The 57,671-nt window shown below is 73.0% G+C and carries 46 protein-coding genes (2 of these 46 running past the window's edge); 25 read left to right on the forward strand and 21 right to left on the reverse strand.

The features are described from left to right. A protein-coding gene (ctaD, locus tag O7595_RS27065; protein WP_269731210.1) for an aa3-type cytochrome oxidase subunit I crosses the window boundary here: on the reverse strand, window positions 1-134 show its 5' end (the start). 1,591 nt of this gene lie to the left of the window's left edge; the window shows 134 of its 1,725 coding nt (coding positions 1-134); the start codon lies at window positions 132-134; the stop codon falls past the left edge of the window. Between the two features lie 455 nt (window positions 135-589). On the opposite strand from ctaD, the gene O7595_RS27070 reads away from it, so the two are divergent. Continuing rightward, window positions 590-805 (forward strand): I78 family peptidase inhibitor, encoded by a 216-nt coding sequence (locus tag O7595_RS27070; protein ID WP_269731211.1) that lies wholly within the window; start codon window positions 590-592, stop codon window positions 803-805. 133 nt (window positions 806-938) lie between these two features. Here the strand turns inward: O7595_RS27070 and O7595_RS27075 are convergent, their stop codons facing one another. Then, a complete protein-coding gene (locus O7595_RS27075) occupies window positions 939-2,018 on the reverse strand; it encodes a phosphatase PAP2 family protein (protein ID WP_269731212.1) in 1,080 nt (359 codons plus the stop codon). 413 nt (window positions 2,019-2,431) lie between these two features. Here O7595_RS27075 and O7595_RS27080 point away from each other — a divergent pair, with 413 nt between their 5' ends. Continuing rightward, entirely contained in the window at window positions 2,432-4,159 is a 1,728-nt protein-coding gene (locus O7595_RS27080; protein WP_269731213.1) for an MFS transporter, read from the forward strand. A gap of 159 nt (window positions 4,160-4,318) precedes the next feature. Further along, window positions 4,319-5,509 (forward strand): acyl-CoA dehydrogenase family protein, encoded by a 1,191-nt coding sequence (locus O7595_RS27085; RefSeq protein WP_269731214.1) that lies wholly within the window; start codon window positions 4,319-4,321, stop codon window positions 5,507-5,509. Window positions 5,510-5,548: 39 nt separating this feature from the next. On the opposite strand, the gene O7595_RS27090 is transcribed toward O7595_RS27085, so the two are convergent. Further along, the gene (locus tag O7595_RS27090) at window positions 5,549-5,983 is read right to left on the reverse strand and encodes a cell division protein SepF (protein WP_138056106.1); all 435 of its coding nucleotides are present in this window, start codon (window positions 5,981-5,983) and stop codon (window positions 5,549-5,551) included. 289 nt (window positions 5,984-6,272) lie between these two features. On the opposite strand from O7595_RS27090, the gene O7595_RS27095 reads away from it, so the two are divergent. The 3 genes from O7595_RS27095 (at window position 6,273) to O7595_RS27105 (ending at window position 10,194) form a co-directional block, all read left to right on the forward strand. Then, entirely contained in the window at window positions 6,273-7,514 is a 1,242-nt protein-coding gene (locus O7595_RS27095) for a DUF5685 family protein (protein ID WP_269731215.1), read from the forward strand. Between the two features lie 844 nt (window positions 7,515-8,358). Continuing rightward, entirely contained in the window at window positions 8,359-9,264 is a 906-nt protein-coding gene (locus tag O7595_RS27100; protein ID WP_269731216.1) for a S1 family peptidase, read from the forward strand. Between the two features lie 447 nt (window positions 9,265-9,711). Next, on the forward strand, window positions 9,712-10,194 hold the full coding sequence (locus O7595_RS27105) for a hypothetical protein (RefSeq protein ID WP_269731217.1): 483 nt from the start codon (window positions 9,712-9,714) through the stop codon (window positions 10,192-10,194). 129 nt (window positions 10,195-10,323) lie between these two features. On the opposite strand, the gene O7595_RS27110 is transcribed toward O7595_RS27105, so the two are convergent. Continuing rightward, window positions 10,324-11,226 (reverse strand): DUF4231 domain-containing protein, encoded by a 903-nt coding sequence (locus O7595_RS27110; RefSeq protein ID WP_269732644.1) that lies wholly within the window; start codon window positions 11,224-11,226, stop codon window positions 10,324-10,326. 267 nt (window positions 11,227-11,493) lie between these two features. Between O7595_RS27110 and fxsA the strand changes: the two genes are divergently transcribed. From fxsA to fxsT, 5 genes are all read left to right on the forward strand, one after another. Continuing rightward, window positions 11,494-11,625, forward strand: coding sequence for an FxSxx-COOH cyclophane-containing RiPP peptide (fxsA, locus tag O7595_RS27115; protein WP_269731218.1), 132 nt, complete (start codon window positions 11,494-11,496; stop codon window positions 11,623-11,625). A 50-nt stretch (window positions 11,626-11,675) separates the two neighbouring features. Continuing rightward, window positions 11,676-13,898, forward strand: coding sequence for a radical SAM/SPASM protein FxsBH, inactivated beta-hydroxylase extension form (gene fxsBH, locus O7595_RS27120; protein ID WP_269731219.1), 2,223 nt, complete (start codon window positions 11,676-11,678; stop codon window positions 13,896-13,898). Then, window positions 13,879-14,655 (forward strand): aminoglycoside N(3)-acetyltransferase, encoded by a 777-nt coding sequence (locus tag O7595_RS27125; protein WP_269731220.1) that lies wholly within the window; start codon window positions 13,879-13,881, stop codon window positions 14,653-14,655. Before fxsBH ends, O7595_RS27125 begins: the two co-directional genes overlap by 20 nt. 80 nt (window positions 14,656-14,735) lie before the next feature. Continuing rightward, window positions 14,736-16,112, forward strand: coding sequence for an FxsC protein (gene fsxC, locus O7595_RS27130; protein WP_269731221.1), 1,377 nt, complete (start codon window positions 14,736-14,738; stop codon window positions 16,110-16,112). Continuing rightward, complete coding sequence (fxsT, locus tag O7595_RS27135) at window positions 16,096-20,028, forward strand: FxSxx-COOH system tetratricopeptide repeat protein (RefSeq protein WP_269731222.1); 3,933 nt, start codon at window positions 16,096-16,098, stop codon at window positions 20,026-20,028. Before fsxC ends, fxsT begins: the two co-directional genes overlap by 17 nt. A gap of 163 nt (window positions 20,029-20,191) precedes the next feature. Here fxsT and O7595_RS27140 read toward each other — a convergent pair whose 3' ends face one another. Next, entirely contained in the window at window positions 20,192-21,079 is an 888-nt protein-coding gene (locus O7595_RS27140) for an alpha/beta fold hydrolase (RefSeq protein ID WP_269731223.1), read from the reverse strand. Between the two features lie 414 nt (window positions 21,080-21,493). Here O7595_RS27140 and O7595_RS27145 point away from each other — a divergent pair, with 414 nt between their 5' ends. Continuing rightward, entirely contained in the window at window positions 21,494-22,579 is a 1,086-nt protein-coding gene (locus O7595_RS27145; protein WP_269731224.1) for a S1 family peptidase, read from the forward strand. 258 nt (window positions 22,580-22,837) lie between these two features. On the opposite strand, the gene O7595_RS27150 is transcribed toward O7595_RS27145, so the two are convergent. Then, window positions 22,838-23,992 carry an AI-2E family transporter gene (locus O7595_RS27150; RefSeq protein ID WP_269731225.1) on the reverse strand — a complete coding sequence of 385 codons (1,155 nt, stop codon included), beginning with the start codon at window positions 23,990-23,992 and terminating at the stop codon, window positions 22,838-22,840. A gap of 509 nt (window positions 23,993-24,501) precedes the next feature. Here O7595_RS27150 and O7595_RS27155 point away from each other — a divergent pair. From O7595_RS27155 to O7595_RS27165, 3 genes are all read left to right on the forward strand, one after another. After that, the gene (locus tag O7595_RS27155) at window positions 24,502-28,134 is read left to right on the forward strand and encodes a DNA polymerase III subunit alpha (RefSeq protein ID WP_443071740.1); all 3,633 of its coding nucleotides are present in this window, start codon (window positions 24,502-24,504) and stop codon (window positions 28,132-28,134) included. A 188-nt stretch (window positions 28,135-28,322) separates the two neighbouring features. Further along, a complete protein-coding gene (locus tag O7595_RS27160) occupies window positions 28,323-29,279 on the forward strand; it encodes a DNA polymerase Y family protein (protein ID WP_269731227.1) in 957 nt (318 codons plus the stop codon). Between the two features lie 207 nt (window positions 29,280-29,486). Continuing rightward, window positions 29,487-30,344, forward strand: a complete 858-nt coding sequence (locus tag O7595_RS27165) for an esterase/lipase family protein (RefSeq protein WP_269731228.1) — start codon at window positions 29,487-29,489, stop codon at window positions 30,342-30,344. Window positions 30,345-30,519: 175 nt separating this feature from the next. Here O7595_RS27165 and O7595_RS27170 read toward each other — a convergent pair whose 3' ends face one another. Beyond that, the gene (locus tag O7595_RS27170; RefSeq protein ID WP_269731229.1) at window positions 30,520-31,530 is read right to left on the reverse strand and encodes a lytic polysaccharide monooxygenase auxiliary activity family 9 protein; all 1,011 of its coding nucleotides are present in this window, start codon (window positions 31,528-31,530) and stop codon (window positions 30,520-30,522) included. Window positions 31,531-32,108: 578 nt separating this feature from the next. Between O7595_RS27170 and O7595_RS27175 the strand changes: the two genes are divergently transcribed. After that, window positions 32,109-32,675, forward strand: coding sequence for a hypothetical protein (locus O7595_RS27175; RefSeq protein WP_269731230.1), 567 nt, complete (start codon window positions 32,109-32,111; stop codon window positions 32,673-32,675). 97 nt (window positions 32,676-32,772) lie between these two features. Here O7595_RS27175 and O7595_RS27180 read toward each other — a convergent pair whose 3' ends face one another. After that, window positions 32,773-33,456, reverse strand: coding sequence for a response regulator (locus O7595_RS27180; RefSeq protein ID WP_269731231.1), 684 nt, complete (start codon window positions 33,454-33,456; stop codon window positions 32,773-32,775). A gap of 480 nt (window positions 33,457-33,936) precedes the next feature. Here O7595_RS27180 and O7595_RS27185 point away from each other — a divergent pair, with 480 nt between their 5' ends. The 4 genes from O7595_RS27185 (at window position 33,937) to O7595_RS27200 (ending at window position 37,886) form a co-directional block, all read left to right on the forward strand. Continuing rightward, complete coding sequence (locus tag O7595_RS27185) at window positions 33,937-34,920, forward strand: Bug family tripartite tricarboxylate transporter substrate binding protein (protein WP_269731232.1); 984 nt, start codon at window positions 33,937-33,939, stop codon at window positions 34,918-34,920. Beyond that, window positions 34,917-35,462, forward strand: coding sequence for a tripartite tricarboxylate transporter TctB family protein (locus tag O7595_RS27190; protein ID WP_269731233.1), 546 nt, complete (start codon window positions 34,917-34,919; stop codon window positions 35,460-35,462). The genes O7595_RS27185 and O7595_RS27190 overlap by 4 nt, the downstream gene beginning before the upstream one ends. Before the next feature lie 3 nt (window positions 35,463-35,465). Next, a complete protein-coding gene (locus O7595_RS27195; RefSeq protein ID WP_269731234.1) occupies window positions 35,466-36,962 on the forward strand; it encodes a tripartite tricarboxylate transporter permease in 1,497 nt (498 codons plus the stop codon). A 189-nt stretch (window positions 36,963-37,151) separates the two neighbouring features. Continuing rightward, a complete protein-coding gene (locus tag O7595_RS27200) occupies window positions 37,152-37,886 on the forward strand; it encodes an NUDIX hydrolase (protein ID WP_269731235.1) in 735 nt (244 codons plus the stop codon). On the opposite strand, the gene O7595_RS27205 is transcribed toward O7595_RS27200, so the two are convergent. After that, window positions 37,867-38,361 carry a DUF402 domain-containing protein gene (locus O7595_RS27205; protein WP_269731236.1) on the reverse strand — a complete coding sequence of 165 codons (495 nt, stop codon included), beginning with the start codon at window positions 38,359-38,361 and terminating at the stop codon, window positions 37,867-37,869. The genes O7595_RS27200 and O7595_RS27205 overlap by 20 nt on opposite strands. Beyond that, window positions 38,342-39,265 (reverse strand): GNAT family N-acetyltransferase, encoded by a 924-nt coding sequence (locus O7595_RS27210; protein WP_269731237.1) that lies wholly within the window; start codon window positions 39,263-39,265, stop codon window positions 38,342-38,344. Before O7595_RS27210 ends, O7595_RS27205 begins: the two co-directional genes overlap by 20 nt. 99 nt (window positions 39,266-39,364) lie before the next feature. Between O7595_RS27210 and O7595_RS27215 the strand changes: the two genes are divergently transcribed. Then, window positions 39,365-39,739, forward strand: coding sequence for a GntR family transcriptional regulator (locus tag O7595_RS27215; protein ID WP_269731238.1), 375 nt, complete (start codon window positions 39,365-39,367; stop codon window positions 39,737-39,739). A 71-nt stretch (window positions 39,740-39,810) separates the two neighbouring features. On the opposite strand, the gene O7595_RS27220 is transcribed toward O7595_RS27215, so the two are convergent. The 4 genes from O7595_RS27220 to O7595_RS27235 all read right to left on the reverse strand — a co-directional run bounded on the left by O7595_RS27220 (window position 39,811) and on the right by O7595_RS27235 (window position 43,686). Then, window positions 39,811-40,905 carry a DUF5925 domain-containing protein gene (locus tag O7595_RS27220; RefSeq protein ID WP_269731239.1) on the reverse strand — a complete coding sequence of 365 codons (1,095 nt, stop codon included), beginning with the start codon at window positions 40,903-40,905 and terminating at the stop codon, window positions 39,811-39,813. 95 nt (window positions 40,906-41,000) lie between these two features. Beyond that, window positions 41,001-41,789 (reverse strand): polysaccharide deacetylase family protein, encoded by a 789-nt coding sequence (locus tag O7595_RS27225; protein WP_269731240.1) that lies wholly within the window; start codon window positions 41,787-41,789, stop codon window positions 41,001-41,003. Continuing rightward, window positions 41,786-42,808, reverse strand: coding sequence for a glycosyltransferase family 2 protein (locus O7595_RS27230; protein WP_269731241.1), 1,023 nt, complete (start codon window positions 42,806-42,808; stop codon window positions 41,786-41,788). Before O7595_RS27230 ends, O7595_RS27225 begins: the two co-directional genes overlap by 4 nt. Beyond that, on the reverse strand, window positions 42,805-43,686 hold the full coding sequence (locus O7595_RS27235) for a glycosyltransferase family 2 protein (protein WP_269731242.1): 882 nt from the start codon (window positions 43,684-43,686) through the stop codon (window positions 42,805-42,807). The genes O7595_RS27230 and O7595_RS27235 overlap by 4 nt, the downstream gene beginning before the upstream one ends. Before the next feature lie 787 nt (window positions 43,687-44,473). Between O7595_RS27235 and O7595_RS27240 the strand changes: the two genes are divergently transcribed. After that, the gene (locus O7595_RS27240; RefSeq protein WP_269731243.1) at window positions 44,474-45,283 is read left to right on the forward strand and encodes an SGNH/GDSL hydrolase family protein; all 810 of its coding nucleotides are present in this window, start codon (window positions 44,474-44,476) and stop codon (window positions 45,281-45,283) included. A 42-nt stretch (window positions 45,284-45,325) separates the two neighbouring features. After that, a complete protein-coding gene (locus O7595_RS27245; protein WP_269731244.1) occupies window positions 45,326-45,460 on the forward strand; it encodes a hypothetical protein in 135 nt (44 codons plus the stop codon). A 446-nt stretch (window positions 45,461-45,906) separates the two neighbouring features. On the opposite strand, the gene O7595_RS27250 is transcribed toward O7595_RS27245, so the two are convergent. The 3 genes from O7595_RS27250 to O7595_RS27260 all read right to left on the reverse strand — a co-directional run bounded on the left by O7595_RS27250 (window position 45,907) and on the right by O7595_RS27260 (window position 51,052). Further along, window positions 45,907-47,580, reverse strand: coding sequence for a hypothetical protein (locus tag O7595_RS27250; RefSeq protein ID WP_269731245.1), 1,674 nt, complete (start codon window positions 47,578-47,580; stop codon window positions 45,907-45,909). A 629-nt stretch (window positions 47,581-48,209) separates the two neighbouring features. Beyond that, complete coding sequence (locus O7595_RS27255; protein WP_269731246.1) at window positions 48,210-49,526, reverse strand: tetratricopeptide repeat protein; 1,317 nt, start codon at window positions 49,524-49,526, stop codon at window positions 48,210-48,212. Then, window positions 49,523-51,052: a DUF4331 domain-containing protein gene (locus tag O7595_RS27260; protein WP_269731247.1), complete on the reverse strand. Its 1,530-nt coding sequence runs from the start codon at window positions 51,050-51,052 to the stop codon at window positions 49,523-49,525. Before O7595_RS27260 ends, O7595_RS27255 begins: the two co-directional genes overlap by 4 nt. Before the next feature lie 281 nt (window positions 51,053-51,333). Here O7595_RS27260 and O7595_RS27265 point away from each other — a divergent pair, with 281 nt between their 5' ends. Beyond that, complete coding sequence (locus O7595_RS27265) at window positions 51,334-51,600, forward strand: hypothetical protein (protein ID WP_269731248.1); 267 nt, start codon at window positions 51,334-51,336, stop codon at window positions 51,598-51,600. 259 nt (window positions 51,601-51,859) lie between these two features. On the opposite strand, the gene O7595_RS27270 is transcribed toward O7595_RS27265, so the two are convergent. From O7595_RS27270 to hmgA, 4 genes are all read right to left on the reverse strand, one after another. Next, a complete protein-coding gene (locus O7595_RS27270) occupies window positions 51,860-53,083 on the reverse strand; it encodes a CaiB/BaiF CoA transferase family protein (RefSeq protein ID WP_269731249.1) in 1,224 nt (407 codons plus the stop codon). A 116-nt stretch (window positions 53,084-53,199) separates the two neighbouring features. Continuing rightward, window positions 53,200-54,399, reverse strand: coding sequence for a type ISP restriction/modification enzyme (locus O7595_RS27275; protein WP_269731250.1), 1,200 nt, complete (start codon window positions 54,397-54,399; stop codon window positions 53,200-53,202). Next, window positions 54,396-55,145 carry a GntR family transcriptional regulator gene (locus O7595_RS27280; protein ID WP_269731251.1) on the reverse strand — a complete coding sequence of 250 codons (750 nt, stop codon included), beginning with the start codon at window positions 55,143-55,145 and terminating at the stop codon, window positions 54,396-54,398. Before O7595_RS27280 ends, O7595_RS27275 begins: the two co-directional genes overlap by 4 nt. Before the next feature lie 24 nt (window positions 55,146-55,169). Continuing rightward, the gene (hmgA, locus tag O7595_RS27285; RefSeq protein ID WP_269731252.1) at window positions 55,170-56,498 is read right to left on the reverse strand and encodes a homogentisate 1,2-dioxygenase; all 1,329 of its coding nucleotides are present in this window, start codon (window positions 56,496-56,498) and stop codon (window positions 55,170-55,172) included. 247 nt (window positions 56,499-56,745) lie between these two features. Between hmgA and O7595_RS27290 the strand changes: the two genes are divergently transcribed. Further along, window positions 56,746-57,671, forward strand: the 5' end (the start) of a protein-coding gene (locus O7595_RS27290; protein ID WP_269731253.1) for a molybdopterin oxidoreductase family protein. 1,315 nt of this gene lie beyond the right edge of the window; only the first 926 of its 2,241 coding nucleotides appear in the window; it begins with the start codon at window positions 56,746-56,748; its stop codon lies off the right edge, out of view.

Consider the following 57,671-nt stretch of genomic DNA (forward strand, 5'->3'; position numbering starts at 1 on the left):
AAGACGAACGACGTGACCAGATAGAGGTGCCCGATCTTCTTGTGGTCGGTGGTCGTCAGCCAGTCCACGACCACCCGGCCCCGCCGGCGCACCGGCGCCGGTGAGGCGGCGGCCTCGGCGGTGTCCGTGCCCATGGGCCGATGCTAGCCACGGGGCTCCGTATGAGCCGGTGGGACACGGAACGGGGCGCGGTGCGATACGCGTACGGGTGAGCGACCGGTTCGTCCGGGGCCGTCACCTATTCGTCCGGAAGCATCACCGGTTCGTCCAGAAGTAGGACGTGCGTAAAACGCGAAGAATTCGTGCCGCGTGGACGGCCGGGGGAAAGTCCGCGACGGACGTAATTCACGGCCCGGGCGGACGGTGGGGCAACGGTTCGGGAATTCCGGGGGAATTCCTGTGCGAACGGATCGAATTAGCCGCACTGATGATCGACACCGGGTCAAACGTATGTCGTGAACCTGTGACAGAAGTGTGACCAGTGGGGTACGTGGGGCGGGAGGTGAGTGCGGCACCGCCCTTCCCTACCGCATTTCGCCGGTCGCCGACAGGCCTTCCGTCACCGTCCACTGCCGCCTACGGTGATTCCATGGCACCGACACCGACCCCCTCAGGACAGCCGGACGACGCCCCGGAGTCCTATGTCGGCCTCGACGCCGACAGTGCGGAGCGGCGCGCCCGCGGCCGCGGCTGGACCACCGTCAGATCGCTTCCGCCCGGCTCCGTCATCACCATGGAGTACCTCGAGGGCCGGCTGAACTTCGAGGTCGACGACGGCACCGTCCGCCGCTGCTGGAAGGGCTGACCACGCGGACCCGGGCGTGCCGCGGGCGGGCTCACGGCAAGAACCCGGACACGGCCCGGCGGACACGGCGAAGGCCCCGACCGAGGTCGGGGCCTTCGCCGTGGGAACTCTCCGCGCACGCCGCCGCAGGCCGTCAGCCGCCCACCGGGCGCGACCGGGGTGGGCGCCGGCTCCCGGCCGGGGCCGTGGTCCAGGGCGTGTGCGGCGGATGCGGCGAGCGCCCCACCGCGTGCGTGCGGGCCTGCCCGTGCCGGGCGGCCGCGGTGACGCCGGAGGTGGCCGGCGCTCCGGTCTGCTGCTTCTGCCCGGCGGCCGGCAGCGCGACGCTGCCGACGGTGCTCCTGGTGCCCGCCGTACGGGCGGCGCTCGTCGCCCCCACCGGGCGGCGCACCGGTTCCCCGCCGTCCTCGGCCGGGATCCGCTGCGGGTACACGGCCGGCCGCGGGCCGCCGGAGGCGACGGGCAGCGACGGCAGCGGCAGCCGACGGGCGCGCAGCCGGTTCCGCAGCGAGAGGATCGCGTCCTCGACGCGTGCGATGAGCGGCTCGCACCACGGCAGGGCGAGCAGGATCAACAGACCGGCGGCCCAGCCCAGCAGCACGTCGCTGAGCCAGTGCGTACCGAGGTAGACGGTCGTCAGCCCGACGCCCAGGGCGACCACGGCGGACAGCGCCGACAGATATCGCCTGGCCCGCGGCGTGGTGGCCAGATAGGCGAGGATTCCCCAGGTCACGACGGCATTGGCGGTGTGGCCCGAAGGAAATATATCGCCGCCGGCGAAGAGTTCGGCGGAGCCGATCTGCGTCGCGTAGTGCGGGCCCAGCCGGCCCAGGCCCAGCTTGACCGCTCCCACCGTCGCGTTCAGCAGCAGCAGCGAGGCCCCCAGCACCAGCAGCGGACGCAGCGTGTGCTGCCGCCATGAGCGCCAGCCGAGCCAGGCGGCGACCATCACGGCCGTCGGTCCGCGCTGGCCGAGCACCACGAAGTAGTCCAGGAACGCGTGCAGTTCGGGCCACTGCTGATACGGCCGGAAGAGCATGACCTTCCAGTCGACGATCACCAGCCAGGACGAGATGAGCACGGCGACGACGATCGCGAGATAGAACGCCGAAGTCCCGCCGAAGAGGGCGAGACGGGTGCGGCTCATCCGCGGGATCTCTATCTTCGGCGGCTCCGGCTCCCGGTCCAGACGGGCAAAGATGTCGGTACGCACCCAATCGACGTTACAGCGAGTGAGTGTCCGACCAGGCCCATCCAGGCTCTTCGTGATGACGATGTGATGTGGACTATGTCTCAGCGGCGCATTGAAAGACGCCGACGGCTAAATCAGGCGGACCGCGATCCCTATTGCACGCACCGGTTCTCCGTAAGTGTGTTTGCAGGCGGCGGTAACACTTCACGGGATTGCCGCGCCGAATTCCGGGACCGTTCGGGGGTGATCGCGCGGCCGCGTCGGCGTGGCGTACGCCACACCCGCCCCGCCGCCCGGGTGAGAGGTGCACCACGCGCCGCCGTCCGGGACTCGCGTACTCTGGCTGATCACTCGCCCGTCGATGCCGGGCCGCCCCCACCGGGCCAAGCCCCCGGCCGGGCCCACCGACGCGAGACCCAGCAGGAGGTACGTAGATGTTCGGGAGGACCACGGCCGGAGCACGCCCGCGTGCCGCCGGCGGCGGTGCCAACCGCTGGGTCGTCCTGCTCGTCCTCTGCGTGAGCCTGCTCCTGGTCGCGCTGGACGCGACCGTGCTGCACGTCGCCGTGCCCGCCGTCACGGAGGACCTCCGCCCGTCCGGGGTCGAACTCCTGTGGATCGTCGACGCCTACCCCCTGGTGTGCGCCTCGCTGCTGATCCTCTTCGGCACCCTCGGCGACCGGGTCGGGCGCCGGCGCGTCCTGCTGCTCGGCTACGCGCTCTTCGGCGTCGCCTCGGCCGTCGCCGCGCTGGCCACCACGCCCGAGGTGCTCATCGGCGCCAGGGCGCTGCTCGGCGTCGGCGGTGCGATGATCATGCCGGCGACGCTCTCCATACTCCGGGCCGTCTTCCCGGACCGGCGCGAGCGCGCCACCGCCATCGGCATCTGGACCGCCGTCGCCGCGGTCGGCGCCGCCACCGGTCCCGTCCTGGGCGGCTTCCTCGTCCAGCACTTCTGGTGGGGCTCGGTCTTCCTGATCAACATCCCGCTGATGCTGCTGATCCTGCCGGTCGGCCGCTGGTTGCTCCCCGAGTCCCGGGGCGACCGCGGGGGTCCGTGGGACGTCCTCGGGGCACTCATGGCCGCCGCCGGAGTGCTCGGCGTCGTCCTCGGCGTGAAGCGGCTCGGCGCCGGCGACGCGCTGCTGGACCTCGGCACGGCCGGCCCGCTGCTCGCCGGGGCCGTGCTCCTCGTCCTCTTCGTCCGCCGCCAGAAGCGCCGCAGGCATCCGCTGATCGACATGCGGATGTTCGCCCGGGCGACCTTCTCCACCTCGGTCGGCTGCATCGTCCTCGCCATGCTGGCGCTCGTCGGCCTGGAGCTGATCGCCGTCCAGTACCTCCAGCTCGTGCTCGGGCTGAGTCCGCTGGAGACCGGTCTGCGCCTGCTGCCGCTCACCTTCGCCGCGATGGCCGCCGGAGCCACCGGTTCCCTCACCCTCCGCCGCCTCGGCCCCCGGCGGATGGTCGGCTGGGGCTTCGTGCTCACGGCCGCCGCCGTGGTGCTGCTGACCCTGATGGGGCAGCACGACCGGCCGCTGCTGCTCACCGCCGGATTCGTCCTCCTCGGCTTCGGGCTGCAGACCACGCTCTTCGGCGCGTACGAGTCGATGCTCAGCGAGGCCCCGCCCGAGCAGGCGGGCGGCGCCGCCGCCATCGGGGAGACCTCCTACCAGCTGGGCGCCGGCATGGGCATCGCGCTGCTCGGCAGTGTCATGAACGCCGCCTACGCCCCCGGGCTCGACGACGCCGCGAGCGCTCCGCCCGCGGCACGCAGCGCCGCCGCACACTCGCTCGGCGAGGCGTACCAGGTGGCCCTCCAGCTGGGCGGCCCCGCCGGGGACGCGCTGCGGACCGCCGCCCGGCACGCCTTCGTCCACGGACTGCACGTCACGCTCTTCGTCAGCGCGGGGCTGCTGCTGCTCGGCGCGCTGGCCGCACTCCGGCTGCCGAAGGTCATGGAGTGCGCCGAGCCCGACGACCTCACGGGCCTCCACGACGGGCGGCGGGCCCCGGACACCCGGTCCGGGCCTCCCGCGCCGGAGCCCGCACTGCCGGGCGCCCCGCTCCGGGACCACCTACGGCCGGAGTCCGCGGTCCCCGCGCGCCGTGCGCCCGCGGAGGCGGGCGGTCCGGCACGCACTGGACGCACGGCACACTGAGCCGTAACGTCAGCGCCGAGCATCGAATACCACTGCTGGCCAGTGCCGTGGCCGGAGAGGTCCACCGGCAGACCTCTCCGGCCACGGCACCGGTTTTCCAGGACACCGGCTGCCGTCCGAGACCCGGACAGCGCCGAGCGAGCCGCCGGAGGCACCCTCATGTCCGCACCCTCGAAGCTGCCCCCCTTCGACCCCGCCGACCCCCTCGGCATCGACGACCTGCTGGAGCCGGAGGACCTCGCTGTCCGCGACACGGTCCGCTCCTGGGCCGCCGGCCGCGTGCTGCCGCACATCGCCCAGTGGTACGAGAGCGGTGAACTCCCCGCCATCCGCGAACTGGCCCGGGAGCTCGGCTCGATCGGCGCGCTCGGGATGTCGCTGACCGGCTACGGCTGCGCCGGCGCCACCTCCGTCCAGTACGGACTCGCCTGCCTGGAGCTGGAGGCCGCCGACTCCGGTATCCGCTCGCTCGTCTCCGTCCAGGGCTCGCTCGCGATGTACGCGATCTGGAAGTACGGCTCCGAGGAGCAGAAGCAGCGGTGGCTGCCGTCCATGGCGGCCGGCGAGACCATCGGCTGCTTCGGGCTCACCGAGCCCGACCACGGCTCCGACCCGGCGGGAATGCGCACCTACGCCAAGCGCGACGGCTCCGACTGGGTGCTCAACGGGCGCAAGATGTGGATCACCAACGGCTCCGTCGCCGGCGTCGCCGTCGTCTGGGCCCGGACCGACGACGGCATCCGGGGCTTCGCCGTCCCCACCGACGCACCGGGCTTCTCGGCCCCCGAGATCCGGCACAAGTGGTCGCTGCGGGCCTCCGTCACCAGCGAACTCGTCCTGGACGAGGTGCGGCTGCCGGAGGACGCCGTCCTCCCGGGCGTGACGGGACTCAAGGGACCGCTCAGCTGCCTGTCGCACGCCCGATACGGCATCGTCTGGGGTGCGATGGGCGCGGCGCGCTCCAGCTTCGAGGCGGCGCTGGACTACGCGAGGACGCGGGAGCAGTTCGGAAAGCCCATCGGGGGCTTCCAGCTCACCCAGGCCAAGCTCGCCGACATGGCGCTCGAACTGCACAAGGGAATCCTGCTCGCCCACCATCTCGGGCGGCGGATGGACGCCGGGACGCTCCGCCCGGAGCAGGTCAGTTTCGGGAAGCTGAACAACGTACGGGAGGCGATCGAGATCTGCCGCACCGCGCGTACGATCCTCGGCGCCAACGGGATCTCGCTCGAGTACCCCGTGATGCGGCACGCCACCAACCTCGAGTCGGTGCTCACCTACGAGGGCACCGTCGAGATGCACCAGCTCGTGCTGGGCAAGGCGCTCACCGGCCTCGACGCGTTCCGGTAGGCCGACCGTCCCGTTGCGGCCGGCCGGCGAGCGCCCCGCTCAGCTCTGGTTGAAGAAGCCGTCGCCCGGGCGGCCCGCGGACTCCCCGCTGACGATCTCCGTGTCGGCGGGGGTCAGCAGGAAGACCCGGGTCGCCACGCGCTCGATGGAGCCGCGCAGTCCGAAGGTCAGCCCGGCCGCGAAGTCCACCACGCGCTTGGCGTCCGAGGGCTCCATGGAGGTCAGGTTGACGATGACGGGAACGCCCTCGCGGAAGTGCTCGCCGATGCCGCGCGCGTCCCGGAAGCTGTCGGGGGAGACGGTGGCGATCCGGCGGCCCTGCTCCTCGGCCGTCTCGGAGGCCACCCGGACGCGGGGGTCGGTCACCCACTGGTCGCCGGCCCCCGTACCCTCGGCGTACTCGTCGTCGTAGTAGCGCTCGTCGTTGTCCTCGACGAGACCGAGCCATGCACTCGCCTTGCGCACCGATCCCATGGACGCCTCCTTTCGACCGCGGTCACTTGTGGTTCCGCATATCCCTATGGTCGTCCATAATGCGGATCGCGCGCCAAGTGGATAGTCGCCGCGCAGGGGATTCGTGACGGTACTGGTGCAGAACATGTGGCGGTTCGTCAAGATTGTTCCAGCGTAGGGGCCCTGAAGGGGCTCATATCGAAGCAAAATATGAATGCCTCGGCAGACGGGTGAGCGTCGGAGCGTCCGGGTGAACGGGCGGGCCGGATACGATGCGGCCGCACACTCGAACGACACCCGGGGGAACGTCGTGTTCGGAATCGTCCGGCCCTGTACCCATCGCCTCACCGACGGGCTCAAGGCGGAGTGGACGGCCCATCTCTGCGGGCTCTGCCTGGCACTTCGCGCGGACCACGGGCAGTTCGCCAGGGTCGTCACGAACTACGACGGGCTCATCGTCTCGGTTCTGACGGAGGCTCAGACCGGACGGACCCCCGCGCATCGGCGCACGGCCGGGCCCTGCCCCCTCCGCGCCATGCGCACCGCGCCCGTCGCCCGGGGCGAGGGCGCCCGGCTGGCCGCCGCCGTCTCGCTCGTCCTCGCCTCGGCCAAGGTCCGCGACCACGTGGCCGACCGGGACGGGGTGCTGGCCCGCAGGCCGGTGGCCGCGGCCGCGCGGCGGATCGCGACGGGCTGGGACCGTGCCGGCGCCCGTGCCGGCGCGGCACTGGGTTTCGACACGGCGGTGCTGGTCGACGCGGTGGACCGGCAGACCGGGATCGAATCGCTGACCGGCCCCGGCACGCCGCTGCTGGTGGTGACCGAGCCCACGGAGACGGCGACCGCGGCCGCCTTCGCGCACACCGCGGTCCTCGCCGGCCGCCCCGGCAATGCCGCGCCGCTCGCCGAGGCCGGCCGGCTCTTCGGACGGCTGGCGCACCTGCTGGACGCCGTGGAGGACCGGGAGGCCGACGCCGCGTCGGGTGCCTGGAACCCGCTCACGGCCACCGGCACGAGCCTCACCGAGGCCCGCCGTCTCGCCGACGACGCCCTCCACGGCATCAGGCTCGCCCTGCGGGACGCGGAGTTCGTCGACGACCGGCTGCTGCACATGCTCCTCGCACACGAACTGCGGAGGTCCGTGGACCGGGCCTTCGGCTCGGCGGCCTGCGTGCACCAGGGACACGGCGGCCGGCCCCCGCAGGGAGGCGGTCCGTACGGCGGCCCCCACGGGGGAGGGGCAGGACCGTACGGACCCGCCGACCCCCATGGAGGCGGCGACCCGTACGGCGGCACTCCCTACGGCGGCGGACCCGGCGGGAACGGGGGCGAGCCGCCCCGGTTCGGCTTCGGCGGCGAGCCCTCGAAGCCCAAGCCGCGCGGCTTCTGGGCGGGCTGTGCGGTCTTCGTCGGCCTGTGCTGCACCTGCCGGCTCTGCTGCGCCGAGCAGTACGAAGGCCCCTGGTCCCGCAAGAAGCGTGAGGGCTGCTGCCGCAAGTGCGACTGCAACTGCGACGGTTGCGACTGCTGCTGTCCCTGTGACGGCTGCTAGGGGTGTTTTGAGAGAAGCGTCGTCCGCCCGCAGGGCGGGTGCCGGGCTGCGGTCGCGTCTCGGCCTCGGCGGACTCCTCGGGCAGGACTGATCGAAGGGCACCGCACCACACCGTGGCCGGAGGAAGCGGCACGAAGGGCGTGGCCCCGTTCCGGTCCCTGCGGACCGCCGGCCCTCACCTGTCACCTTCTGGCTCTGGGACCACACGGAAGGGCGAATTCCGGTCATCCCCCGGGTCAGGTGTGACGACGGTGGGGCCGTGGTACCGAGGCCGCGGCCGAGGGCGGGCTCCTCGTCGACGGGGACCGGTGCCGCCCGGCTCGCCGGGGCCGCCGCCCCGGCGGGGGACCACGGGTTTCGCACGGCGAGCGCCGACTCGCCGTGGGCCGTCCTCGCCGGCCTGACCGGAGGAGGGGGCGATTGCCGTGTCCGCCTTCCGCTGCCGGGACCGCCGGCCCGCTCACCGTCGCGCCGACCGGACGCCACTGTTCCCCACGGCCCTCGCGGCTCGCTCCGCCCACCCCGTCCCGCCCCGGGCGGCGAACTCGCGGACGAACTCCCCCACCACGGAAGGAACCTGAGGTGCCGTCGATCCGTCCGACCCGCGACGGACCTCATGGGCCCCGGAGCCACCACCCCTCCGAGGCCGTCCGGCGTGCCATGGCGCCGCGCGGCCGAAAGGCGCCCTTGCGCGGCAAGTTGGCTCGTCGAATACTCCCGAACAGCGCTTGTCAGGGGCACAACGTGACCGGAATCCGGACACATCCCCACGCCCGCTGACTGCGCCTCACGGACCCGTCAACCCCACAGTCGGGTCCCCGATTCCCCTCGGGAGGAACGAGAAGTGAGGATCAAGCGCACCACCCCCACCCACGGCGTGGCCAGACGTACCCGTCTGCTCGCCGTGACGACCGGTCTCGTCGCCGCCGCCGCACTGGCCGTCCCCACCGCAGGTGCCGTCGAGGCCCCCGTCACCTTCAGCGCGTCCCAGCTCTCCGCCGCGAGCGACGCCGTGCTGACCGCCGATGTGGCAGGTACCGCCTGGCACGTCGACAAGGCGACCAACACCCTGGTCGTGACCGCCGACTCCACCGTCTCCAAGGCCGAGATCGCGCAGATCGAGCGGGCGGCCGGCGCGAACGCCGGTGCTCTCCGTATCGAGCGCACTCCCGGCCGGTTCAGCAAGCTCATCTCGGGCGGCGACGCCGTCTACGCCACCAGCTGGCGCTGCTCGCTGGGCTTCAACGTCCGCAGCAGTTCCGGCACTTCGTACTTCCTGACAGCGGGCCACTGCACCGACGGCGCGGGCACCTGGTACGCGAACTCCGCCCGCACCACCGTACTCGGCCCGACCGCGGGCTCCAGCTTCCCGGGCAACGACTACGGCATCGTGCGCTACAGCAACACCTCCATCGCCAAGCCGGGCACCGTCGGCAGCGTCGACATCACCAGCGCCGCCAACGCGACGGTCGGCATGTCGGTGACCCGCCGCGGCTCCACCACGGGCACCCACAGCGGCACCGTCACCGGCCTCAACGCCACGGTCAACTACGGCGGCGGTGACGTCGTCTACGGCATGATCCGCACGAACGTGTGCGCTGAACCCGGCGACAGCGGCGGCCCGCTGTACTCCGGCAGCCGGGCCATCGGCCTCACCTCCGGCGGCAGCGGCAACTGCTCCAGCGGCGGTACGACCTTCTTCCAGCCGGTCACCGAGGCCCTGAGCGCCTACGGCGTCAGTGTCTACTGAGCCGTCCCGCAAGGACAGGGAACAACAGCGGTCCAGCAAGAGCCCCCACCGTGCACCGGAAGCCGTCGGTTGATTCGGGGGTTCGCCCGACGTCGGCCTTCACGACCCGTTGTGGTCGTGAAGGCCGACGTTGTCGTACGGGGTGGGTGCGGGTGACGACGCGGCCGGGCGGGCCGGGCGAGTCCTCGGCGGAGACGGTGCGTGCGGCAGGGTCGCGTTCCCGAGGAGGAACCCGGCGATCCGGGCCGGGGCGGGTGGGGAGCGTCGTTCCGCGACGAGGGGTTCGCGGATGCCACCTGCACCGGGGCAGGGCCGGCCCACCGCCGGGACCCCGACCGCGAGAAGGTCCGGCCCCGAACCGGCCGACCGCATCCGCGCCACGGCGGGGGCTCGACGTATTGCACACTTTTGAGAGGATGGTCGCGGCCACAATGGATCGGGGGGCGGATGAAGCGCATCGGAGTGACCGGCCACAGAAGCATTCCGCCCGAGGCCATGCCCCATGTGCTGGCCGGGATGAAGGCGGTGCTGTGCGGCGGCCGTGAGGGTGCTCTGCAAGCGCTCTCCAGCCTGGCCGAGGGGGCCGATCAGCTCTTCGCCGACATCGCCCTCGCCTGCGGCGCCGAGCTCACCGTGGTCATCCCGAGCGGGGACTACGAGGACGGCTTCGACGACCCGGGCGCCCTGGCCTGCTACCGGCGGCTCCGGTGCCGGGCCACCCAGGAGGTACGGCTGGCGTTCCCCCACTCCACGGACGAGGCGTACTACGCGGCCGGTGCCTACATCGCCGACAACTGCGACCGGCTCCTCGCCGTCTGGGACGGCCGGCCCGCCCGCGGCCTCGGCGGCACCGGCGACATCGTCCGCTACGCGCGGGAGCGCGGCACACCCGTGACGGTGGTGTGGCGCGACGGGGTCGAGCGGGACTGACACGCGTACGGAGACGGCCGGCCGCCCGGGTCCGGCGCCGGGCATGCGCGTACGGTGAAGGGCGGACGCCCGGGTCCGGCGCCGGGCCGCTCACCGAGCCCGGGGCCTGCCCGGTTCCTGATCTTCATGTCAACTCCGGTGCTGCACCAGCCAGTCGGTGTGCTGGGGCGAGACGATCCGCTCGGTCTCGTACACCGCCGACGGCCACTGCTCCTCCGTCACCGAGGTCTCCATCGCGATGTGGATCGCGGCCAGGTCCTCCTCCACCAGGGAGTGCGCCGCGATCAGCGGCTGGTGCCGCCGGATCTCGCTCCACGCCAGACACGCCGCGGCGGCCGCGGACAGCAGTGGTACCGGCTCGGCCGAGTCCGTGACGGAGAACGTGCGCAGTACCCCGAACAGCAGCGCGAGCGCGGTGAGCAGACCGATCGTCGCCGTCCACAGCGTGGTGGCGCGCCGGGAGATCTCCGCACGCCGGTGGTACCAGTTGCGCTGCTCGATCAGACGGTCCCTCACATACGTCTCCTTGCGTACGCTGAAGCCCTTCTCCCGCAGCAGCCGCATCGGGGTGGTGATCAGCTCGCCGGAGGCCACGCTCCCGCCGTTCTCCCGAGGATCCACCCAGCCGACCTTGCGCAGTTCACGGAGCCCTTCCTCCAGCCGGGTCGTGAACAGCCGGTCCGGATCGGGGGAGTCGGAGTCGAACGGTGCCCCGTGCACCGCGTAGCGCCAGCACATGGACCGGACGAACTCCGCCGCGGAGCGGTTGAGTTGCCAGTGCGACTTCGCCCGGCGGCGTGTCCCGCGGAAGCTGACGACGAGCACCCAGGCGTACGCCGACGCGCTGAGCAGGCCCATGAGCTGGAAGGAGTCGCCCACCCTCCCGCGCCAGGGCAGTGCCGCGAACACCGAGCCCAGGACCAGGAGGAGCAACTGCAGCCGGGTGCCCTTGACCGACTCCCGCTGCCGGTCGACGGCCGTCTCGTCCGCGTGGTGGAACAGTGCCGGCAGATCGGCATTTCGAAAGACCATGCTTTGCAGATGGCCGGGAATACCGGTCATGCGTGCCCCCTCTGCGGATTTTGGCTTCACTCGTTCGATGGAATGGCTTGTTCCGTTCGGAGTGGGGCATACTCGCGCAACGCTTTCGTTTCGGCTCTCCGTGCCGAGTTGCTGCGGGTGGCCATGAGAGTAAAGTCGTGCCGCCGACACTGCAACGGTGCCCGGTGCTCCCCCATTAGCACAACATGACCTAGGACGGCCGCCGTGACCCTCCAGACTTCAGTCACCTTCGCTCCTGTGAAGAAGGATCGGGTGCCCCTCACCGAGATCGACGTACGTGACGCCGAGGCGGCCAGGAAGCTGGGTCGTGTGCGCCCCGCGGGCGCCGACCGTTCCGCACGGATGTCCACGTTCAACTCCGCGCTCTAGTCCGGTTCCAGACCGTCCGTACGGCGGGCGGGCTGCCCTAGACTGGCGGAATGACCGGACCCGTGGTCCCCTTCCGCGAGATCGTATTGAAGGTCCACAGCAGATGTGATCTTGCGTGCGACCACTGCTATATCTACGAACACGCTGATCAGAGCTGGCGCACCCGCCCGAAAGCAATCTCTGACGAGGCGATTTTCTGGACAGCTCTGCGACTGGCCGAGCATGCGAAGAAACATGCCCTGCCCTCCGTGTCAGTGATCCTGCACGGAGGGGAGCCTCTGCTCGCCGGCCCCGCCCGGTTACGCCGGGTCTGTGAGGAACTCACCAAGGCCCTCGACGGTGTCGCCGCCCTCGACCTGCGCATTCACACCAATGGCCTCCAGCTGAGCCCCCGCTATCTCGAACTCTTCGACGAGTTCGGCGTCAAGGTCGGCATCTCCCTCGACGGCGACCAGGCCGCCAACGACCGCCACCGCCGCTTCGCGGACGGGCGGAGCAGTCACCCCCTCGTCCTGAAGGCCGTCCGACTGCTGGGTACGGACCGCTGGCGCCATCTCAACCTCGGCCTCCTGTGCACCGTCGACGTCGCCAACGACCCGGTCGCCGTACTCGACGCGCTGACGGAGCTGGACCCCCCGCGCATCGACTTCCTGCTGCCGCACGCCACCTGGGACGAGCCACCGCCCCGGCCGGACGGCTCCCCGACCGCGTACGCGGACTGGCTCCTCGCCGTCTTCGACCGCTGGGACCGGCAGGGCCGCCGGGTACCGGTGCGGCTCTTCGCCTCGGTCCTCTCCACCCTCTCCGGGGGCCCCGGGCTCACCGAGTCGCTCGGGCTCACCCCCACCGACCTCGTCGTCGTCGAGACCGACGGCGCCCTGGAGCAGGTCGACTCGCTCAAGACCGCCTACGAGGGCGCGGCGGCCACCGGCTTCGACGTCTTCGCCCACACCTTCGACGAGGTCGCCGCCCACCCGGGCGTCCGGGCCCGGCAGCTCGGCCTCGCCGGCGTCGGCCACGCCTGCCGCGCGTGCCCCGTCGTCCGCTCCTGCGGCGGCGGGCTCTACACCCACCGCTACCGCTCCGGCACCGGCTTCGACAACACCTCCGTCTACTGCACGGACCTCGAGGCCCTCGTTCGCGGTATCGAGCAACGCACCGCCGCCCGGTCGGTGTCCGCCGCGGTCACCGACGACGGGGAGCTGCGGACCGAACAGCACGAGCTGACGCGGCTGCTCCTCGCCGACCTGCACAGGGAGCTGGACGGACGCGGTGGTGAGGAGTGGGCCCGCGCCTGGGAACTGGCAGGCGCAGTCGACCGCCATCCCGGCGTGCTCGACCCCGTGCTGACCCACCCGTACACCCGCGGCTGGCTCCTCGGCGCCCTGGACGCGCTGCACGAGGGCGTGCCCGGCGCCGTGCTGCCGCCGGCCGCCAGGCTGGCTTCGTCGGTGGCCGCCGCCGTCGTCCGCGGCGGCCTGGACCTCCCCGTGCCGGTTCCGTACGAGGGCGGGACGCTGCTGCTGCCCACGCTCGGCGAACTCCGCCTCGCCGGGGCACAACCGCGCGGCACGGCGGAGGTGCGGCCCGTCGAGAAGGGCCTGCTCGTACGGACCGGCGGCGGCGAGTGGCACATCCCCCGGCCCGACGAACCGGGCGCCGGCTGGCGGCCCGTCCGCCGCCTCGGCCGCGACGGGGCGCCCGACCTCGCGATCGACGACCTCGACCCGTACCGTGACTGCTTCGACGCCTGCGCGCTGCCCCGGCTCGATCACGGCGAGGCGGCCGAGTGGACGGACCGGCTGGCCCGAGCCTGGGGCCTCCTGCGCACCCGTGCGCCCGAACAGGCCGCGGCCGCCGCCGCGTCGCTCACCACACTGACCCCCGTCGACGGCTCCCTGCCCTCGGCCGGACGGCACGGTCTCGGCGCGCTGGGCGTCCCACTGCGGGCCGGGGCCGGGGAGTTGGCACCCCTGCTGCTGCGCGGCTGGCGTCGGACGCGCCTCCGGGCCCTGCTGGAGGTCACCGACCTCTACGCCGACGACGGCCTGTGGACCCACCCGGCACCGTGGCAGGAGGTGCCGGTCCCGGTGTCCGAACTGCTCGCGGGGGCGTACGAACGGACCGGCCTCCGCGCCTTCGACCCGGACGGCGCGGAGGCCGCCCTGCGGGCGCTTGACACCCTGGGCCGCGCCGCGGAACTCACCGTCGGTGGAAAGCGCCTGCTGGCGCTGCTGTGGGAAGAGGCGGACCGTGACCGGCACAGTCGTTGAGCGCGACGGGCTCGCGCGGCAGCTGGCGGAACTCGGGTTACGGACGGGGGAGACGGTCCTCGTCCACGCGGGGCTCGGCGGCACGGGCATGGACGCTCCGGGACTCCGCGACGCCCTGCTGCGGGCGCTCGGTGCGGAGGGCACGCTCGTGGTCCCCGCCTTCACCGCCGAGAACTCCGACACGTCCACCGCCCATCTGCGGCGCGTGGCCGGGATGACACCCACTCAGGCGGCGGCCTTCCGGGCCACGATGCCCGCCTACGACCCGGCCACCACACCCAGCACCGGGATGGGCCGGTTGGCCGAGTCCGTACGGACCACCCCGGGCGCGGTGCGCAGCGCCCACCCCCAGACGTCGTTCGCCGCCCTCGGCCGCAGGGCCGGAGAGCTCCTCTCCCGGCACCCGCTCACCTGCCACCTCGGCGAGGAGTCCCCGCTCGGGGCGCTCTACCGGGCCGGGGCGCGGGTATTGATGATCAATGTGGGCTTCTCCGTCTGCACCGCCTTTCACCTGGCGGAGTACCGAATCGGAGCGCCGCTGCGCCGGTACGCCTGTGTGGTGCGCGGGGCGCACGGCCCGGAATGGACGGAATACCGGGACGTCGAACTCGACGACAGCGACTTCGACGCCGTCGGAGCCGCCTTCTCCTGGAATCTCGAACAGAAGGGACAACTGGGAGGAACGACCGCAACCTTGTTCTCGATCACCGACGCGGTGGACCATGCAGTGGCGTGGATGTCCGAAAAGCGGTGTTGATTGACCGAACGACCGGGTGATGGAGCAAGGCCTGCTCCGGAATGATTGGTCCGCTCGCACCTCATCACCATGGAGTGCGGGTGTTCATACAGGACGGGGGTCGTGTGCACGCGTCATCGCAGCAGCGAGCGGCGGACCATCGGCCGTACTTCTTCTTGAGCTATGCGCACACACCGAGGTACGGGGCGGGCGGGCCGGACCCCGACATGTGGGTCGAACGTCTCTTCCGGGATCTGTGCGGCCATGTGATGGCCATGACCGATCTTCCCGCCGGGGCACCCGCGGGATTCATGGACCGGGAGATACGCTCCGGCGAGGGGTGGTCCGAGCGGCTCGCCGAAGTCCTCGCCACCTGCCGGGTCTTCGTGCCGCTGTTCTCCCCCCGCTACTTCGCCAGCGAGATGTGCGGCAAGGAGTGGTACGCCTTCGCCCAGCGGGAGATTTACCACCAGGCCAAGAGCAACCGGCTCGCCGAGGCCATCGTGCCCGCGCTGTGGGTGCCGGTGCCGCCCGAGCAACTTCCCGGCCCCGCCGAGCGGTTGCAGTTCAACCACCGAGCCTTCGGCGACCGCTACGTCACCGACGGGCTCTACGGGCTGATCAAACTCCGGATATTCGCCGAGGAGTACGAGCGGGCGGTCTACGAACTCGCCAAACGCATCGTCAGCGTCGCGGACACCACCGCGGTCGGGCCGAGCAGGCCGCTCGACTACCGGCAGGCCCCCAGCGCCTTCGGCACCCCTGACCCGGCCAGGCCGCGCAGCACGGGCCCCCGCCCCATCCAGCTGACCGTGGCCGCCCCGACCCGGCACGACCTGCCCCCGGGACGCGACCCCGAGTACTACGGCGACATGCCGCAGGACTGGAACCCGTACTACCCGGAGGCGCACCGGCCGCTCGCCTATGTCGCCCGCGATCTGGTGCGGACCCTCAACTACCAGGCGACCATCGCCTCGTTCGACCACGACAGCACACCGCTCGACAGCAAGCAGCCCCCGACCAGGCCGGAGCTGCTGATCATCGACCGCTGGGCACTGGAGGACGACGAGAGACGCGAGCGGCTCGCCGCCTTCGACGCCGAGAACCGGCCCTGGGTCAGCGTCGTCGTCCCCTGGAGCCGCGACGACCACCAGAGCCGCGGCGCCGAGGGCGAGCTCAGCGCCAAGCTCGAACAGACCCTGCCGACCAAGCTCAGCCAGGGCCGCGCCGCCTGCCGCGCCGCCGCCCGCGGCGTACCGAGCATGGAGGCCTTCGGCCAGATCCTCCCGCAGGTCGTGGAGGCGGCCGCCCAGCAGTACCTGCGCCACGCCCAGGTCTATCCGCCCGCCGGCGGCAGCCACACCGAACGTCCGAGGCTGCGCGGCCCCATGGCGGCCGAGTACGCCACCACGCACTACATCCCCGACACGCTCGACCACGCGCCGGATGCGGAGGACACGGATGACAGCCAGTCGTGACGGACGCATCGTCACGTTCTACTCGTACAAGGGAGGCACCGGGCGCACGATGGCCATGGCCAACACCGCCTGGATACTCGCCGCCAACGGCAAGCGGGTCCTCGCCGTCGACTGGGACCTGGAAGCCCCCGGCCTGCACCGCTTCTTCCACCCCTTCCTCGACCCGTCCACGCTCGGCGCCACCACCGGTGTCATCGACCTGATCACCGAGTACGCCTGGGCCGCGACGAGCCCCGTGCAGCGTCCCGACGACTGGCACCGGGACTACGCCCGCATCCAGCCGCACGCCGTCTCCCTCACCCCCGAGAACCTCGGCTGGGAGTTCCCCGAGGGCGGCACACTCGACTTCGTCTCCGCGGGCAAGCAGAACCGCGAGTACTCGGCGACCGTCTCCACCTTCGACTGGGACAACTTCTACGACCGGCTGGGCGGCGGGCACTTCTTCGACGCCCTGCGCGACGACATGAAGGCCAACTACGACTACGTCCTCATCGACAGCCGCACCGGTCTCAGCGACATCGCCGACATCTGCACCGTCCACCTCCCGGACGTCCTCGTCGACTGCTTCACCCTCAGCGACCAGTCCATCGACGGCGCCGCCGCCGTCGCCCGCCAGATCGACGAGCGCTACGGCGGCCGCGGCATCCGCGTCCTCCCCGTCCCCATGCGCATCGACGAGGGCGAGAAGGAGAAGGCCGACGCCGGACGGGCCCTCGCCCGGCTGAAGTTCGACCGTTTCCCCACCGGGCTCGCCGGTGACGAACTCACCTCCTATTGGGGCGCGGTGGAGATCCCGTACCGCCCCTACTACGCCTACGAGGAGACCCTCGCCACCTTCGGCGACGAGGCCGGACTCACCAACTCCCTGCTCTCCGCCTTCGAACGGCTCACCGCCGTCGTCACCGAAGGGGAGATCACCACGATGCCCACCGTCGGCGAGGAGACCAGGCTCCGGATCAGGGACGCATTCACCCGACGCCGCCCCGCGCTGCCCGCCGACCTGTTCCTCAGCTACGTCGCAGAGAACCGCATGTGGGCCGACTGGATCGAGTCCGTCCTCACCCGCGCCGGCTTCCGGGTCGTCCCGCGCGACGTCTCCGCGGAACCGCCCGAGGACGGCTCCGCCGTCCTCGCCCCCGAGAACGCCGCCCGCACCGTCGTCCTCCTCTCCAGCGCCTACCTCAAGTCCGCCCGCGCCGTGGAGGTGTGGGAGCGTGCCGCGGCCGAGGACCCGGGCGGCGGCCGCGGCCGCCATCTGCTGCCGCTGCGCGTCGGCGACGTACGCCTCACCACCCCCTACATCGACCGCAACCCCGTCGACCTCTTCCGCCTCGACGAGGTGCACGCCACCAGCGCACTGCTGCGCGCGCTCGACCGGCCGGTCCAGCTCACCGACGGGGTCGCGCCCGGTCCGCGGTTCCCCGGCACCGTCCCCAAGATCTGGAACGCGCCCGCCCGCAACCCCGGCTTCACCGGCCGCTCCGTCGTCCTGGAGCGGATGCGCGACCAGCTAGGCGGCGGCATGGCCGTCGTGCTGCCGCAGCCTCAGACCCTGTACGGCCTCGGCGGTGTCGGCAAGACCCAGGTGGCCCTCGAGTACGTGCACCGCTTCATGGCCGACTACGACCTGGTCTGGTGGATCTCCTCCGAGCAGACCGACGACGTCGTCGCCGGGCTCGCCGAACTCGCCACCCGGCTCGGCGCGCAGGGCGGCGAGGACATGGCCGCCGCCTCCCAGGAGGCGGTCGACCTGCTCCGGCGCGGGGTGCCGACCTCCCGCTGGCTGCTGGTCTTCGACAACGCCGACGACCCGGAGCAGCTGAAGCGGTTCTTCCCCACCGGCGGCCACATCCTCGTCACCTCCCGGAACCAGACCTGGTCCCAGTACGGCGACGCCCTTCCGGTCGACGTCTTCCTGCGCGAGGAGTCCGTCGAGCACCTCCAGCGCCGCGCGCCCGGGCTCACCCCGCAGGACGCCGACCAGGTCGCCGCCGCCGTCGGCGATCTGCCGCTCGCCGTCGAACAGGCCGCGGCCTGGATCGCCGAGACCGCCACACCCGTCGCCGCCTACCTGGAGCAGCTCGCCCGGCAGGCGCCCAGCGTCCTCGCGCTCAACCAGCCCGCCGGCTACCCGGAGCCGGTCGCCGCGACGTGGAACGTCTCCATCGAACGCCTCAAGGAGCGCTCCCCGGCCGCCGTGCGGCTGCTCCAGCTCTGCGCCTTCTTCGCCCCCGAGCCGATCTCCGCGAACCTCCTCTACAGCAAGGAGATGATCGAGGCGCTCAAGCCGTACGACGCCTCCCTCCAGGAGAAGCTCGTACTCGGCCGCGTCATCCGCGAGATCGGCCGGTTCGCCCTCGCCAAGGTCGACCAGGTGTCCAACTCCATCCAGGTGCACCGGCTGGTCCAGGCCGTCATCCGGGCCCAGCTCAGCGACGAGGAGCAGCGGGACGCCCGGCACGCGGTCCACCGCATCCTCGCCGGCGCCCGCCCCGACGACGACGAGCCGATCGACAACCCCGAGACCTGGCCGCGGTTCAACACCATCTGGCCGCACCTCGGCCCCTCCGAGGCCCGCTACTGCAAGGAGCCCGAGACCCGCCGGCTCCTCATCGACCGGGTGCGCTACCTCTGGAAGCGCGGCGACTGGCAGGCCGCCGGAGCCCTCGGTGACGATCTGCGTGAAGCCTGGCGCGAGATGCTGGGCAACGACGACCTGCAGTACCTGTACCTGCGCTTCCACCTCTCCAACATCTTCCGCTCGCAGGGTCGTTACGTGGAGGCCAGGGATCTGGACGAGGTCACCCTGGAGCGCCAGCGCGCCGTGCTCGGTCCGTCCCACCCGCACACGTACATGACCACCAGCGGTCTGGCGATGGACCTCGGCACGCTCGGCCAGTACGGCAAGGCCATGGAACTGGCCACCGAGGCGCACGAGGGGTTCAGCCAGATCTTCCACGAGTCCCACCCGCGGACCCTGGCCGCCGCCAACAACCTGGCGCTGAACCTGCGCATGGTCGGCCAGTACGCACGGGCCCGCGAGATCGACCAGGACGTCTTCGACCGCCGTACCGAGGTGCTCGGCCCCGATCACCCGTACACGCTCTCCTCGGCCACCTCACTCGCCCGCGACCTGCGCGAGGTCGGCCGGTACGAGGACTCCGTCAGCCTGCTCAGCCGCACCTACGAGAGCTACAAGCAGACCCTCGGCCGCGCCTTCCCCGGCACCCTCGCCGCGGGCAAGAGCCTCGCCGTCTCCCTGCGGCGGGCCGGCCGGCTGGAGGACGCCCGCCGGCTGACGACGGCCACCCGCAACCGCTATCGCGCCAAGTACACCTCGGCCAACCCGGACTCGCTCGCCTGTGATCTGAACCTGGCGGCCGACCTCTTCGCGGCCGGGGAGCCGGTCGCGGCGCGGGACCTCGCCCAGGAGGTCGTCGACCAGTACACGAAGGTGCCGGGCGAGAAGCACCCCTACACCCTCGCCGCGATCAACAACCTGGGCATCTACCAGTGGGGCTGCGGCGACCCCGAGACGGCGGAGCAGCTGCTCGTCGCCGCCGTCCGCCGGATGACCGACGTCCTCGGCACTGCGCATCCGCACACGCTGTTCTGCACCGTCAACCTCGCCAACGCGCGTGCCGACCTCGGTGAGTTGGAGTCGGCGCTGGAGACCGAGCGGCGGGCGGTGCCGAAGCTGCGCGAGGTCCTGGGCGCCCACCACCCCGAGGTCCTCGCGGTCTCCTCCAACATCGCCGTCACCCTCGGCGGGCTGGGCCGCAAGGACGAGGCGGCGGCGCTGCGGACGGAGACGGCGGAGGAACTCGCCCGGCTGCTGGGCGAGGAGCACGCGCTGACCCGGATCGCCCGGGACGAGCGCAGGACTCACCGCGACCTGGAGCCACTGGCCGTCTGACCGTGCGGGGGTCCGCCCCTGCGCGGGCCGGCGGGTCCCGCACGGTCAGGACGGCGCCGGCCGCACGGCCGGCTCGCGGCGCCGGGCGGCATCCGCCGTCGGGCCCTTGCGGGACCCGCCGTGCCCGGCCTGGCGCTCCCCGGACCGGAGTGCTCAGGCCCGCTCACTCGCCGGGGACCCCCGGGTGGTCCTCCAGCAGCCAGGTGAGGATCCGGGGGAGTGCGTGCAGCGCGTCGAAGTGGGCGGCCGCCGGTTCCAGTACGGCCGTCACCCCCGGGATGCGCTGCGCCAGCCAGCGGGAGTGGCCGACCGGTGAGAAGACGTCCTTCTCGCCGTGCCACAGGAGCACGGGCGCGGTGATGCCGGCGGGGTCGAAACCCCAGGGGCTGCAGAAGGCAAGGGCGTCGTCGATCCAGCCGTACGCCGAAGTGCGCAGCGCCTCCTGGTAGTTGCGCAGGAGCATCGACCGTACGCCGGCGTCCGCGACGACCATCCGGTCCGAGTCGGTGAGCTCCCTGCGCAGATCGTCGAGGAGTCGGACCGGGTCGCGCCGGATCTCCGCCGAGCGCATGATGAACCGCGCCGTGAGCCCGTCGGGGTCGACGGTGGCCCTCGTGTACTCGAGCACGTTCGACGCGGCCATGCCCTCGAACCAGTCCAGGCCGTCCGCGTCCCGCGGTGCGAGCGTCACCAGCGCGGCGGCCCTGGTGACCCGTTCGGGCAGCAGTGCCGCACAGGCCAGGGCGTGCGGTGCGCCGCCCGAGCGGCCCACCACGGCGAACCGGTCGAGCCCCAGCGCGTCGGCGATCGCCCGTACGTCCTCGACCACGTCCGCCACACTGCGGCCGGCCAGCCGGTCGGAACCGCCGTATCCCGGCCGGTCGTAGGCGATCAGCTGCATTCCGCGCTGGTACAGCACCATGCCGCGCGGCGCCGGTCCGAGACGGCTGCCCGGGGTGCCGTGCAGCAGGAAGACCGGTCTGCCCCGCGGGTCTCCCAGGCGCTCCACCATCAGATGCCGCCCGTCCGACGCGTGCACCCGACGTCGCACCCGTCGCCTCCTTCGTCGTGGGCCTGTTCGGATCAGGACATTGCCGCAGATTCCGTAAGTGCCGTGCACATGTGCCATGTACAGCAATACTGTCCTGGCATTCCCTGCCCCCTTGATGATTACCCGTCGGGGCGAGGCCGGCGTAAGTCGCCAATGAGCCCGTTCGGCGTGGGGATTCGGACAGGACTAGTCCTTACGTGCTGCCCATGGGCCGGTGGCAACGGGTGTTCGCAAACGGAATCGACCTGTATGGACCCGGGGTCGTGAAGAAGCAGAGGGCGCATTGTCGGCGTCGTGTGCGCGTCCTGAAGTCGACCTTGTGTGCTACCGGCGCGTATCGGAATAGTGGGCGCCCGATCCTCCGCGTCCGGGTACCCCACTTGCCCGTTCGCGGCCCCCCACAGGAGGTCCTACGTGAAGCACCGACGCATACCCAAGAGGCGCGCGGCGATGGCAGGTGGAGCCGTCGCCGCCCTCGTGGCGGCCGGCGTCACCTTCCAGACTGCGAACGCCGGCGAGGACGCGCCCGCGGTCACGGTGAAGACGCTCTCGGCCTCGGCGGCCGGAAACCTCGCCTCGACACTCAACAAGAGCCTGGGCGGCGACGCGGCCGGCGCCTACTACGACGCCGAGGCCAAGGCCCTCGTGATGAACGTGGTCGACGAGGCGGCGGCGGCCGCCGTCCGCGAGGCCGGAGGCAAGGCGAGAGTCGTCGAGAACTCGCTGGCCGAGCTGAGGACCGCCCGGCAGACCCTCACTGACCGGGCCACCATCCCGGGCACCTCGTGGGCCACCGACCCGGTGACCAACAAGGTGGTCGTCACGGCCGACCGTACGGTCGAGGGTGCGGACCTGACGAAGCTCCAGGCGGTCGTGAAGGGCCTCGGGGCGAAGGCGGAGCTGAGGAAGACGGCCGGGGAATTCAAGCCCTTCGTCGCCGGCGGCGACGCCATCCACAGCGGCGGCGGCCGCTGTTCGCTCGGGTTCAACGTCGTCAAGGACGGCGCGCCGCACTTCATCACGGCCGGCCACTGCGGTGAGACCGGCAGTGAGTGGTCGGACTCCGCGGGCGGCGCCGCAATCGGCAGCATGGTCGACTCGCAGTTCCCCGAGAACGACTTCGCGCTCGTCAAGTACAGCGGCGACACCGCCCACCCGAGCGAGGTCAACCTCTACGACGGCAGCACGCGGCAGATCACCAAGGCGGGCGACGCGACCGTCGGCATGCAGGTGACCCGCAGCGGCTCGACCACCCAGGTCCACGACGGCGAGGTCACCGGGCTCGACGCCACCGTGAACTACGGCAACGGCCAGATCGTCAACGGCCTCATCCAGACGAACGTCTGTGCCGAGCCCGGCGACAGCGGCGGCTCGCTCTTCGCCGGCGACGCCGCGATCGGTCTGACCTCCGGCGGCAGCGGCGACTGCTCCGCGGGCGGCGAGACGTTCTTCCAGCCGGTCACGGAGGCGCTTCAGGTCCTCGGCGCCGAGATCGGCTGACCCGACCGGTGCGGCGCCACTTGCGGGCGCCGATCGGCTGACCCCGGCGGTCACGGCGCCGCTTGCGGGCGCCGCCCGGCGGAGCACCGACCCGGCGGAGCACCGACCCGGCGGAGCACCGACCCGGCGGAGCGCGTCCGGCAGAGCGGTCCGCGGACGGGCGCCGCCCGGCGGAGCGACCTCCCACGGGGCACCACCGGGCAGGGCGACCTCTGAAGAGCACCGCCTGGCACGGCAGCCCGAGGCCCGGTCCGTCCCTCAGGGACGGGCCGGGCCCCGGCCGCCCCGCGCGCGCAACGCCTGGCGAACCGACCAGACGACCGACACCAGCGGTACGGCGACCACCGCGCCGATCACCCCGGCGGCGATCGCCCCCGCCACGACCGAGAGCGCCACGACGAGCGGATGCAGCCGTACGGCCCAGCTCAGCACGATCGGGTGCAGTACATGCCCCTCGATCTGACCGATGACCACGATCAGTGCCATGACGACCGCGGCGATGACCGGGCCCTTGGACGCCAGTGCCACGACCGCGGCGACGGCGAGCGCGATGGGCGAGCCGATGAGCGGGATGAACGCGGCGAAGAACTCCAGCAGCGCCAGCGGCACGGCGAGCGGTACGCCGAGCGCGTACAGCGCCACGCCGACCAGGACGGCGTTGGTCGCCGCCACCAGGACGATGCCGTGCGTGTAACCGGTGAAGGTGCGCCACCCCGCACGGCCCGCCACCGACACCCGGTCCCGCGCGGAGAGCGGCAGCTGGGAGCAGAACCAGTGCCAGTGCCGGTCGCCGGAGTGCAGGAAGAACACCGCGCAGAACAGCCCGAGCGCCAGTGTCGTCAGCACCTCCACCAGTCGGCCCGCGCCGCTGAGGGCCGTACTGATCACTGTGGACCGATGGCTGGAGAGGAACCGGCCGATCCGTGACTGGAGATCGCTGAGCGCCTCCGGGTTCAGCCGGAACGGCGGCTGCTCCAGCCAGCGCTCGATCCTCTCGATCCCGGTGCCGAACTCGTGCTGCAGCACGGTCCGCTCGCCGGCGACGGTCTCGGCCACCAGGGCCAGCACGCCGAGGACGAGGGCGATGCTGCCGATCAGCGCGATGGTCACGGCGAGGGGTCGCGGCAGCCGGCGGGTCAGCAGATCGACCACCGGCCGGAGCATCGCGGTGCCCACGAGACCGAGGAAGACGGCCACGCCGATCTCGTGGAACCGCCCGAGGACCCAGAAGACGGCGTACACGAGGGTGCCCACCACCAGCAGCCGCCAGGCGTAGGCGGCGCCCGTCCGCAGGACGGGCGCCACCGGCGGCTCGGCCGGGGTGGGCGGGCCGGGCGCCGGGCGGGCGTCACCGCGCGCGCCGCCGCGCGCCGCGCGGATCCGGCGCCGGGGGTGGGCGGATCGTGTGGGCATTGCCCGGACTGGTACCACCGGCGGACGCGGGACCAACGCGCGCGGGCCTTCATTCGCCCGAAGGCCTTCATCCGCCCGAAGGCGCGGCCGCGCGTCGGCCGGGTGGTTCCGCGGAGCGGGCCGTCCGTTGCCGGGGCCGGGTTCGGGAGCCGGACGCTTCGGCCGGCCCGGGTGGCCCGGCACACGGACCTCGGGGCCCGGGGCGCCGGTCCGGCCGCCGGGAGCAGTCGGCGCGGCGGTCGCGGTGCGGCCGGGGGTACCCGGCCGGCCGGAGCGGGGACCGCCCACCGAGCTGTCCGGTAGCCCGGGGCCCGGCCCCGCGGGTGGGGCCGTATCGCCTCCTGGCGGTAGGCGGCGAGCTCGGGGGACAGCGCTTCCGCGTGCATCGGGCGCGGGGGAGCCGTAACGGACACGGTCCCGGACCGCGACCGAGCCCGCCCGCACGACCATCGTACGAATGTTCGAAACTTGGTCTATGGTGGAGATGAGGAGGGGGAGGCGAGAACGGATTGATCCAGGAGGTGCGGGTGCCCGGTTTCACGCATCTGCACACCGCGTCCGGTTTCTCCGTACGGTACGGGGCCTCGCACCCGGAGCGGCTGGCCGAGCGTGCCGCCGAGCGGGGCATGGGCGCACTCGCCCTGACCGACCGCGACACCGTCGCCGGCGCGGTCCGCTTCGCCAAGGCCTGCGCCCGGGCGGGAGTCCGGCCGGTCTTCGGGGCCGAGCTCGCCGTGCGCGAACAGGCCGCAGGTGCCGGGGGGCCGGCCACCCGCGCCGAACGGCGGCGCACCCCGGTCCGGGGCGGCGCCTTCATCGACGAGTCCGCGCCCCGGGTCACCTTCCTCGCCCGTGACGGGGCCGCGGGGTGGGCGGAGCTCTGCCGGCTGATCACCGCGGCCCACATGGCCGACGGCCGCCCGGTCCTCGGCTGGGACACCCTTGCCGGAGCCGGAGCCGGAGCCGGAGCCGGAGCCGGAGCCGGAGCCGGAGCCGGAGCCGGAGCCGGAGCCGACGGGCTCATCGTGCTGCTCGGTCCGGCCTCCGAGGTGGGCAGGGCCCTCGCCGCGGGCCGCCCGGACCTGGCCGCCCGGCTGCTAGCGCCCTGGCGGGAGCGGTACGGCGACGCGCTCCGTCTCGAAGCCGTGCACCACGGGGCCGAGGGCACGGGCCCCGGTTCGCTCCGGCTCGCCGCCCGTACCGCGGGCTTCGCCGCCGAACAGGGCGTACGGGCCGTCCTCAGCAACGCCGTGCGGTACGCCGACCCCGGCCAGGGCCCCGTCGCCGACGTCCTCGACGCGGCTCGCCGGCTCGTCCCCGTCGACCCCGCCCGAGGGCTGGACGGCGGCGAGCGCTGGCTCAAGGGCGCCGACGACATGGCCCGCGCGGCCGAGCGGATCGCCGAGGCGGCCGGATGGCGCCGAGACGCCGCCCACCGGCTGCTCGCCGTCACCGAGGAGACCGCCGCCGAATGCCGCGTCGACCCCGAACGGGATCTGGGGATGGGCTACGCCTACTACCCGGAGCCGCATCTCGTGGGCGCCGCCGGGCGCGGTGCCCAGCGGGTCCTCGCCTCCCGCGCCGCCGCCGGGATGGTGCTGCGCGGCTACGACCGGCTGCCGCCGGCACGGGCCCGTGCGTACTGGGAGCGGATGCACTCCGAGCTGGACGTCATCGCCTTCCACGGCAACGCGACCTACTTCCTGACGGTTGCTCAGGTCATCGACGACGCAAGGGGGATGGGCATCCGGGTCGCGGCCCGCGGCTCCGGTGCCGGATCCCTCGTGAACCATCTCCTCGGCATCGCGCACGCCGACCCGGTCGAGCAGCACCTGCTGATGGAGCGCTTCCTGTCCAAGCGACGGTTCGCGCTGCCCGACATCGACATCGACGTCGAGTCCGCCCGCCGGCTGGAGGTCTACCGCGCGATCCTCGACCGCTTCGGCGGGGAGCGGGTCGCCGCCGTCGCCATGCCCGAGACCTACCGGGTGCGGCACGCGATCCGGGACGTGGGCGCCGCGCTGAGCATGGACCCGGCCGAGATCGACCGGCTGGCCAAGGCGTTCCCGCACATCCGCGCCCGCGACGCCCGCGCGGCCATGGAGGAACTGCCCGAACTGCGCGACGTGGCCCGGCGCAAGGACCGCCACGGCAGGCTCTGGGAACTGGTCGAGCAGTTGGACGCACTGCCGCGCGGTGTCGCCATGCACCCGTGCGGGGTGCTCATCTCCGACTCCTCGCTGCTGCGGCGCACCCCCGTGGTGCCGACCAGCGGCGAGGTTCCCCACGGCTCTTCGGACAAGGGGGGCTCCCCCTTCCCGATGTCGCAGTTCGACAAGGAGGACGTCGAGGATCTCGGGCTGCTCAAACTCGATGTGCTCGGAGTGCGGATGCAGTCCGCGATGGCGCACGCCGTCACCGAGATCGAGCGGACGACGGGCCGGCGGATCGATCTGGACGACGCCGGTCAGGTGCCGCCCGGCGACCCGGAGACGTACCGGCTCATCCGCTCCGCCGAGACGCTGGGCTGCTTCCAGATCGAGTCGCCGGGCCAGCGCGATCTCGTCGGCCGGCTGCAGCCCGAGAGCTTCCACGACCTGGTCGTCGACATCTCGCTGTTCCGGCCGGGGCCGGTCGCGGCGGACATGGTGCGGCCGTTCATCGAGGCGCGGCACGGGCGGGCGCCGGTCCGCTTCCCGCACCCCGATCTGGCCGGGCCGCTGGCGGAGACGTACGGCGTCGTCGTCTTCCACGAGCAGATCATCGAGATGGTGGACATCATGACCGGCTGCGGCCGGGACGAGGCGGACCGGGTGCGGCGCGGGCTCTCCGATCCCGAGTCGCAGGAGCGGATCAGGACGTGGTTCGCCGCGCAGGCGGAGCGGAAGGGGTACACGGCCGAGGTGGTCGCGCGGACCTGGGAGATCGTCGAGGCGTTCGGCTCGTACGGCTTCTGCAAGGCGCACGCCGTCGCCTTCGCCGTGCCGACGTACCAGTCGGCGTGGCTGAAGGCGCATCATCCGGCGGCCTTCTACGCGGGGCTGCTCACGCACGACCCCGGGATGTACCCGAAGCGGCTGCTGCTGGCGGACGCGCGGCGGCGGGGGGTACCGGTGCTTCCGCTCGATGTGAACCGGTCCGCGGTCGCCCATCGCATCGAACTGGTGTCCGATGCGGCGGTCGGGGAGTCCGGGACCTGGGGCCTGCGGCTGGCGTTCTCCGACGTCCACGGCATCGGCGAGGCGGAGGCGGAACGGATCGAGGCCGCCCAGCCGTACTCCTCGCTGCTGGACTTCTGGGAGCGGGCCCGCCCCGGACGACCGGTCGCGGAGCGGCTCGCGCAGGTCGGCGCGCTGGACGAGTTCGGCGCCAACCGGCGCGACCTGCTGCTCCACATCGCCGAACTGCACCGCGCCCAGCGGAGTTCGGTCTCCCGCCGCGGCCACGGCGGGCAGCTCCCGCTCGACGGCGGCCGCAGGACAGCGTCCGTCGGGCTGCCCGACCTCAACGAGGCCGAGCGGCTCAGCGCCGAGCTGGGAGTCCTCGGCATGGACGCGTCCCGCCATCTGATGGCGGACCACCACGTCTTCCTGGACGAACTCGGCGCGATCCCCGCGAAGCGGCTGCGCGAGGCGGAGCACGGCGCGACGGTGCTGGTCGCCGGAGCCAAGGCGGCCACCCAGACGCCCCCGATCCGCTCGGGGCGACGGGTCGTCTTCACGACGCTGGACGACGGTACGGGCCTGGTCGACCTGGCCTTCTTCGACGACAGCCACGAGGCGTGCGCCCACACCGTCTTCCACTCCTGGCTGCTGCTGGTGCGTGGCGTCGTCCAGCGCCGTGGACCGCGCAGCCTCAGTGTGGTCGGCTCCGCGGCCTGGAATCTCGCGGACCTGATCGAACTCCGGCGCGCGGGCGGCCTGGACGCGGTGGCAGAGCGGCTCGCCGCGGTGGGTGCGGGAGGGGTCGGCGTGGACGGCGAAGGGGACGCGGACGGGATCGGCCTTCCGGTCGATGGGGGTCGCCGCATCCGGATGTCCACGGGGTACGAGATGAACGCCTGGGCCGATCTCCTTCCCGCGGGTGAAGGGGCGTCACCCGCACGGAAGTTGTGGCACCAGAGCCCGGGGAGCGCGGGATGACCAACCGGCAGGGGGACGCGCTTCCCCCGCGTGGCGACGCCGCGGCGGACGGGACGGACGCATCCGTGGCCGCACCTGCGACTGCGTCCGCGTCCCTACCTGCGCCTGCGCCTGCGTCCGCGTCCGTGCCTGCGTCCGTGCCGGGCGCACCGGCAGGGGGGCCGGAGGCGCCGCCGACCGTCCTGTACGTGCGTTTCCGCGGCGCCGGCGGAGAGGGGCCGGACGGTGCCGCCTACGCGGGGCTGCTCGGGCTGCTCGGTGCGTTCACCCCGGTGGTGGAGGCGGTCGGTCAGGACGGCGCGCTGGTCGATGTCCGGGGCGCGCTGCGGTACTTCGGCCGGGACGCCGCCGGGCTCGCCGCGGTGATCCGGGTGCGGGCCCTCGCCCTGTACGGCGTCGACTGCGTGATCGGCGCCGGGCCCAACCCGCTGCTCGCCAGGATGGCGGCGCGGGAGGCCGGCCCCGGTACGACCCTGGTCGTGGGTGACGCGGCGGAGTTCCTCGCCGGCCGCCCGGTCGCCGCGCTGCACGGCGTCGGCCCCGCGACGGCACGCACGCTCTGCGGCTACGGGCTCGACACCGTCGACCGGGTCTCCGCCGCCCCTCTCGCCGTGCTCCAGCGGATCCTCGGTGCACGCACGGGGCGAGAGGTGTACGAGAGGGCCCACGGAGTCGACCGGACCCGGGTCGTCCCCAACGCGGCAGCCCGCTCCGTCGCCGCCGAACGCACCTTCCCCCGGGACGAGCTGGACCGCGACCGCCATCGCCGCGCGCTGCTCTCGCTCGCCGGGGAGCTGGGGGCGAGGATGCGAGGGGAGGGGCAGGTGTGCCGCTCCCTGACGCTCACCGTGCGCTACGCCGACCGCACCACGACCACCAGGACCCGCGCCCTGACCGAGCCGACCGCGCACTCCGCGTCGCTCACCGGTACCGCGTACCGGCTCCTGGACGCGCTCGGCCTGCAGCGCGCCCGGGTACGTGCCCTCGCCCTGCGCGCCGAAGGGCTGATCCCCGCCGAACGGGCCGTGCATCAGCTCACCTTCGACCCCGCCGATGACAAAGCGCGCCGGCTGGAGGCGGTTGCCGACCGGGCGCGGGCCAAGTTCGGCCCCCGAGCGGTCATTCCGGGCTCCCTCGCCGCATAAGCCCCGCCTCTGTGTTTCTGTGAGTAACCACACCATCACGGATCTTGACGGTAATTCAGTTTTTACCGACGCGTAACTTCCCGGTCTTGGTTACTCGTGCGTACGTTTGACATGAGCACACCCCTTCTTGTGGTCCGGGCCGCAGGGCGAATCCCCACATCCCCACATCAGCCTCGCATTTCCCTTGAGCCGCAAGGAGATCGCACGATGCTGTCCTGGAAGCGTGCCCTCAGACCGCTGACCGCCGCCCTGCTGGCGGTGGCGATCGGCCTCGCGCCGGCCGCCACCGCCCACGCAGCCGCTCCGTCGAGCGGCTGGAACAACTGGTCCTGCAAGCCCTCAACCGCCCACCCCCGCCCGGTGGTCCTCGTCCACGGAACCTTCGGGAACTCCGTAGACAACTGGCTCGCCCTCGCGCCGTACCTCGTCAAGCGCGGCTACTGCGTCTTCTCGCTCGACTACGGCCAGCTCCCGGGCGTCCCGTTCTTCCATGGACTCGGCCCCATCGCGAAGTCGGCCGAACAGCTCGATACGTACGTCGACCGGGTCCTCGCCGCCACCGGAGCCGGCGAGGTGGATCTCGTCGGTCACTCCCAGGGCGGCATGATGCCGCGTCACTACCTCAAGTTCCTCGGCGGCGCCGACAAGGTGAACGCCCTCATCGGACTCGCGCCCGACAACCACGGCACGACGCTCCACGGGCTCACCGGCCTGCTCAAGTACTTCCCGGGAGCTGCGGACCTGCTCAACTCCGCGACCCCCGGCCTGGCCGACCAGATGGCCGGCTCCGCGTTCCTCACCAAACTGAACGAGGGCGGCGACACCGTCCCCGGCGTCCGTTACACCGTCATCGCCACCAAGTACGACGAGGTCGTCACCCCGTGGCGGTCGTCCTTCCTCGACGGACCGAACGTGAAGAACGTGACGTTGCAGGACCTGTGCGCCATCGACCTCTCGGAGCACGTGGCCATAGGGCTGTTCGACCGGATCGCGTACCACGAGGTGGTCAACGCCCTCGATCCGGCGAGGGCCACCCGGACGACCTGCGCGTCGGTGTTCGCATGACCTGACGGCCGGCCCTCGACCTGCCTGCTGACGGCCGGCACGGCCCACGGGCCGTCCCGTGCGGGGCCGCGGTGGCGATCCTGCCGCGTCCGCCCGCGCCATCTGCTCGGAACGGCGAAGGTGCCGCCGCGGACACACCCGCGGCGGCACCTTCGCCATGTCCTGCGCCGCGGGCTCAGCGGTCGGCCCTGCGGCGGGCGGTCGCGAACACCACGGCCGCGCCGAGCGCGAGCACCGCGGCACCGCCGGCGGCGAGGTACGGGGTGCCGCCGTCACCGCCGGTCTCGGCGAGGTCCTCCCCGGCGCCGGCGGCCTCGGGGGTGTTGCCCCCGGCGGCGGTCTCGGCGCCTGCCTCGCCGTCCGTCTCCGTCTCCGGCTCTGCGGCCGCCTTCGGAGTGGCGGGCCCGTCCGTGGCCGGGGCCTCTGAGTGGTCGTCACCGCCGTGGCCGCCGTGGTCGACGGTGGACTTGTCCGCACCGTCCTCGATCTGCTCGTCCGAGGGGGCGGACGCGGTCGGCGCCGGGGCGCCGCCTCCCGCGGACCCGCCGGTGTCCTGGCCGAAGACCACGTCCGAGCAGGTGTAGAAGGCCTCGGGGGAGTCCGACCGCTGCCAGATCGAGTAGACCAGGTGCCGGCCCGACCTCGCGGGCACATTGCCGTCGAAGACGTACTCCCCGTTCACCAGCTTCGGGTCGGCGACCTCGGCGAACGGGCGCGCCTCCAGGTCGGACCAGGTGAGCGGCTTCGACGGGTCGTAACCGTCCTTCGTGATGTACAGCTCGAACGAGCCCTTGTGCGGGGCGGTGGCCTTGTAGCGGAACGTGTGGTTGCCGGCCGTGAGCCTCGACGCGGGCCAGTCGGTGCGCGGCAGGTCCAGGCCCTTGTACTTGTCCCGGTTCGCGCTGCACAGCTTGCCGTCCGGGATCAGCGACCTGTGGTTGCCCGCGGCGTCGGCGATGTTGACTTCGTTCCAGTCGTAGAACGCCTGCGTGCCACTGGCCGCGATCGCCGCCTTGCACGCCGCGGACTTCGGGCTCTCCGGCCCCTCGGCGTAACACGCGGACACCCGGCTCACCGGATCCGTCATCGACCCGTGCGCGACGGCCGGCGAGGCGGCGAGCGCGGTCAGCGCGAGCGGCGCGATCCCGAGCGCGGCGACGGTGGCTGCCCTGCGGCGAGCGGTCATGGTGAGGATCTCCTTCAAGAGCGGCGTAGGGGGAAGGGAGGGGGACCCGGGCACGGGCCCGCACCGCGGTGCAGCCCCCCGATCCCTCAGCGGCACCGATGCCCGAACCCCGCCCGGAGATCAGCAAGCTAGCCCGTCGAAACGCCGAAACGGGCTGCTGGGGCGGGGGGACGGCGATCCTTATGGTCGCTTTAAGGGTGGGGTAAGAAGGGACTCAGGAACGCTGCGGAGCGTGCCGGTGCGGGTACGTGCGGTCGCACCCGGAGCGTGCCGGTCACACCGTGCCCGCGGCGCGCGGAAGCGGCCCGTCCGCCGCTGTCCCTCGAAGTTCCGGCGCCGCATCATCGCCGAGCACCCCGGTGCGGCCGTCGGCGGGGGTCCGGGAGCGGCGCGGTCCCGGCGGCCGGCCCCTCGCGTCCGTCCGGCGCCCGAGTCCCAGCCGTCGCGGCCCGCTCGCGCATGCCTCGCGCGTCCTGTCAAGCGACGAGCTCCCGGGACTGCCGGAGTCCCCACCGGTCGCAGGACGCTGGATCCCCCGGCCGCGGCACCAGCGACTGCCGACGCACCTCGGAGGCACCATGTCCGTACTCGACCGGGCGGCCGCGCTCCGCCTCCTCGCCGTTCTGCTCGTCCTCGCCGCGGCGGTGGTCGTCCCGCGGCGGTCGCCGCTGAGTTCTCCCGCGCTGCTCGTCGCGGCCGGGCCGGCGCTCGTCGGCTTCTTCGTCCTCCTACGGCAGCGCCTGCGGCGGTACTGGTCGGAGAGCCGGTGGGACGAGTGGCTCCGGACCGCGGCCGGGCTCGCGTGGCGGGACCGGATGGATCTCTTCGGAGCCACCGCCCGCGGGCGTCCCGTGCCCGATCCGCGGCTGTCGGCCCTGGCGGCGGAGCGCGCGGAACGCCTGTGCGCGCTGCTCGACGTCAGCCGGCCGGGACGTGAGGTGAGCTGGTCCCTGCTCGGGGCGGCCGCGGCGCTGCTGCCCGCGGTGTGGCTGATGCTGACCCGGGAGCGCGTCGCCTGGACCTCGTTCGGCTGCGCGGCCCTGCTGGTGACGGTCTGCCTGGCCGGCCTGCTCGTCAACCGCCGTCGTGCCCGCCGGGCCCGACGGTGCCTCCGCGCCAACCGCCCTCCGGCGACACCTCGATGAGTCCGGCCTCCCGCGGAGGCCCGGCGCCGCTCGCCGCGGGTCCCGCACGCTACGAGCGTCAACCGTCGGTTGACCAGCGGATTCACCGAACGGGACTTCAGCCGAGCCGTCGGTACCGGCGCTCCGGACGCCCCGTGCCGCCGTACCTGAGAGTCACCTCGGCGCGGCCCGTCTCCGCGAAGTACTCCAGGTAGCGCCGGGCGCTGACGCGGGAGAGCCGGCCCGCCTCCGCGCACTCGGAGGCAGACATGCCCTCCGGGTGCGCGCGCAGGACGCGGTCGACCAGGTCCGCCGTGTGGGCGGCGAGCCCCTTGGGCAGCTCGCGGGACCCGGGCGGACGGGTGCCGAAGATCCGGTCCACGTCCTCCTGGCGCGCCTCGTCCAGCGACTCGAGCCGGCTCCGGAGCGACGCCACGTGCCGCAGCTGCTCCTGGAGCGCGGCGGGGCTGAACGGCTTGATCAGATAGTGCAGCGCGCCGGCGCGCAGCGCCGAGCGCACCGTGCCGGCCTCCCGGGCCGCCGTGATGAACAGGACGTCCACCGGCTGCCGCTCCGCGTCCCGCTCCTCCGCCGCGCGCAGCTCGCGCAGCACGCCGATCCCGTCCATGTCGGGCAGATAGATGTCCAGCAGCACCAGATCGGGGCGCAGCCGGTCCACCGCGCGCAGCGCCTCCGTGCCGCTGTGGGCCACCCCAGCGACCGTGAAGCCCGGTGTCGCGGACACATAGCGGGTGTGCAGCTTGGCGACCATGAAGTCGTCGTCCACCACGAGGACGTTCACCGGGAGCCACCTCCCGGGGCGGCGCTCGGCATGCCGGACGGGCGGGCGTCGAGGCGGCGGGCACCGGAGGGGCCCATGCCGTACGGCCACGCGCCGGAGGTGCGGGCACCGCAACGGCCCGTGCTGCCGGAGGCGCGGGCACCGCAACGGCCCGTGCTGCCGGAGGCGCGGGCACCGCAACGGCCCGCGTCGAACCGCCGCGCGGCGGACGGGCCCGTGCCCGGCGCCGAGACCATCGACCGCGTGCCCGGCGGCCCGTTCCGGACGCTGCTCCCGCTCCTCCGCCCCGGGCGCGGCCCGCGACGGAGCGGCATCGGAAGACCGTGCGGTCCGGAACAGCGTTGCGTCACGCCGACACGCTAGGCCGCGACCACAAGGACCACAACGTCCGTTGGTTCCGGAAGAGAGACAGCTTCTTAACGCACCGGCAACATGTGGGCCACTTCACACGTCCCCTGCTCAGATCGAAAGGCGGCTCACGTGCGATCGCGCACTCCCCTCGCCCTCCTCGGGGCGGCGCTGCTGGTGCTCGTGGGGCCACCGCTGCTCACCCCCGGCAGCGGCGCCGACACCGGCACCCGGATCCCCGGCCTGCGCTTCATGGTCCCCAACTCGCCGGGCGGCGGCTACGACATCACGGCCCGGACGGCGGCGAAGAACGCCGAGGAGGCGGACCTCACCCACGACATCGAGGTGTTCAACCTGCCCGGCGCGGGCGGCACCGTCGGACTGACCCGACTCGTCGGCGAACACGGCAACGGCAGGCTCGCCATGTCGATGGGCCTCGGCGTCGTCGGCGCCGTGCACACCAACAAGTCGCCGAGGACCCTCGCCGACACCACCCCGATCGCCCGGCTCACCGAGGAGCAGGACATCGTGGTGGTCTCGAAGGACTCCCCGTACAAGACCATCCAGCAGCTCGTCGCGGCCTGGAAGAAGGACCCCGCCGAAGTGCCCGTGGGCGGCGGCTCGTCACCCGGCGGCCCCGACCACCTCGCCCCCATGCTGATGGCTCGGGCCGCCGGCATCGCGCCCCGCTCCGTCAACTACGTTCCCTTCGACGGCGGCGGCGAGCTGCTCGCCTCCATCCTCGGCAACAAGATCGCCTTCGGTGTCTCGGGCGTCGGCGAGTACCTCGACCAGATCAGGTCCGGGGAGCTGCGGCTGCTGGCCGTGACCGGCCCGGAGCGCGTACCCGGTCTCGACGCACCCACCCTGCGCGAGTCCGGACTCGCCACCGACTTCACCAACTGGCGCGGCATCGTCGCCCCGCCCGGGCTCTCCGACGCCGAACGCGACAAGCTCATCGGCCTCGTCACCGAGCTGCACGGCTCGAAGCAGTGGCAGGAGTCGATGCGGAGGAACGGCTGGGACGACGCCTTCCTGCCCGGCGAGGAGTTCGGCGACTTCCTGAGGGCGCAGGACCGCCGCGTCGACTCCGTACTGAAGGAGCTGGGGCTGTGAGCACACGGACCACCGCGACCGCACCGGAGGCACCCGGCGCCCCGGCCGGCCGCTCCTGGCTGCGGGACCACTCCGAACTCGGCGTGAGCCTGCTGCTCGTCGTGATCGGCGTCCTCGTCCTGACCGACGCGCTGACGATGCCCCTGGACCTCGCCCAGCGCGGGCCCGTGGGCCCCAGGACCGTGCCGCTCGTCGTCGGCACCGGGCTGCTGGTGGTTGCCGCCCTCCTCGCCGTGGACGTGCTGCGCGGCGGCCGCGGCGAGGCGGAGACCGGCGAGGACGTCGACCTCGCCGAACCCGCCGACCGGCGCACGGTGCTGCTGCTCGCCGGCGTCTTCCTCGGCAACGCCGTCCTCATCGAACCGCTCGGCCTCCCCGTCTCCGGGGCGCTGCTCTTCTGGGGCTCGGCGTACGCGCTGGGCAGCAGGCACCCGCGGCGCGACCCGCTGATCGCGGCAGCCCTCTCACTCGTCACCTTCCATGTCTTCAACAACCTGCTCGGGGTGCCGCTGCCCGGTGGCCCGCTGATGGGGGTGCTCTAGCCGATGGACTCGCTCAACTCCCTCCTCGACGGCTTCGGGACGGCACTGACCCCGGTCAACCTCCTCTGGGCGGCGCTCGGCGTGCTGCTCGGCACGGCCATCGGCGTGCTGCCCGGCATCGGCCCGGCCATGGCGGTCGCGCTGCTGCTGCCCGTCACCTACGGCCTCGAACCGACCGGCGCGTTCATCATGTTCGCGGGCATCTACTACGGCGCCATGTTCGGCGGATCGACCACGTCCATCCTGCTCAACACCCCCGGCGAGAGCGCGGCGGTGGTCGCCGCGATCGAGGGCAACCCCATGGCCAAGGCCGGCCGGGGCGCGCAGGCGCTCGCGGCCGCCGCCGTCGGCCACTTCGCGGGGGGCATGATCGGCACCGTCCTGCTCGTCGCGCTCGCGCCGACCGTCGCCGCACTCGCCGTCGACATCGGGGCCCCCGACTACTTCGCCATCATGGTGCTGGCCTTCATCGCCGTCACCTCCGTCCTCGGCTCCTCCCGCATCCGCGGACTGGCCTCGCTGCTCGTCGGACTCACCCTCGGCCTCGTCGGCCTGGACCAGCTCACCGGACAGCAGCGGCTGACCTTCGGCTCGCTCCAGCTCGCGGACGGCATCGACGTGGTCATCGTCGCCGTCGGCCTCTTCGCGATCGGCGAGGCGCTCTGGGTGGCCGCCCACCTGCGACGCACCACCAGTGAGGCGATACCCGTCGGCCGGCCCTGGCTCGCCGGGTCCGACGTCCGCAGGACCTGGAAGTCCTGGCTGCGCGGCCCGGTGATCGGCTTCCCGTTCGGCGCCGTCCCCGCGGGCGGCGCGGAGATCCCCACGTTCCTCTCGTACGTCACCGAGAAGCGCCTGTCCCGGCACAAGGAGGAGTTCGGCAAGGGAGCCATCGAAGGCGTGGCGGGACCGGAGTCCGCTGCGTCCGCGTCGGCGGCGGGCACGCTGGTGTCGATGCTGACCCTCGGACTGCCGACGACGGCCGTCGCGGCCGTGATGCTCGCGGCCTTCCAGCAGTACGGCATCCAGCCCGGACCGCTGCTCTTCGAACGCGAACCCGACCTGGCCTGGGGCCTGATCGCCTCGCTGTTCGTCGGCATGGTCCTGCTGCTCGCGCTGAACCTGCCGCTCGCGCCCCTGTGGGCGAAGCTGCTGCGCGTCCCGCGACCGTACCTGTACGCCGGCATCCTCTTCTTCGCCGCCGTCGGCGCCTATGCGGTCGGCGGAGAGCCGCTGGACCTGCTGATCCTGCTGCTGATCGGTCTGATCGGCTTCGGGATGCGGCGGTACGGACTGCCCGTGCTGCCCGCGGTCATCGGCGTCATCCTCGGCCCGGCCGCCGAGCAGCAGCTGCGGCGCGCGCTCCAGATCAGCGACGGCAGCGTCACCGGCCTGGTGGGCACCCCCTTCTCGGTGGCGGTGTACGCCGTGATCGCGGTGCTGCTGGCCTGGCCCCTGCTGAGGAGGTTCGTCGGGCGCCGCCGCGACGTGACGGTATGACCGACGCCCCCGCGCCCCCGGGCGCGGGGGCGCGGGGGCGCCCCACGACGGGGAGGACCGGCGGAGGTACCAGCGGTACGGCCGCGAGCTCGTCGAGCGCCGGACGGAGGGCCCGTACGACCGCTTCCACTACCGCAAGCCCCACCGCCGAGCGGCCCGTTGTCAGTGGCGGCTGCGACCATCGGAGGCATGACGAGGATCGACTGGGACGCCGCGGACACCTTCGACGACGAGCCCGACCACGGGCTGCGCGACCCCGCGGTCCGCCGCGCCTGGGCGGAGCGCATGCGGCACTGGCTGCCGCCGGCGCCCTCCGACGTGCTCGACCTCGGCCGGGGCCCGTACGGCGAGGACACGAGGGCCACCCCCGCCCGGCGGGGCGAGGACGCCCGTGCGGCCCCGGCCCGGCACAGCGAAGTCGTCGACGTCCATCTCGTCCTGCGCCGCGGCGACGAGGTCCTGCTCGCCCGCCGGGCGGGGACGGGTTACGGGGACGGGCTGTGGAACGGCCCCTCGGGCCACGTCGAGGACGGAGAGGACGTGCGAGCGGCCATGGTGCGCGAGGCGCGCGAGGAGATCGGCGTCGAGTTCGCGCCGGAGGACCTGCGCGTCGCGCTGGTGATGCAGCACCGGGGGCCCGGGGACCCGCCGCGCACGGGCTGGTTCTTCGAGGCCGACGGCACCGGCGGCGGCGAGCCGTACAACCGGGAGCCCCACAAGTGCTCGGAGCTGGCCTGGCACCCCCTCGCCGCGCTCCCGGACGACATGGTCGCGTACTGCAGGGCCGGGTTCGAGGCGTACCGGAGGGGCGAGCGCTTCGTCCTCCACTGGCACGAGGACGACGACCCGATCGCCCACGACCCGGGCCTTCCGGACCGGGCGGTGCCGCTGCCGACGACGCGCGTCAGCCCAGCAGCCGGGTGAACCGGCCCTGGCGGGCGAGGAGTTCCAGGGCGTCCAGGGCTCGTGCCGCCTCCTCGGCCGCCCGGGGGTCCCGCTCGGCGAGGCCGCTCGCGGCGAACTCGTCCTCGTCCAGTCGCAGGACCAGCGTGCCGTCGGCCGACACCCACAGATCCAGGTCCAGATCCTCCACCACCAGCTCGTCCCGGGACACCAGGGCGGGCCGGGTGATGTCGGTGTACCAGCCCTTCAGCGTCCCGTCGCCCGCCCGGACCTCCTTGACCGCGTACCAGCGGTCGCGCCAGTAGTGCTCGGTGAAGACGTCACCCGGTTCGAAGCGGACGAACCCGAAGTCCTTCACACCCCCACCCGCCCACGGCGCACGGACGGTGATCCGGGTACCGTCGTCCGCGACGACCTCCGCCGGGTAACGGATCTTCGTACGCCCGGCCTTGACCAGGGTGACATCGACCCAGGACTCACCCCAGCGTGCGGACATGGCGCACCTCCGTCGCGCAGACCTCGTAGCCGAGCCACTCGTTGACGGCAAGCATCGGGGCGTTGCCCACGTCGTTGCCGGTGAACGCCTCGGTGAATCCGGCGTCCCGCGCCCGGTGCAGCGAGTCGTTCTTCGCCAGCTTGGCCAGCCCGCGGCCGCGGTGGGCCCGGGTGGTGCCGGTCATGGCGGTCCCGTAGCGGGTCGAACCGTCCGTACGAGCCGCGCTGAACGCCACCGGGTGCCCGTCCACGACGGCGACCGACGTCAGCTCCGGGCTGAACAGCGGATGCCCCCAGGTCTCGTCGAGCCAGTGCCCGTAGTCCGTCAACTCCGCCGCCACGTCCCCCGGTTCGTCCGCCGTCGTCTCGGAGTCCAGCTCGAAGAGCGGCCGCGGGTCGCCGGCGAACTCGGACGCGGGGACGATCCGCACCCCGTCCGGCGGGGTCCGCAGCGGTGGCAGCGCCGCTGCCGCCAGATCGAGACGGAGGAATTGCGCCGTACGCCCCGCCCGGTAGCCTCGCCGCTCGGCGAAGGCACGGTGCCCGGGTTCGTCCAGCACCCAGGTGTGGACCCTGGTGGCACCGGCGCCGACCAGGTACTCCTCGGCCGCGCGCACCACGGCCGAACCCGCACCGCGGCCACGGCGCTCGGGATGCACATAGACGTTGGCGTAGCCGACCCCCGGCTCGGGGCTGTCGTGCGCGAGCCCCACCTGCGCCGTGCCGATGATCTCGCCGTCCTCCTCGGCGACCAGCGGCCGGTACCGGGCGAGCGGATGTGCGTGCTCCGCCTCGAACGCCAGGGACTCGGGGGTGACCAGCATGAACGGCAGGGCGGCGCGCCGGACCCGGGCGACCGCTTCGGCGTCCCCAGGCGCGCGGAAGGCGCGGACGATCACATTCATGATGCGGCACGCTACGCGCGCGCCCCCGTGCACGCCTCTCGATTTCCCGAGGGTCCCGAGCGGCGTGCCCGAGGCCCGGAAGTGGGGGACAATCACGTGGTGACCTTGAAAATCGTCATCGACACGGACGCCGCCCCCGCGCCCTACGAGCAGCTCCGCTCCCAGATCTCGGCCCAGGCGCGCTCGGGCGCCCTGCCCGTCGGCTACAAACTCCCCACCGTGCGGGGCCTCGCGGAGGAACTCGGCCTCGCGGCCAACACCGTCGCCAAGGCGTACCGCGCCCTCGAGGGCGACGGCGTGATCGAAACCCGGGGCCGGAACGGCACGTTCGTCGCGGCGGCCGGGGACGCGGCGGAGCGCCAGGCGGCGACGGCCGCCCAGGCGTACACCGAACTGGTCCACCGCCTGGGCCTGTCCCGTGCCGACGCGCTCGCCGCGGTGCAGGACGCACTGCGCGCCACCTACGGGAAGTGAGTCGCACGCCCGACCGGACCGTGCCGCAGCCACGCCCACGAGAGTCACCACCCTGCCGCCCGCCCCTCGCGCTAGAGGTACAGCCCCGCGTCCGCCCCGCCGTGCTGGGACGGCACGGACGCCGGCACCGTCCCCCGGCGCAGGGCGTACAACTCCGCCAGTGTCGCGCCCTCGCGGCCCACGCCCTCCTCGGTGCCCAGCCAGGACACGGCCTCCCCGCGGGTGAGCGGCCCGACCTCGATCCGTGCGAGGCAGCGGCCCGGCCGGACGACCGCGGGGTGCAGCCGCTCGAGGTCCTCGTTGGTGGTGACGCCCACGAGGACGTTCCGGCCCTGGCCGAGCAGCCCGTCCGTCAGGTTCAGCAGCCGGGACAGCGCCTGGCCCGCGGCGTGCCGCGCCTCGCCCCTGATCAGTTCGTCGCAGTCCTCCAGGAGCAGCAGCCTCCAGCGCCCCTTGGCCGTGCCCTCGTCCTCACCGATCGCGATGTCCATCAGATAGCCGACGTCGTTGAACAGCCGCTCCGGATCGAGCACGCAGTCCACCTGGCACCAGTCGCGCCATGAGCGGGCCAGCGTCCGCAGCGCGGAGGTCTTTCCCGTGCCCGGCGGACCGTGCAGCAGGAGCAGCCGGCCCGCGATGTCGTCCGGCGTCACCTTCATCAGCCGGTCCATCGCCTGTGCGACGGGGGTCGTGTAGTTGGGACGGACCTCGTCCCAGGTGCCGGCGCTGATCTGGCGGGTGGTACGGTGCGGGCCGCGGCGCGGGGAGACGTACCAGAAGCCCATGGTGACGTTCTCGGGCTGCGGCTCGGGTTCGTCCTGGACGCCGTCCGTCGCCTCCTTGTGCACGCTCTCGGCGAGGTCCGGGCTGACGGCGGTGACCGTGATGTCCGCCCCGCGGTTCCACCGCGAGATCAGCAGGGTCCACCCGTCCCCCTCGGCGAGGGTAGCGCTCCGGTCGTCGTCACGTGCGGCGCGCAGCACCCGGGCACCCGGCGGCAGCAGCGTGGCGCCGGGCTTGACCCTGTCGATCGTCGAACTGTGCGAATACGGCTGCTCGCCCGTCGCGAAGCGGCCGAGGAACAGCGCGTCGACGACATCCGACGGCGAATCGCTGTCGTCGACGTTGAGCCGGATCGGCAGAGCGTGCTCAGGGGTGGCGGTCATGGCGCCATGATCCGGCACGTCGGCCCTCGGTGCACGGCCTTTTGGGGCGTGCCGCCGCTCTCCGCGCCCGCACTCGGGTACACCGCTCCGGGCACTCAGGTACGCGGCAACCGGAGCGCCCTCCTCGTCCGGCGGACGACGGCGTACCCCTTGGTGAGGGCCCGGTCCCCGGCGAAGCCGCGGGCGAGTCCCCGGCCCTCGACGAGCCGCTCGAACTCCGCGGCCCCCGTGGAGCGGCGCACGGTCACCCGCTGCAGGGCGTAGGGCCCCTGTCGACGGCGGGCCAGGGCGTTCCCCACGGCCAGGGACTGCGCGAAGCCGGCCGCGCGGACCGCCTGCCGGACCCGGCGGCTGGAGTAGCCGTACGGGTAGGCGAACGAGACCGGCACCTCGCCGACTTCCGCGGCGATGACCTCCCTGCACCGCAGCGACTCGAACCGGAGCCGTCGGTCGTCCAACTGGTCCAGCTGCGGATGGGTGTGCGAGTGGCCGCCGATCTCCGTGCCCGCCGCGGCCAGTTCCCTCACCTGTCCCCAGTCCAGCATGGTGTCGGGCGCGCCGCCCTCCTCGTGCGCGCCGCGCAGCCACCCGGTCGACACGAAGAGGGTCGAGGCGAAGCCCAGCCCGTCGAGCACGGGAAGGGCGTGCCGGTGCACGCCCTCGTAGCCGTCGTCGAAGGTGATCAGCACCGGCCGGGGCGGCAGGGGTTCACCGTGCCGCCAGGCCCGGCCGAGCCCGGCGGTCGTGACCGGGGTGAACCCGCGCTCGCCGAGCAGCTCCATCTGTTCGGCGAAGGCCTCCGGCGCCACGGAGAGGCCGTGGACCGCCGGAGCGGGCCGGTGCGCTATCGCGTGGTACATGAGGATCGGCACGGCCTCGTTCATGGTGTGCCCCCTTCCAGCGGGGCGTGGGAGGTGATCGGGCCGTGCGAGAACGCCACCCCGGACCGGGCCCGCGCCCGCGCCACCGCGTACCCGGCCGCGGCCGTGGCGACGCCGGCGAGGATGGCTCCGGCGCGGCCGGCACCGCCCGGGCGGCCCAGCAGGGCGTCGCGCAGACCGCGCACGACGCCCGCCGGGAGCACCCGGGTGGTGTACCGGCGCTCGGTCTCGAGGCCCTTGCCGCTCCCGACGCTGTGCGAGACGAGGGCCTTGGACAGCCCTTCGGCGTAGGTGCGGGTGCGGAAGTAGCGGAAGCGCTCCCGCTGAGCGGGGACCCTGTGGTGGATGACGGCGCGGTCGTCTATCAGCAGCACCGCGTCAGGGAGGGCCCGGCCGAGCCGGATGCAGAGCTCGGTCTCCTCGCAGCCGAGGGGCCGTCTGTCGCCGTCCCTTCCGATGCCGGTGGCGAATCCTCCGGCGGCGTCGAAGGCGGTGCGGCGGAAGGAGGCGTTGCCGCCGAGGACGTTCCGGACCCGGACGCGCCCGGGAGGAAGCCCCCGGTACGTGCACCCGACGACCCAGTCGAACTCCTCGGGGAACCACGCCGGCCTGCGGCCCGAGGCCCAGACCGGCAGGGTCCTGCCGCCGACGGCCATGACCCGGGGGTCGTCGTACCCCTCGGCGAGGCGCCGTAGCCAGTCGTGCTCGGCCACGGCGTCGTCGTCGAGGAAGGCCACGAACTCGCCGCGGGACACGGCGATGCCGGTGTTGCGCCCGGCGGAGAGGCCGCGGGGGCCCGCGTTGGCGAGCACCCGCACCTCTTCTCCCGGTGACGCGCTCCCGCGGCTGCCGGTGAACTCCTCGGTGAGGCGGTCCAGCAGCCGGGGGTTGTGGTCGACCACGACCAGCGTCTCCAGCGCCGGGAGCGACTGCCGGCGCACCGACTCCACGGCCGTGAGGATGTCCGTCCAGCGTTCCTCGGTGTAGACGCAGATCACCACGGAGAACGTCCGGTGGCTCAAGAGACCTCTCCTCGCGGGGCGTTGAGGGCGACTGCGGGACCGCGGCGGGAGGCCCGGCGGACGCCCTTCTCCTTGAGGATCACCTTGAGCACCCGCAGTCCGTCGCGGACGGCTCTGAGGTTGCTCATGCCGTGGATGCGGAGGTACTCGTGGCTGGGGACCTCCTGGACCCGCAGCCCGGCCTTGACGACCCGGATGTTCATCAGGGTCTCGATCTCGAAGCCGGTGCAGTCCAGGGCGATGCTGTCCAGGCAGTGGCGCCAGAACGCGTTGTAGCCGTAGCAGAGGTCGGTGTAACGGGCGCCGAACTTGGCGTTGACGATGCCGCACAGGACGCGGTTGCCGAGCTTGCGGACCGGTGTCATGTCGTCGGTGCCGCCGCCGTTGGCGAAGCGGGAGCCCTTGGCGAAGTCGGCGCCGCCGACCAGTGCGGAGACATAGCTGACGATCTCCTGGCCGTCGGCGGAGCCGTCCGCGTCGACCATCACGATGATGTCGCCGGTGCAGGCCGCGAAGCCGCTGATGAGGGCGTCCCCCTTGCCCTTGCCGGCCTGCTCGACGACCTTGACGCCCGGCCACAGCGCGCGGGCGACCTCCACCGTGCCGTCCGTGGAGTTGCCGTCGACGAGCACGACTTCATGGATCCACTCGGGCAGGGTGCCGAAGACGTGCGGGAGGTTCTTGGCCTCGTTCATCGCCGGGATCACGACGCTGACCGGCGGCGCGATGGCGAGGTGGGAGGAGATCGGACGGTACTGGGCCGGTATTCGGCCGAGCGTGGCCGTGGCGGTGGACGTCGTCACGGCCGGTGCGGGCGCGCCGGTCGTGGCCATCGGATCGTGAGGACCCGGGACCGCCGGGCGCAGGAACGAGCTCATGAGTCGGTTTCCCTCTCGTCCGGTGGACCGCCCGCCCCCGGGCGGTCCGGATGAGTGTCCGGTTCGAAAGGGGGGTTGTTCTCACCCCGGCCAGGGCGGCATGGATCTCCGCACAGGCTGGGCGAGCCGGCATAGCTGGCCGCGCGGTACGCGACTCGGCACGAGTACGACCGAGCACGGCACCCCCCTACCGCGCCCCGCCACGGACCGTCGCGACGTCGGACCCCTCCCCAGGAGTCGCCTTTGATGGTCCGTTGCGGGCGGATGTACGACGGTATTGATGATTGGGACTGTATGACAAGACCTGGCCGTAGGGCGCACTTTTCTCCTTGTTCTGCCAGCGCGTGCTGAAATGCACAAACCTGTTATGCAATGCGGTGCCTGAGGGTCGGAAAGCAATCGCAGTGACGGCTGGGGTGGGCGCTTTTCGGACGGAGGGGTGCCGAGTCCGGGCCGGCCGTGCGGCGGGAGGGCGCGAAGGGCGCGTACGGGGCCGATCCGAGTGCCGCGAGCGCCGCTGCCGCGGTCCTCGGGCGGAAGTGCGGCGGGGTGTGCCGAACGGGGCGAGTTGGTGCCGGGAGATCATTCACACCGGCGTGTTTGCCCGGAGATTCGGCGGATTGCCGGAATGCTGGGACCCGTCTTGCCCGTCGTTCCGGACGGGTCGTCAAGAACCACTGCGTAACACCCCTGTTGTCCGGCCGCATTGTTTTTGGCATGAACACTTCCGGTGAACTAAGGGACATGCTACGACAGTTGAGCAGAGATCCTGCTAATGGGAGGTTCCATGAAACTGTCCCGAATCGCGGCATTCTCGTCCTCACTCCTCATCGGCGCCGCCCTCGCCCTCACCGGCGCGGGCCCGGCCCAGGCCGCCCAATCCGCGGCCGTCGTCGACTACGTGGCCCTCGGCGACTCGTACTCGTCGGGTCTCGGCGCCGGCGCCTATCTGGTCGACAGCGGCTCGTGCAAGCGCACCAACCGCGCCTACCCCGCCCTCTGGGCGGCCGCCAACTCACCCTCGTCGTTCGCCTTCACGGCCTGCTCGGGCGCTCGTACGGGTGATGTCCTGGCCGGCCAGCTCGCCCCCCTCAACTCCGGTACCGACCTCGTGTCCATCACGATCGGCGGCAACGACGCGGGCTTCGCCGACGTGATGACGACGTGTGTCCTGCAGTCCGAGAGCACCTGCGTCGCCCGGGTCCAGGAGGCCAAGCGCTTCGTGGACACGACCCTCCCGGCCCGGCTCGACTCGGTGTACTCGACCATCAGGTCCAAGTCGCCGTCCGCGCGGGTCGTCGTCCTCGGCTATCCCCGCTTCTACAAGCTCAACGGCAGCTGCATCGCCGGACTCACCGAGAAGGAGCGCGCCGCGATCAACAGCGGAGCCGACCATCTCAACGCGGCGATCGCCAAGCGCGTCGCCGACCACGGCTTCACCTTCGCGGACGTCGTGCCGTCCTTCACCGGGCACGAGATCTGCTCGGGCGCCTCGTGGCTGCACAGCGTCAACTGGCTGAACATCGGCGAGTCGTACCACCCGACCGCCTCGGGACAGTCCGGCGGCTATCTGCCGCCGTTCCGGTCGGCGGCCTGACCGGCCCCATCCGGGTACGAGGGCCGACCCGGTGAGGACGGCGTGCCCGAGGAGGACTCCTCATCGCACCTCACCGAGAACGCCACCCACTCCGACCGTGCCGCGACCGGACTCCTGATCTCCACCCGGATCCGGTCGTGGTGCACCGCGCCCTCGGGGTACGTCGGTTCCACATGACTCCCACGACGCCCCCTCGCCCGAGGGAGGTCGAGCGTATTCCAGCCCCCGTCGCAACCCCGGCCGCTTCCGGTCACCCAGGGGTACCCCACGGAGACCGGAGTGCTTCCGACGGTCACCGTCGTCCGGAACGCCGGGGCCCGGGCCCCGGCCGGGAGGCACGCCCCGCGGTGCTCCGAGCGGATCGCGTGGACCCGTGCGCGTAGGCTGCGCGCCGGCCGTTCGGTGGGCGAAGGGCCGCCGCCGGTCGCCGTGGACCCGGCGTCGTCCGACGCCGAAGGGCCCCAACGGGGCGCCGCGGGCCCGGACGCGGGACCGCCCCCGCCCTCCGCGGCGCCGGTCCCCGATCCGCCGTCCGCCCCTGCGCTGTTCGTCCCGCGGCCCCGCCGTTCGCGCTCCCGCTCCCGTTACCGTCGTCGAGCAGGGGGTTGGCGAGACCCCTTGTCTCAACTCATCGCTCCCGCGGCCCCTCTGAGCGCCAATCCGCAGCCCAGGACGACCACGGTGAGCGCCGTGCCGATCGGTGCCGAACGCTGGACGAGGCCGGCCAGCCGCCCGGCAGCCCGCCGTCGTGCCAGGCGCGCCGTGATCCGGCCCCCGAGCCGCACGACGGCGAATCCGGCCGCGGTGAGGGTGAGGGCCAGCCCCGCACCGTACGCGACGACGAGGAGCAGCCCGAACCAGGCGTGGCCGAGTGCCGCGGCACCGACGAGTACGACCACGGCGGAGGGGCTGGGGACGAGGCCGCCGGCCAGACCGAGCAGGATGCTGCGGCGCAGTGGCCGCTGCCGCTCGGAGCCGCGGGCGGTGCGGTGCCCGTCGCCGATGACGGGGCGCCCGTGCACTGCGCCGTGGTGTTCGTGTGCCGGTTCGTGGTGGTGCCCGTGCGCCTGCTCGTGTGCCGGTTCGTGGTGGTGCTCGCGCGCCGGCTCGTGTCCCGGCTCGTGGTGCCCGTCCCCGTGTTCGTGTTGGTGCCCGTGTTCGTGCGCGTGCTTCCGGGCGCCGGCGTGGACAGGCTCGTGACCGTGGTCATGAGCGTGGCCGTGGCCGTCGTCGGGGGAGTGCGTGTGCGTGTGCGTACGGAAGCGTCCGCCGCCGAGCCAGTGGACGTGCGTGTGCCCGCGCCCGTGCGCCCGGTCCTGCCACGCCCGCCGCGCCAGCAGCGCACCCGCCACCGCGACCAGGATCCCGCTCGCCACGCCCAGCCAGCCGACGACGGCCGGTGTGACGGCCGACCCCGCGACGATCAGGGCGCCCAGGGCGAGGACGCCGAGGGTGTGGGTGACGGTCACCGAGGCGCCGAGCGCCAGTACCTCCCGCAGCGAGTTCCGGCCGCCCGCCGCTGCCGCCGCGGCCATCAGGGTCTTCCCGTGGCCGGGGGCGAGCGCGTGCAGGGCCCCGAGTCCCAGGGCGACGACCAGGGCGAGCGCCCCGAACGGCACGGTGAGATCGCGCCGTTCGACCAGACCCGTCAGGGCCTGGGTCCAGCGGTCGACCCCGCGCGGCAGCACGGACGGGGGCGCCGCCGCTGTCGCCTCGCCGAGCGCGGGCCCGCCGGGTGCGGCCGTGAGCCGGGCCGAGGTGCGGGCCGGCGGGGACTCCAGCAGCCGCTGCGGGTAGCTGGACAGCCGGCGCGAGACGGACTCGCCGGGTACGTCGGACGATGCCAGTGTCGTGCGGTCGCCGCGTGCCGTGATCTCCCGCCAGCCGGCACCCTCGCCGGGGGCGGCCGTGAACGACACGTCCGTCCTGCCGCCCGGCAATGGCGCGCGCATCGCGCACTCGACGCGGAGGGTGGGCAGCCCGGCCTGGCCGGGCCGGACGGAGGCGCGCGCCGGTCCGGTTTCGAGCGGTACGGCCCGGCCGTCCACGAGCAGCCGGGCCTCGCGCGCCACGACGGCGCAGCGGTCCTCCGCCCAGGCCGCGAGCACGGCGGGCGCCATCTCCCGCGGCCGGATGCGCGCGGTCGGGATCTCCGCGAGGTCCTCGACGTGGTCGACGCGCAACTCCCGCTCGGCGACGACGAGTCCGTCGTAGCGGTTCACGGAGAAGTTCCCCAGCGGGTGGGCCGCGGCCGGCGCGGCCGTCCCGGCGAGCAGGGCGGCCGTCCCGGCCGCCACCAGAAGCGCGGTCCGGACCGCGTGCCCCGGGCCGCGCCCCCGTACGCCCTCCGGACCTCCGGGTGCCGCCCGTTCATGCGCTGCTCGTTCCTTCCCGGGGCATGTTGAGACGGGCCGGTCCGGCCGGGAACACCCGGCACGCACTCCCCCCTTGCCCCTCGGGCACGGGAGGTGCCGCCTCACGGCGTTGCCGGTCGTGGGCGCGGCCCGCCGCGCTCTCCTTCCTCCGCCTGGCGACCGCACGCACCGCACGCCCCCGCCCGGCGGGCGGACGACGAAGCTCTCGAAGCACGCCCCGGTGCCGGAGGTCCCCAGCCGCGACCCGGACGCGCGTTCGCGCACGACGCGTTCCCGCGCTGCCCGTACGGGCCTCCTCGGGCCCGGCGCTCGCTCGCGCCGCGGGCTGGCGGGGCCTCCCGGCCGCGGCGCGGACGTACGGCCGATCGCCGTCGGCGCGGGGCGTGGGCGAGGGATGGTCGTCGCCCGCCGCTCTGGAGCCGGGTGCTCCGCCGTGACCCGCACAGCCCGAGCCGCGCCGGGCGTGCGGACGCGGGCCAGGCATCCCCGTGCCCCGGCGGTCAGGGCCAGGACCGCGAGCAGTGCCGCGAGGGTGTTCGACAACGGGTCGGTCATGATGCCTCCAGACCGTCGAGCGCCCGGCGCGCCTCGCGCGCGCCGATGGGGGAGAAGGCGGGATTGAGCGCCAGGGCACGGGTCAGCGAGGCACGCGCGGCGGCCCGCTCGCCCGCGGCGAGTTCGATCATGCCGCGGTGATAGAGGAAGGCCGCGTCCCGGTAGCCCGTCGCGGTCGCCGCCCGCGCGTGGGGGAGGGCCTCCTCGGAGCGTCCTGCGCGATACAGCGCCCAGGCGAGGGCGTCCTCGGTGTGCACGGTGCGGCGGCGCTGCCATTCGGCGCGCGCCGAGCGCAGGGCCTCGGCGCGGTCGCCGTGGTCGGCGGCGGCGAGGGCCGTGTCCAGGTCCGGGTTCACGCCGCCCGCCCTGGCGAGCCCCGTCCAGGTGCCGAGCACCTCGTACTGGCGGCGGGCGGGCTCCGGCCGGCCGCTCGCCTCGTACAGCTCTCCGAGCGCGACCAGCCGCCCCGGCAGCGGGGACCGGGCGACGATGGCCTCGAACTCCGCTGTGGCGGGGGCGAGTTCGCCCTTGCCGGCGAGCGCCCGCGCCCGGCACTCCCGTGCCTCCAGGTTGTCCGGCTCGGCCTTCAGGGCCCGGCCGCACTGCCGCAGGGCCTCGTCGTAGCCGCCCTGGGACCAGGCGAGCCGGCCGAGCGCCGTCGCCGTGTAGGCGATGTCGCTCCGGGTGCTCGCCGAGTCCCGGGCCAGTTCCAGCACGCGCCGTGCCTCCTTGGTGTCCCCGCGCAGCTCCCGTACGTAGGCGAGTCGGGTGAACACCGGGATGCCCGGCCGGCGGGCGTCCGCTTGGCGTGCCGCGTCCAACGCCGCCGGATAGCGGCCGAGTTCGACGAGCGCGTCGATCCGCACGGCCAGACCGCGCTCGCTGTACGGGTTGACGGCGAGCGCCCGGTCGGCGTCCCGGAGCGCCGCCGGGAAGTCGTGCCGGGCCGCCGCGAGGGCCGCCCGGCCGGCGAGAGCTTCGGCGTTGCCGTCGGGCCGCAGCCGCAGGGAGCGGGCGAACGCCTCCCCGGCCCGGGGGTACCGCGAAGGATCGCCGCTCACCCTGGCCTCCTCCACGTACGCCGCACCGAGCGACGCCCAGGCGCCCGCGTCCTTGGGCTGCGCCCTCAGATGGGCCTGGAGGGTGCGCACCCCCTGCCCGGGAGCCGTCCCGGGGGCCACCGCCCCCGCGGCGGCCGGGGCCGCGGGCACCTCGTCCGGGCCGCCGAGCACCGCTCCCGCGGCGGTCAGCACGCAGGCCAGTCCCACGATCCCGGCCCCGAGGCGCCACACGGACCGCGTGGCCCGCTTCATGACCACCTGCCGCGCCGGCGCGTACGCCACCAGGCGAGGCCGATTCCGACGAGCACGACGCCCGCGCCGGCGGCGCCCGCGGAGAGCGCCAGCACCGTGCGGTCGTCCGCGGCGCTGCCCGACGTCAGCTCCGCGCCGCCGTCGAGCTGGCTGCGGTTGCCGGCGGCCTCCGCCAGGGGCCCGTCGGAGCCCGACGTCGGCAGCGCCACATACGGGAAGGACTTCTCGAACTCCACGTCGTTCTCGTCCACGGCGTCGCCCAGGTCGTTCTTCTTCCCGACGAGCTCGCCCTCGACGACCTGGAGCGCGATGTCCAGGACGTCGTCGGTCAGCCGGCGTCCGTTCGGGAAACCCGCGTTGTCGCCGTCCAGCACGCCGAGCCGCTTCGGCTCGCCGGTGGGCGGCACGGCCGTGTTCAGACGCAGTGCCTCGGCGGGCCGGACGCCCGGCGGCTGGTTGAGGTCCTTGACGCCGGTGAGGAACACCGACACGAGGTCGTCCCGCGGCTCCTCGGGCGCTTCGATCTTGTAGATGCCCTCGATGAGCTTCGGCAGCTCCGGGTTGGTGACGGACGTGAGGAAGTCGGCGTCGTTCCAGGGCGACGAGGCGTTGAACCTGTCCTTGTCCTTGAGCGGGATGACCACTTCGTTCACCAACGGCATGCCCAACCGGGAGACCTGCGTCCAGTCGCCGCTCGCGCTCTTGCGGTGCGTGGTCGACCAGATCCCGACCACCGGCTGCCCCGCGGACTGCCGGATGTGCTCGGAGGGCACCTGCAGGGCGATGCTGTTGACGTTGTAGCCCTTCAGGGTGTCGCGGCCGACCTCGGACAGGTCGCCGCCGTACAGCAGGTCGAACACCCGCAGGTCGAGGAAGAACGGGTCGTCGGCCTGGCCGGCGAAGACCGTGGTGCCGTCCTTCAGCTCGCGCACGGCCTCCTTGCGGAGCTTCGCGTAGTCCGGCATGGACGCCTTGCCCACGTTCGACGGGGCGACCGGCACATCGTTCGCGATCTTCGTGGTGGAGATCACATGCTGGTCCCGGAGCCGCATCATCTCCAGGTCGTAGGTCTGGGTGATGTTGAGGTCCGGGTCGTCCAGGCTGGTCACCGGGCCCGTGTTGAACAGGAACGTGTCACCGTTCTTGATCTGGTCGTGGAAGGTCCAGCGGTAGAGCAGGTCGCCCTGGGCGTCGCCGTCGGAGTCGATGTGGATGTCGTAGCGGGCGTCGTCCGCGAAGCGGTAGAAGTTCGGTCCGCCCGCCGGCTCCTCGAACGGCAGCCAGTTCGCGACGATCGTCGTGGTGTCGGGCCGGTCGGGGCTGACGAACGCGTACACGTCCGTCGTGTCGTACTGCGGCTGTCCGGAGATGAGCGGAGCCTCGCGGTGGCTGGACGCGTTGGCGGCGCCCGGCGCGAGCGCGGAGCTCACTCCGGCGGCCGCGAGCCCCCCTGCCGCCAGCGCACCACAGACGAGCGAGGCGAGGTTTCTGCGCCCCCGTGTGCTCCTGATGAGATGAGAGAACATGTCGGTCCCGTCTCCTGTCGTGGACTCTCGTCGGCCGCGCGGACCGTCGTGAACGAGACGGTCCTTGCTGCCTGGTGACAGGTGTTCGGGGCGGTGCGGCCGGAGGTTTGGTCCCGGATTCGAGGCTGTCCAACTCGCCCTGGAATCAGGAGGATTCGCTGAGTAGTCGTCAACCCCCGTACGTGTGTGCTGAATCGCTCAGGCGGGATACACGAGTGTGAGGCAGGGGCGATAGGGTTAATCTGCCCGGGCCGGGTGCCCTCGTACGGGTGGGGAGTGACATGGAACAGATAACGATGCGCAGCAGGGCGCGGGTCCCTGCGATCACCTGCGGGACGAGCGCGACCAGTTCGCGTCTCGACCGCCATCTCGCGGTACTCGGCGGACCCGCCGTGCCACCGCGTGAGGCGGCCGAGGCGACGACCCTCATGCGTGAGCTGACGACGCGTGATGTCGCGCACAGCCGCGGCAGCAAGAGCGCGCGCGTCTCGCTCTTCGCACCGCTCCGGCGACTGCGCCGCTCGCTGTTCGGCAGCCGGGGCCATTGACCGGCGGGGTGGCCGGACGGCGGCCCGGGCACGCGTGACCGTTCACGCGCACCCGTCCCCCTCGCTCCCGCCCGGACACCGTAGGTCCGACCACCCCGCCGAGCCCTACCTCCTGTCGCGTGCGTGCGGCCCCCGGCCCGGCCCCCCGGGGCCCGCGCGCCGGTGCCAGGGGCTCCCGTGCCCCACGCGGGCCCGGGGCACGACCGGCCGAGCGGTCGCGTCCCGTCCCGAAGCCGGGAAGCCGCCGTGAACATCCTTGTCACCCGAGGCGTTCGCCGCCCGGGGACTCCGTGGGAACGACCCCGCACCGGTGCAGCTCGGCGATGTCGTCGGCCGTCAGCCCCGCCTCGCGCAGCAGCGCGTCCGTGTGCTCGCCGAGCGCCGGGACGGCGCCCATGCCCGGCTCCGCGCCGCCCGGGAGGGTGATCGGGGGCAGCATCGCCCGCAGCGGGCCGACGGGGGTCGCGATGTCCCGCCAGCGGTCCCGGGCCTCCAACTGCGGATGGGCCGCCAGATCGGCCACGGTGTTGAGACGGGCGCAGGCGATCCCCGCCTCCTCCAGCGCCGCCACGGCGTCCGCCGTGTCCAGCCGGGCCAGCGCCTGGGCGACCACCGCGTCCGTCCTCCCGCGGTTCGCCGTGCGCGCCTTGTTGGTCGCGAAGGCGGGATCGGCCGCCAGCTCCGGCCGGCCCAGCACCCGCTCGGCGAGTCGCTGCCACTCCCGATCGTTCTGGACCGACAGCAGTACCTGGCCCCCGTCGGCCGTGGGGTAGGCGTCGTAGGGCGCGATGACCGCGTGCGCCAGACCCGTGCGCTCCGGGGCGGCGCCCCCGTGCATCCCGTGGTGCAGGGGGTGCCCCATCCATTCCGCGAGCGACTCCAGCATCGAGATCTCCACCGGGCCGCCGCTTCCGGTCGTGCCTCGCCGCAGCAGGGCGGCCAGCACCCCCGAGAAGGCGTACATGGCCGCGGCGACGTCCGCCGCCGGGATGCCGGTCTTCACCGGCTGCTCCGCGGTGCCGGTCACGGACACCAGCCCGGCCTCGCACTGGACGAGCATGTCGTAGGCCCGCTTGTGCGCGTACGGGCCGGACGGCCCGTACCCCGAGATGTCCACCGCGACCAGCCGCGGGTGAGCGGCGCAGAGCGTGGCGGCGTCCAGCCCGAGCCGGGCGGCCGCGCCCTGGGCGAGGTTCTGCACGAAGACGTCGGCCCTGGCGATCAGCCGGCGGACCGCCGCCAGCCCCCGGGGGTCCTTGAGGTCCACGGCGAGGGACTCCTTGCCGCGGTTGCACCAGACGAAGTGCGAGGCGAGTCCGCCCGCCGCGGTGTCGTAGCCGCGGGCGAAGTCGCCGCCGTCGGGGCGTTCCACCTTGATCACACGGGCGCCGAGGTCGGCGAGCTGACGGGTCGCGAACGGAGCCGACACGGCCTGCTCGACGGCGACGACGGTGATGCCTTCCAGGGGCAGCGGCTGGCTCATGGAAGCCGTTAATACCGTGTACGTACCACCTTTGTCACCCCGGTGCGGTCCACCGCCGGCGGGGAGGCGCCACCGGGTGTCCCCCCGCCCATTTCCGGGCCCGGACGGGACGCCCTTCAGAGCAGTACGAACTGCCCGCCCGGCCCCTCCTCGTGGTGGTCGAGCACGGAAGCGGGCGCCCGGGCGGCCGGCGGCACCCGGGGCACGCGCAGGTCGTGCCAGCCGGTACGGGCGATCTCCTCGCCCAATTCCTCACGTTCGCCGCGCAGTTGCCCGAGCAGCGCCAGCACCGTGACCAGCTCCAGCAGCTCCGAGGTCCACTCCTGCGGCCACACGGACGGACGGATCGCCCCGAGCGTCCCGGCCGCCGGCTCCGCGGTCCGCCGCGCGAACCAGTCCTCGAGCACCCGGACACCGCCCACCCGGAAGTCCCACGCCTCCGCCGGTACCGGTGCGATCCGTCCGCCGTCGAGCAGGAGGGCCTCCTCCTCCGCGTCGTACACCAGCGCCGCGGGACGGGCGGGTACCGCGGACCGGACGTACGGGCGCCGGCCGCCCGGCAGCCGCGGGCGCTCACCGTCCCGCACCCCCCTGAGCTGGATGCCGACGAGCTGCCGGCCGAGCTCCACCCCGCGCGCCCACACGCCGGGGTCCGCCGTGAACGGCACTTCGCAGCCCCGGGCCGCCGGCCGTCCCGCGGCGGCCACCCATGCGAGCACGTCCCCGGGCTCCGCCGCGTCCGGGAAGCGCTCCCGCAGCGCGGCCCGCAGCCCCGGTGCCAGGTTCGGCTCACATCCGGCCGGCCGCCGGTACAGGGGGCGTATGCGGCCGGGCCTCCCGGCGGAGCGGCCCTCGGGGAGGACGCCTGAGACCAGCACCGGGGGGCCGTCGTCGCCCGGGACGCGGCCCTGCTCCACCACGAAGAGCTGACGGCCGTCGGCGACCCGCCACAGCTCGGGCCGCGCCACGTCGATCAGCCGATGGTCGGGGAGGATCCACTGCTCGTCGAACGGCCCGTGGACGATGCGCACCGGCTCCGGGCAGCGTCCGTGCTCCTCGGCGAACGGTCCCGTCCCGGTGGCCTGCCCCGGCAGTGCTGCGACGGGTCGGCCCGGACCGCGGGCCCGGGTCTCCTCGAACAGGGCGGCCCGCTCCTCGCCCCCCGCCGCGACCAGGGCGTCCCAGCGGGCCCGCAGTGTCCGGGCGTCGGGCGCGACCACCCAGCCGCGACCGAGCCGCAGCGGCCCTGTCGACCACGGCATGATCTCGTCCAGCGGCACGGCGGCGCCGCCGGCGCCGCCCCCCTGGCCGCTCATTCCGCCTCGACGGTCACGGAGAACGAGAACCGGTCGCCCCGGTACCTGATCCGTGCCACGTCCACCACCCGCCCCTCCTCGTCGTACGTCACGCCCGTGTAGTGGAGGATGGGCGACAGCAGCGGCACCTGGAGGAGCTCCGCCGTCTCCGGGTCGGCGAGCCGGGCCTCCACCGTGTCCGTGATGCGGCTGATCCGTACCCCGACGGCGTCCCGCAACACCTTGGTCATCGGCCAGCGCTCCAGGTCCGCCACGTCCAGCCGGGCGGCGACGTCCGGACGTACCGCGTTCTCCGCCCAGTTCACGGGCTCCCCGCTGTCGCCGTCGCACCGCAGCCTGCGGTACGTGACGACCTCGTCCGTGTCCGGGAAGTACTCGGCGAGCCCGCCCGGCACCGGTTCCGGGGCGTGCCCGAGGACGGTCGTCAGCTCGCCGGACTGCTGGGCCACGATCGCGTCGATCGAGCCCAGCAGCCGCCGGGGCGCGCTGCGCCGGACCCCCGGTTCGATGAAGGTGCCGCGGCGCCGGTGCCGGCTGATGAGCCCTTCCGACTCCAGTTCCTTGAGTGCCTGCCGCATGGTCAGCACGCTCACCCCGTAGTGCTCGGCCAGCTGCTCCTCCGTCGGCAGGCGCAGCGGGTCGTGCGGTCTGCGGCCGAGTATCGAGGCACGCAGCGACTGCGAGACCTGGTACCACAGGGGCAGCTTGCGGTTCAGGACGAGCGAGTCGGGGGCGAAGGCGGTCACGGCAACTCCGTATCAGATCCGGCCTCAGGACCGGAAGTGGCGCTCCAGACCCTGCCATACGTCGTCGTACGCCCTCTGCAGGTGGTCCGCGTTCGCCGCCTGGGCGGTGGCGGTCACCGGCCAGCGGGTCTCGAACATGAACGCGAGCCCGTCCTCGATCCGCTGCGGCCTGAGCTCGGCGGCGCTCGCCTTGTCGAAGGTCTCCCGGTCGGGTCCGTGCGCCGACATCATGTTGTGCAGCGAACCGCCGCCCGGGACGAAGCCTCCCTTTCCGGCGGTCTTCGCGTCGTAGGCGCCCTCGATGAGGCCCATGTACTCGCTCATCACGTTGCGGTGGAAGTACGGGGGCCGGAAGGTGTCCTCGCCGACGAGCCAGCGCGGCGCGAACACCACGAAGTCGACGCCGGCGAGCCCGGGGGTGTCGCTCGGTGAGGTGAGCACCGTGAAGATCGACGGATCGGGGTGGTCGTACGAGATCGTTCCCATCACGTTGAACGTCCGCAGGTCGTAGACGTAGGGCACATGGCTGCCGTGCCAGGCGACGACGTCGAGGGGCGAGTGGTCGTAGGTGGCGGTCCACAGATTGCCGCAGAACTTGCTGACGACCTCGACGTCGCCCTCGACGTCCTCGTACGCCGCGACCGGAACCCGGAAGTCGCGGGGGTTGGCCAGTCCGTTGGCGCCGATCGGGCCCAGCTCGGGCAGGGTGAAGGGCTGTCCGTAGTTCTCGCAGACATAGCCCCGGACGGAGCCGTCGAGCAGTTCCACCCGGAAGCGCACGCCCCGGGGGACCAGCGCGACCTCACCGGGCTCCACGGACAGCAGGCCCAGCTCCGTGCGGAGCAGCAGACCGCCCTGCTCGGGCACGATCAGCAGCTCGCCGTCGGCGTCGCTGAACACCCGCCGCTCCATGGACGCGTCGGCGTGGTAGAGGTGCACGGCCATGCCCGTGCGCTGGGCGACGTCACCGTTCCCGCCGAGGGTCCACAGACCGGCCAGCCAGTCCGTGCCGGGCGCGGGCTCCGGCAGCGGGTCCCAGCGGAGCCGGTTCGGGTCCGGCACGGTCTCGGTGAACGGCGCGGTTCGCAGGGCGCCGTTGTCGGCCCGGACGAACGGGGGGTGGGCGGCGGACGGCCGGATGCGGTACAGCCACGAGCGCCGGTTGTGCGCGCGGGGCTCGGTGAACGCGCTGCCGCTCAGCTGCTCGGCGTAGAGCCCGAGGGGGGCGCGCTGCGGCGAGTTCCGTCCGAGCGGCAGGGCTCCCGGGACGGCCTCCGAGCCGTGCTCATTGCCGAATCCCGACAGGTACTCCAGCCCTTCTGCCGTCTTCCTCGCCTGCTCGATACCGCTCATCCGCACTCTCCGATGCGTTCGGTCCAGGGAATCCTATGGTCGACAGTAGGATTCCCGGACGTCCCCAGTCAACGGCAGCGCCCGGCCCGCCGTGGCGCGGTCCCGGACCGGACGGCCGGGAGCCGCCCGGGCGCGGGCGGACGCCGGTCCGGGCCGGTGTGGACGAAACGCCCCTCCCCAACGTGCGTACCGGTCGGTATGCTCGCCGGTGCCCGTGCGTCATCGCCGCCGCCCCGGGGAGGGCCCCATGCCAGGAACCGACGCCATCCGCACCGCCCTGCGGATCTGCCCGCTGTGCGAGGCCACCTGCGGACTGACCCTGACCGTCGAACGGGACGGTGCGGGGGAGCGGGTCGGCGCGGTCCGCGGGGACCGGGACGACGTCTTCAGCAAGGGGTTCATCTGTCCCAAGGGCGCCTCCTTCGGCGCGCTGGACTCCGATCCCGACCGGCTGCGGGTCCCGCTCGTGCGCGACGAGAACGGCGAACTGCGCGAGGCGGGCTGGGACGAGGCGTTCGACCTGATCGCCGCGCGGATACGACCGCTGATCGAGAAACACGGCCCGGACGCGGTGGGCGTCGTCCTCGGCAACCCGAACGTGCACACCATGGCCGGCGGGCTCTATCCGCCCGTGCTGCTGTCGACACTGCGCACCCGCAACCTCTTCACCGCAAGCACCCTCGACCAGATGCCCAAGCACGTCTCCAGCGGACTGCTCTTCGGCAACCCGGTCGCGATCCCCGTACCCGACCTGGACCGCACCGACCATCTGCTGCTCCTCGGCGCCAACCCGCTGGACTCCAACGGCAGCCTGTGCACCGCACCCGACTTCCCGGGCAGGCTCAAGGCGCTGCGCCGCCGCGGCGGCCGGCTCACCGTGGTGGACCCCCGCCGTACCCGCACCGCCCGGCTCGCCGACCGGCACGTGGCCATCCGGCCTGGTACGGACGCGCTGCTGCTCGCCGCACTCGTCCATGTGCTCTTCGAGGAAGGGCTCACCGATCCCGACCCGCTCGGCGGGCGGGTCGAGGGTGTGGACGAGGTGCGCGAGGCGGTACGGGACTTCACCCCCGAGGCCGTGGCGGCGGCCTGCGACCTGGACGCGGACGTCGTCCGCACCATCGCCCGCGAACTCGCCGCCGCGCCGACCGCCGCCGTGTACGGCCGCATCGG

It is taken from the genome of Streptomyces sp. WMMC940 (genome assembly GCF_027460265.1).
Classification (GTDB): domain Bacteria; phylum Actinomycetota; class Actinomycetes; order Streptomycetales; family Streptomycetaceae; genus Streptomyces.

Coding starts and splice junctions, on each gene's coding strand:
- O7595_RS27070 (WP_269731211.1), top strand. CDS start 590: ATGGCACCGACACCGACCCCCTCAGGACAGCCGGACGACGCCCCGGAG.
- O7595_RS27080 (WP_269731213.1), top strand. CDS start 2,432: ATGTTCGGGAGGACCACGGCCGGAGCACGCCCGCGTGCCGCCGGCGGC.
- O7595_RS27085 (WP_269731214.1), top strand. CDS start 4,319: ATGTCCGCACCCTCGAAGCTGCCCCCCTTCGACCCCGCCGACCCCCTC.
- O7595_RS27090 (WP_138056106.1), bottom strand. CDS start 5,983: ATGGGATCGGTGCGCAAGGCGAGTGCATGGCTCGGTCTCGTCGAGGAC.
- O7595_RS27105 (WP_269731217.1), top strand. CDS start 9,712: ATGAAGCGCATCGGAGTGACCGGCCACAGAAGCATTCCGCCCGAGGCC.
- O7595_RS27110 (WP_269732644.1), bottom strand. CDS start 11,226: ATGGTCTTTCGAAATGCCGATCTGCCGGCACTGTTCCACCACGCGGAC.
- fxsBH (WP_269731219.1), top strand. CDS start 11,676: ATGACCGGACCCGTGGTCCCCTTCCGCGAGATCGTATTGAAGGTCCAC.
- fxsT (WP_269731222.1), top strand. CDS start 16,096: ATGACAGCCAGTCGTGACGGACGCATCGTCACGTTCTACTCGTACAAG.
- O7595_RS27150 (WP_269731225.1), bottom strand. CDS start 23,992: ATGCCCACACGATCCGCCCACCCCCGGCGCCGGATCCGCGCGGCGCGC.
- O7595_RS27165 (WP_269731228.1), top strand. CDS start 29,487: ATGCTGTCCTGGAAGCGTGCCCTCAGACCGCTGACCGCCGCCCTGCTG.
- O7595_RS27170 (WP_269731229.1), bottom strand. CDS start 31,530: ATGACCGCTCGCCGCAGGGCAGCCACCGTCGCCGCGCTCGGGATCGCG.
- O7595_RS27175 (WP_269731230.1), top strand. CDS start 32,109: ATGTCCGTACTCGACCGGGCGGCCGCGCTCCGCCTCCTCGCCGTTCTG.
- O7595_RS27195 (WP_269731234.1), top strand. CDS start 35,466: ATGGACTCGCTCAACTCCCTCCTCGACGGCTTCGGGACGGCACTGACC.
- O7595_RS27200 (WP_269731235.1), top strand. CDS start 37,152: ATGACGAGGATCGACTGGGACGCCGCGGACACCTTCGACGACGAGCCC.
- O7595_RS27205 (WP_269731236.1), bottom strand. CDS start 38,361: ATGTCCGCACGCTGGGGTGAGTCCTGGGTCGATGTCACCCTGGTCAAG.
- O7595_RS27210 (WP_269731237.1), bottom strand. CDS start 39,265: ATGAATGTGATCGTCCGCGCCTTCCGCGCGCCTGGGGACGCCGAAGCG.
- O7595_RS27220 (WP_269731239.1), bottom strand. CDS start 40,905: ATGACCGCCACCCCTGAGCACGCTCTGCCGATCCGGCTCAACGTCGAC.
- O7595_RS27225 (WP_269731240.1), bottom strand. CDS start 41,789: ATGAACGAGGCCGTGCCGATCCTCATGTACCACGCGATAGCGCACCGG.
- O7595_RS27235 (WP_269731242.1), bottom strand. CDS start 43,686: ATGAGCTCGTTCCTGCGCCCGGCGGTCCCGGGTCCTCACGATCCGATG.
- O7595_RS27240 (WP_269731243.1), top strand. CDS start 44,474: ATGAAACTGTCCCGAATCGCGGCATTCTCGTCCTCACTCCTCATCGGC.
- O7595_RS27255 (WP_269731246.1), bottom strand. CDS start 49,526: ATGAAGCGGGCCACGCGGTCCGTGTGGCGCCTCGGGGCCGGGATCGTG.
- O7595_RS27260 (WP_269731247.1), bottom strand. CDS start 51,052: ATGTTCTCTCATCTCATCAGGAGCACACGGGGGCGCAGAAACCTCGCC.
- O7595_RS27265 (WP_269731248.1), top strand. CDS start 51,334: ATGGAACAGATAACGATGCGCAGCAGGGCGCGGGTCCCTGCGATCACC.
- O7595_RS27270 (WP_269731249.1), bottom strand. CDS start 53,083: ATGAGCCAGCCGCTGCCCCTGGAAGGCATCACCGTCGTCGCCGTCGAG.
- O7595_RS27275 (WP_269731250.1), bottom strand. CDS start 54,399: ATGAGCGGCCAGGGGGGCGGCGCCGGCGGCGCCGCCGTGCCGCTGGAC.
- hmgA (WP_269731252.1), bottom strand. CDS start 56,498: ATGAGCGGTATCGAGCAGGCGAGGAAGACGGCAGAAGGGCTGGAGTAC.